We start from the raw sequence: 55,480 nt of genomic DNA on the forward strand, positions 1-55,480 counted from the left end.
GCAAGCGGCCTGCAACGACGTGGCAGGGCCTTTCCCCTGCTTTCCCGAAGGGTTGGGCCACAAGGCCAGCGCTCGCGGTGTTGTGGACCTTGCCAAGGCCCCGGCCTTGGCGGCGGCCCGCGCCTTGCGATCGCTGGCCTTGTGGCCCAACGTGAGTACGTCAATGTGCATCACGCGCTTCAGACGGAAATGGATATAATCGCAGGCTTTGCAGCGTGTCGCTGGCCGGGTGGCCATGTCGCGTGTCTCAAGCGTTGCGAATATGGTTGCGAACACTGTGGCTTTCGGCAAATGTTGCCGGAGTTCACCACCCGAAGGATAAATCATGGTCGTCATTCGACTCTCTCGCGGCGGCTCCAAGGGCCGTCCTTTCTTCAACATCGTCGTTGCTGACAAGCGCGTGCGCCGTGACGGCCGCTTCATCGAGCGCATCGGCTTCTACAACCCCACCGCCAAGGAAACCGAAGAAGGCCTGCGCATCGTGCAAGACCGCCTGGCTTACTGGGTGGGCGTGGGCGCCCAGTCCTCGCCTACCGTGGACCGCCTGATCAAGCAAGCCGCCAAGAAGGCTGCTTAAAGCTCCCTGAAAAGGGCGGGTTCCGTCGGCACTTGCCTGGCGGAACCCGCCCTTTTCCTATTCTGGATTCCCTGCCATGGCCACCACTCCCCTGACTCTAAAACCCGCAGAGCTGCCCGCCGATGCCGTTGAAGTGGGGCGCATTGCCGATGCCTGGGGCGTCAAGGGCTGGTTCAAGGTGCTGTCGCACAGCAGCAGCCCCGAGGCGCTGTTTGCGTCCAAGCAGTGGTATTTGCTCCCTTCCGAGCGGGGCGCCAAGACGTTCGCTGGCACGGCGCTTTTGTCCATCCGCCAGGCCAAGGACCATTCGGATACCGTGGTGGCCTGGGCCGAGGGCATAGACGACCGCAACGCGGCCGAGGCCCTGCGTGGTGCGCGTATTTTTGTGTCACGGTCGAGTTTCCCGTCCACCACGGAAGACGAGTACTACTGGGTCGATCTGATCGGTCTCTCGGTCGTCAATCGCGAAGGCGTGGCGCTGGGGCAGGTGCAGGATCTCATGTCCACCGGCCCCCAGACGGTGCTGGTGCTGGCCTATGAACAAGATGGCAAAGCGCAAGAGCGCATGATTCCGTTTGTCTCGGCCTTCGTCGACAAGGTGGAGCTGCCTGAAAAGCGCATCACGGTCGATTGGCAGCCGGACTATTGAGCGGGTTTTTGAGCGGTTTTCACCCCCAGCACGCCGCGCACCATGCGCTTTGACATCATCACCCTGTTTCCCGAGCTGTTCGCGCCATTCCTTGCGAGCGGCGTGACGCGCCGCGCCTATGCCAGCGGCCAGGTCGATGTGCGCCTGTGGAACCCGCGCGACCATGCCGAGGGCAACTACCGCCGCGTGGATGACCGCCCATTTGGCGGCGGCCCCGGCATGGTGATGATGGCCGAGCCGCTGCAGCGGTGCCTCTCGGCCATCCGCGCGGAGCGCGCAGAGCCCGAGGGTGGCGAGGCGCCGCTGGTTCTGTTTTCGCCCATCGGCGCGCCGCTCAACCATGCTGGCGTGGAGCGCTGGTCCGCCAGCGCGGGCGCTGTCCTGCTGTGTGGGCGCTACGAGGGCATCGACCAGCGTTTTATCGATGCGCATGTCGATCTGCAGATGAGTCTGGGCGATTTTGTGCTCTCCGGTGGTGAAATCGCCGCCATGGCCTTGCTGGACGCCGTGGCCCGCCTGCAGCCCGGCGTGCTGAATGACGAGGGCAGCCACCAGCTCGACAGCTTCAACCCGGCGCTCGATGGCCTGCTCGATTGCCCGCACTACACACGCCCCGAAGAGTGGGCAGGGCTGCAGGTGCCCGCCGCGCTGATGTCCGGCCACCACGCGCAGATCGAGCGCTGGCGGCGTGACCAGCGGCTGGCCACCACGGCCCGCCACCGTCCCGATCTCATCGATGCAGCGCGTCAGGCAGGGCGTCTGACAACGGCGGATGAAGCCGTATTGGCCAAGCTTGCCTGAATTGCTATAATCAAAGGCTTTTCGATCCTCTGGCCGGCCGTTTTGACAGGGAGTTCTCCCGCAAAACACTGAACCGTCAATCCCGACGCAGCCATTTTTGGCGCGGACAAGATCGTTGGATATCAAACATGAACCTGATCCAGACCCTGGAAGCGGAAGAAATCGCCCGCTTGAACAAGACCATCCCCGAATTTGCCCCTGGTGACACCGTCATCGTGAGCGTGAACGTGGTGGAAGGTACCCGCAAGCGCGTGCAGGCTTATGAAGGTGTGGTGATTGCCAAGCGCAATCGCGGCCTGAACAGCGGCTTCACCGTGCGCAAGATCTCCAGCGGCGAAGGCGTGGAGCGTACGTTCCAAACCTACAGCCCGCTGATCGCCGGCATCGAAGTCAAGCGCCGTGGTGACGTGCGCCGCGCCAAGCTGTACTACCTGCGTGAACGCAGCGGCAAGTCGGCGCGTATCAAGGAAAAGCTGCCTTCGCGCGTCAACAAGGCTGCAGCCAACGCCGCATAAGGCGCGGGCCCGTCCTGACAAGCCGCTACAGCATCCGCCTGTAGCGGCTTTTTGCTTTTCTGGTTTTTGAACCCTCTTGTGAACGCTTCTTCCACTTCTACCGTCTCATCGGTCATCGCCCCGCTGTCGAGTCTGCCCGACTTCGACCCCCGCCAGGTGCCGGTGGTGGGCGTGGACGCGCATCTGCCTGCCGTGCCTGCGGCCGCGCAGACGCCCGAGGCGCTGCGCGCACGTTTTGCGCATCCGCCCCGGTGGGAGCCCGAAGTGCTGCTCGAAAAGAAGTTCATGAACCGCGAGCCAGCCCATGCATCCGTGCTGCTCGCCATCATGTTGCATGAGCAGCAGCAACAGCCCACGGTGCTGCTCACCGAGCGCACGGCCCACCTGTCCACGCACTCGGGGCAGGTGGCGTTTCCGGGCGGGCGGGCAGACCCGGATGACGCCACGGCCGCTGACACCGCGCTGCGCGAGGCGCAGGAAGAGGTCGGGCTTGCGCCCGAATTCGTCGAGGTGCTGGGCACTTTGCCCACTTACACCACCGGCTCCTCCTACATCATCACGCCCGTGGTGGCACTGGTGCGGCCCGGCTGCGTGCTCAAGCCCAACCCTTACGAGGTGGCCGACATGTTCGAGGTGCCGCTCGCCTTTTTGCTCGACCCCGCCAACCACCGGCGCCACGTGTTCGACCGCGACGGCATCCACCGCGAGTGGTTTTCTATGCCCTACCAGGACGGTGGCAAGAACCACTTCATCTGGGGCGCCACGGCGGGCATGCTGCGCAACTTCTACCGGTTCATGCAGGCCTGAGAACCTGTTCAATGTCTTTTTGAAGATCGACTCCAAAAAGACATTGAACAGGTTCTGAGACAGTGTGAACTGACTTGCAGGCAATGGGGCGCATCCGGGCGAAGCCCCAGTATCATTGCCCCCCATGAGTTTCTTCGCCATCCTGTTCGCTCTGCTGATCGAGCAGGCCCGCCCCCTGGCACGCAGCAACCCCATCCACGCGGGCCTGCGGGCGTGGGCGCTGTCCGTGAGCCGCAATTTCGATGCGGGCAAGCCGCACCACGGCTGGGTGGCCTGGGGCCTGGCGGTCCTGGTTCCATCCTTGGTCACGCTGGCCATCCACTGGCTGCTGTTGTGGGGGCTGGGGTGGCCGTTTGCCGTGCTGTGGAGCGTGGCGGTGCTGTACGTCACGCTGGGCTTTCGGCAGTTCAGCCACCATTTCACCGGTATCCGCGATGCGCTGGAAGAGGGCGACGAAGACGCTGCCCGTGAACGGCTGGCGCACTGGCAGCAGGTCGATGTGGGGGTCTTGCCCCGCAGCGAGATCGTGCGCCATGTAATCGAATATTCGGTGCTGGCAGCGCACCGCCATGTGTTTGGTGTGCTGGCCTGGTTCTCGGTGCTGGCAGCCTTGGGCCTGGGGCCCACGGGGGCTGTGTTGTACCGCCTGGCAGAGTTTGTTTCGCGCTATTGGCACTACAAGCAGCGGGCGGGCACCCAGCCCGCCAGTGCATCGCTGCAAAAGGCCAGCGCCCAGGCCTGGACGGTGATCGACTGGCTGCCCGCGCGGCTCACGGCGCTGAGCTTTGCGGTGGTGGGCAGCTTTGAGGAAGCCATCGAGGGCTGGCGTTTTCATGCCCAGCGTTTCCCCAACGACAACGATGGCGTGATATTGGCCGCCACGGCGGGCGCGATCAACGTGCGCCTGGGTGGCGAGGCGCTGAAGGCACGCACCGAAATGCAGGCACCACAGGGTCTTGAGATCGACGCCGACATGGGCGACAGCGATGCCACCCCAGGCCGCGAGCCCGAGGTGGGCCACCTGCGCAGCGTGGTGGGGCTGGTGTGGCGGTCGGTGGTGGTCTGGATGCTGCTGCTGGCGCTGCTCACGCTGGCGCGCCTGCTGGGATGATGGGTCAGCCGGAACCTGTTCAGTAGCGCGTGTGGCTCAGTTCTTCAAATAGGTCGCTATATATTTTGTAGCGGCTGGCGCTTATCCCTCCAGCGCCAGGGCCGTTTTTGACTGCATCCAGCACGCCGCAGCCTGGCTCGTGCAGGTGCGTGCAGTTGTAGAACTTGCAGGCGGTGGCGTGTTCGGCGATGTCGGGCATGCAGGCTGCCAGCTGCATGGGGGCGATGTGGTGCAGGCCGAATTCCTGAAAACCCGGTGAGTCGATCAGCGCCGTGGTGCGCGCAGCGTCTGCCCAGTACCAGTGGGTGCTGGTGGTGGTGTGTTTGCCCGAGTTCAGCGCCTGAGAGATTTCACCGGTCAGCACCGTGGCGCCCGGCACCAGCAGATTGATCAGCGTGCTTTTGCCCGAGCCCGAGGGGCCCAGCACCAGCGTGGTCTTGCCTTGTAGGTGGTCCATCAGCAGTGCACGGTCCACGTCGCTGGAGAGCGTCAGCGACAGCGGCAACACACCGTAGTGCGTGCCGGCACCCATGTGGCGGTACGGCAGCAGCCGCTCCCAGGCACGGGCGAAGGGTTCCACCAGATCGCTTTTGTTGAGCGCGATGATTGGTTTGATGCCCTCGGCCTCGGCAGCGATCAGCGCGCGGGAGAGCTGGCTTTCGGAGAACACGGGCTCGGCCGCGATCAGGATCAGCACCTGGTCGAGGTTGGCCGCGAAGGATTTGGTGCGGATCTCGTCCTGGCGGTAGAACAGGTTGCGCCGTTCCAGCACTTTTTCGATGGTGCCTTCTTCGCCCTGGCCGGGCGGGGGCGCTTGCCACAGCACGCGATCACCGACCACCGACTGGCTTTTTTTGCCGCGCGGGTGGCAGATGCGGCGTTCTCCGTCCGGGGTTTCAACCATGCAGTGGCGCCCATGGCTGGCCACCACGGTGCCTTCCATGAGGGCGCTGCGCTCAGCCATGGTGCGCCGCCGTCGTGTGCCGGGTCATGTGCTGCTCATGCCACCAGGGCATCGAACTGGGTGGCGCACTCGAAGTCGGTTGATGAGATGCCGTTCACATCGTGCGTGTTCAGCCGCACCACGCAGCGGTTGTAGTGCACCGACAGGTCAGGGTGGTGGTCTTGCGCATTGGCGATGAAGGCCAGGGCGTTCACGAACGAGATGGTCTCGTAGTAATTGGCGAAGTGGTAGGTCTTCTCGATGGCGACGTTTGTGCCGTCGCCGCTCAGGCTCCAGCCTTCGAGCTTGGCCAGGTTTGCTACAACTTCAGTAGCTGTCAGCGCACGGCGGGTAAGCGCTGACCAGTCTTTTTTCTTCAACATGGTGGTGGTCATGGATGGGCAGGGGTGTGGTGCATGCGTGCCAGCCGTTCGGTGGCGGGCGGGTGCGAGTAGTAGAACTTCACGTACACCGGGTCGGGGGTGAGCGTGGAGGCGTTGTCTTCATACAGCTTGAGCAGGGCCGACGACAGGTCGGCGCCGCTGGCCTGGGCCACCGCGTAGGCGTCGGCCTGAAACTCGTGCTTGCGCGACTGCTGCGAGAACAGCGGCGAGATGAAGAAGGTGAACACCGGCACTGCGAGCATGAAGAGCAGCAGGGCCAGCGCGTCGTTGGGCGCGGCAGCCATGGCCGGGTCGAACGAGATGTTGGGCCGCACACCCAGGCCGGTGTAGAACCACACTTGGTTCGAGAGCCAGCCCAGCAATGCAAAGCCCGCCAGGCTCATCGCGAACATTGTCACGATGCGCTGGATGATGTGGCGGTGCTTGAAATGGCCCAGCTCGTGGGCCAGCACGGCCTCGACCTCGCCAGGGGCGAGCTGGCGCAGCAGGGTGTCATAAAACACCACCCGCTTGGCGGCGCCAAAGCCTGTGAAGTAGGCATTGGCGTGCGCGCTGCGGCGGCTGCCGTCCATCACGAACAGGCCTTTGGCCGAGAAGCCGCAGCGCTGCATCAGCGCGGTGACGCGGGCCTTGAGCGACTCGTCTTCAAGCGGCTGGAACTTGTTGAACAGCGGTGCGATGAAGGTGGGGTAGATCACCATCAAGAGCAGGTTGAAACCCATCCAGAAGCCCCAGGCCCACAGCCACCACAGCGGGCCTGCGGCGCCCATCAGCCACAGGATCAGCGCGGCAACCGGCAGCCCGATGGCGGCGCCCACCAGCAGGCCCTTGAGTGCATCTGCCAGCCACAGGCGCCAGGTCATCTTGTTGAAGCCAAAGCGCTCTTCGACCACGAAGGTTTGGTACAGCGACAAGGGCAGGTCGATGAGCCCGCCGATGGCTACAAAAGCCACCAACAATGCCAACTGCTGCCACATGCCACCACCCAGCAAGGCGAGCAGGGCCTGGTTCAGGGCGTCCAGGCCACCCAGCAAGGTCCAGCCAAGCAGCACGGCGGTTCCGAGCGCCATCTCCAGCAGCCCCAAGCGCGCTTTGGTAATGGTGTAGTCGGCAGCCTTTTGGTGTGCCGCCAGGGGAATGCGCTCGGCAAACGGGGCCGGGACGTTGGCGCGGTGGCGGGCCACGTGCCGCACCTGGCGGGTGGCCAGCCAGAACTTGAGCGCCAGGCCCAGTACCAGCGCAGCCGCAAAGGCCAGCGTGAGCAGCGTGGAGGGAGAGAATTCGTTGAGAGTGGGCATGTGCGGCGAGTTTAGGCCATCGGCGACAATGCGCGCCATGTCAGAAGCCAACAACCCCACCCCTGCCACGCTCGCCAAATCCGACCAGAACCTGGTCTGGCTCGATTGCGAAATGACCGGTCTGGAACCCGATACGGACCGCCTGCTGGAGATCGCTGTTGTGGTCACCGGCCCCAACCTGGAGCCGCGCATCGAAGGCCCGGTGTTTGCCATCCACCAGCCGGATGAATTGCTCAACAAGATGGACGCCTGGAACAAGGGCACCCATGGCCGCAGCGGCCTGATCGACAAGGTGAAGGTCTCTACCATCACGGAGGAAGAGGCCGAGCAGCAGATCATTGCCTTTTTGAGCCAGTACGTGCCCAAGGGCACCGCGCCCATGTGCGGCAATAGCATCGGCCAGGACCGGCGCTTTCTGGTGCGCTACATGCCCAAGCTCGAAAGGTTTTTTCATTACCGCAATATCGACGTCAGCACGCTCAAGGAGCTGGCCAAGCGCTGGAAGCCCGAGGCCTACACCAGCTTCAAGAAAGCGCAAAAGCACACAGCCTTGGCCGATGTGCACGAGTCCATCGACGAGCTGGCGCACTACCGCCAGCACCTGCTGTCGGTGTGAAAATGAAAACCCCCTGAGTCGCTTCGCGCCTTCCCCCTGGGAGGGGGACGCCCCCAGCGCGGCGGGGTGGCCCTTGCGCGGGGGCGCTGGCTTTGGCCGCTCCAGTTTTTTCATAGGTCGCAGACGTTGTTACCGTCTGGGCGTTTGAGGGGTATTGCGGGGAAACCCTAGTCGTGCGATAATCGCAGGCTGCGCAGGAATCCCGCGCAGTTTGTGCATCTCCCCTCACACACCGGGCATGCCAGCCGACTGTCTCGAACAGTGCAGGACTGGCGCATAACGCCCACCCGCCTTGGCCTCAGAGCCAGCGCAGGTTTCGTTTGATGGTTGATGTTTTTTAACCATTCAACGAAGCCAATCGTGGGCAGCGCCCGCGACCGTCTTCGTGAGAGAAAAATCATGACCGACACCTCCTTGGTGCAGGGCGAATTCGCGCCTGCCAATACTTCCTTTGCTGCCGACGTTTCCGTGCAGTCTTCCCCCCTGGGCACCGCAGTGGCTGCTGCCACTGCCGTTGAAGCCGACACTGTCGTAACCGCCGAGCCCAATGGTTTCGTCGAGCTGGGCCTGGCGCCCGAGCTGGTGCAGGCCGTGGCCGACCTGGGCTACACCCAGCCCACCAGCGTGCAGCGCAAGGCCATCCCCCTGGCCATGGGCGGCGGCAACGACGCCACCAAGTTCATCGACCTGATGGTCTCCAGCCAGACCGGCAGCGGCAAGACCGCAGCCTTCCTGCTGCCCGTGCTGCATACGCTGATCAATCAGCAAGCTGCTGCCGAAGCCGAAGAACGCGCTGCTTTTGCACGCGCCGTGGCCGAAGCTGCAGAGCGTGGCGAACCCGCTCCCAAGCGCGCCAAGCGCAAGGACCCCACTAGCTCGCGCAACTTCAAGGCTGCCACCCCCGGCGCCCTGATCCTGTGCCCTACCCGTGAACTGGCCCAGCAGGTGGCGCATGACGCCATCGACCTGGTCAAGCATTGCCGTGGCCTGCGCGTGGCCAACGTGGTGGGCGGCATGCCTTACCAGTTGCAGATCGCCAAGCTGCAGAACGCCGACCTCGTGGTGGCCACCCCTGGCCGTCTGCTGGACCTGCAGCGCTCCATGCAGATCAAGCTCGACAAGGTGCAGTTCCTGGTGGTGGACGAAGCCGACCGCATGCTCGACCTGGGCTTCTCGGACGACCTGGCCGAACTGAACCAACTGACCAGCCAGCGCAAGCAGACCATGATGTTCAGCGCCACCTTCGCGCCCCGCATCCAGCAGCTCGCCATGCGCGTGATGCACGACGGCGGCTCGTCGGTGCAGAAGGTGACCATCGATTCCCCGCAAGAAAAGCACTCCAACATCAAGCAAGTGCTGTATTGGGCAGACAACGCCCAGCACAAGCGCAAGCTGCTGGACCACTGGCTGCGTGACACCACCATCAACCAGGCCATCGTGTTCGCCAGCACCCAGGTGGAGTGCGACGGTTTGGCCAACGACCTGCAGCAAGACGGTTTCTCGGCCGTGGCCCTGCACGGTGCCCTGAGCCAAGGCCTGCGCAACCGCCGCTTGATGGCGCTGCGTAACGGCCAGGTGCAGATACTGGTGGCGACCGACGTGGCCGCGCGCGGCATCGACGTGCCCACGATCACCCACGTGTTCAACTTTGGCCTGCCCATGAAGGCCGAGGATTACACCCACCGCATTGGCCGTACTGGCCGTGCCGGCCGCGACGGCCTGGCTGTGACGTTCGCCGAGTTCCGCGACCGCCGCAAGATCTACGACATTGAGTCGTACAGCCGCCAGCAGTTCAAGGCCGAAGTGGTCCCAGGCATGGAGCCTTCGCAGCGCGCTCCACAAGCGCCCCGTGGCGGTGATTTTGGCGGCCGTGGCCGCCCAGGTGGTTACGACCGCGACAGCCGTGACCGCAAGTTTGGTGGTCCAGCCCGTGGTGGCAATGACCGTGGCGGCTTCGGCGGTGGTTTTGGCGGCGGCTTTGCCGGCCGTGGTGACAACCGTGGCGCCCCTGCCCGTGGTGAGGGTGGTGGTTTTGGCGGCCGCGATGACCGTGGCGGCGACCGTGGTTTTGCGCCCCGCCGCGATGGCGAAGGCTATGGCCGCAAGCCAGGCTTTGGTGATGCTCCCCGTGGCGGCTTTGCTCCCCGTGGCGATGCGGGCGCACCGCGTGGTGACTTTGCACCGCGCAAGCCCGCGTTTTCCAAGCCCGCTGGCGGCGGTGGCAAGCCCTTTGTGGCCCACGATGCGCGCAAGCGTCCTGCACGCCCCGCGCGCTGATGGGTGGTCGGATAAAGGTGGTGCGCGTTGAGCGCACCGGCTGACCCTCAGGCTGGCTCCGTAAGGTGCCAGCCTTTTTTTTGCACCAGCGCGACAGAGTCCCTCCGTTTTTTGGTGGGCATGTCGTCAATAATCATCCACGGAGGAATTTTTCGTGGTGTCATCTTTATCCTCAGAGGCTGATTTCGAGCACATGTTCGAGTTGGCGCCCGTGTCGTTGTGGCTGGAAGATTTCAGCGAGCTCAAGCGGCTGTTTGACGGCTGGCGCGCGCAAGGGGTGACTGACATTCGTGCCCATCTGGCCGAAGACCCAGCCCGCCTGCGCCAGTGCAGCGTCTCGCTGCGCGTGCTTCAGGTCAACCGCCGAACCCTGGAGCTGGTGTCGGCGGACAATCTGCAGCACCTGGAAGCCAATCTGGACAAGGTTTTTCGTGATGACCGGCACGACACCGCGACGCACGAATTTGCACAGTTGTGGAACGGCCAATTGGAGTTCTCCAATCAGACGGTGAACTATGCGCTCGACGGCCGGCGCCTCGATGTGCAGGTGCGCGCGCGCATTCTGCCGGGCCATGAGCACGACTGGAGCCGTGTGCTGGTCTCGCTGGAAGACAACACCCAGCAGTTGACCGCCGCACGCCAGATACAGCGCAGCGAGCAGTATGCGCGTGACCTGTTCGAGCATTCGCCTGTGTCGCTTTGGGTCGAGGATTTCAGTGCGGTCAAAAAGCTGCTGGAGGGCGTGCGCTCGCAGGGCATTGGCGATTTCAAAACCTTCCTCAAAGTACACCCGGACTTTGTGACACGTTGCATGCACGAAATCCGCGTCATCGATGTCAATCAGCAGACCTTGCACATGTTCGGCGCCACCAGCAAGGAGATGCTGCTCAACAACATCGGCCGCGTGTTCCGCGGCGAGATGCACGAGTCCTTTGCCGAGCAGTTGCAGGATTTGTGGGAAGGCAAGACCTTCCAGCAGCGCGAGGTGGTGAACTACTCGCTCTCGGGCGAAGCGGTGAACATCCACATGCAGTTCTCTGTGCTCGACAGCCATCTGCACGATTGGGGGCTGGTGCTCTTGTCGTTGGTGGACATTACCGCCCGCAAAAAGGCAGAGGCCTATCTTGAATATCTGGGCAAGCATGATGTGCTCACCCAGTTGCGCAACCGTGCCTTTTATGCCGAAGAGTTGAACCGGCTCACGCGCAAGGGCCCCTGGCCGTTGTCCGTCATCGCGATCGATCTCAATGGTTTGAAGGTTGTCAACGACGAGCAGGGCCATGCGGCTGGCGACTCTCTGTTGCGCCGGGTGGGCGAAGTGCTGGCCAAGGCCGTGGATGCGCCAGCCTGCGCGGCGCGCATCGGCGGCGACGAGTTCACCGTGTTGCTGCCCGGCACCGATGAGCGCGGCGCCTATGCGCTGCAGGAGCGCATCATCTCTATGCTGGAGTTGAACAACCAGTTCTACCCCGGCCAGCACCTGAGCTTGGCTATGGGCATCGCCAGTTGCCATTCGGGCGAGGCGGTGGAGGCGGCGATCAACCGCGCCGACCAGGCCATGTATGCGGAAAAGAACCGCTATTACCAGCAAAAGAATATCGACCGCAGGCAGCAGTCCTCCGGCCTCTGAGCTGGTTGCAGCGCGGGGGCTTTAGAGGTCGACGGGCGTGCGGCCTATTTCGGGCCAGCGGTGGTGCAGGTAGATCCAGGCAACGAGGCCAATGCCCATCATCAGCAGCGAGGCCAGGGCCAGCAAAGCGGCTGAGTGCATCACCAGCGGTGCGATCACGCCTGCGACCAGCCCGTTGGCGGTGGAGCCCACAAAAGCTTGCATGGAGGAGGCCATGCCCCGGCGCTCAGGGTGCAGGTCCAGCACCAGCAAGGTCACCACCGGCACCATGAGTGCCCAGCCAAACGCAAACACTGCGATGGGCGGCAGCGCCCACCAGGCCTGGGGTGCAAACAGCAGGTTGGCAGCCAGATTGAGCACCGCCACCGTGAACATGATCAAGAAGCCGTGGCGAATCTGCCGCTTGGGCGGGATGCGCCCGGCCAGGCGACCGCTGAGCCAGGCCCCGCCCATGATGCCCGAGATGGTCAGGACAAAGAACCAAAAGAACTGCGTGGGCGCCAGCGACAGATGATCGCCCAGGAAAGCGGGCGCCGAGAGCACGTACAGAAACATGCCGTTGAAGGGCACGCCACTGGCCAGCGCCAGCAGCACAAAGCGGGGGCTGGAGCCTAGCTCCACATAGCCGCGCATCAGGTGGCGCATGTTGAAGGGCTGGCGCTGGTCCATGTGCAGCGTCTCCGGCAGCAGCCGGTAGTTGGCCGTCCACAGCGCGACACCCACCAGGGTCAGGAACCAGAAAATGCTGTGCCACCCTGTGTGCACGAACAGCCAGCCACCCACGATGGGCGCGATCGCAGGAGCCACGCCGAAGTAGATCGTCACCTGGCTCATCACCTTTTGTGCCTGGGCGGGTGGGAACATGTCGCGGATCACCGCGCGTGAAACCACAATGCCTGCACCCGTGGACAGGCCCTGCAGCGCGCGGAACACCACCAATTGCTCGATGGTCTGTGACAGCGCGCAACCTGCCGAGGCCAAGGTGAATACCGCAATGCCCCACAGGATCACCGGCCTGCGGCCAAAGCTGTCTGCCAGCGCGCCGTGGAACAGGCTCATGAACGCAAAGCCGAACAGGTAGGCCGACAGCGTCTGCTGCATCTCCACCGGCGTTGCGCCCAGGGCTGTGGCAATGCCCGAGAACGCGGGGATGTAGGTGTCGATCGAGAACGGCCCCAGCATGCCCAGCACCGCCAGCAACACCGCGAGGGCCCAGCGGGGTGCTTTCCAGAGCAGATGGGCTTGTGGGTTCATGCGAGGGGGCCGAGGGGTGGTGGGGAGGTGCCGCAGAGGGCGGGCACGAAAGAGGCCCGGTGCATTGCAGGCGGGCCTTGCCGTCGATTATGCGGGAAGCAGAGCTTTTGAGTGCGGCGCGGGATCGGGGTTACGGCTTCCACCGAACCAGGAGCTGGCCCGTTGTCGTGAAGCGGTACTGACCCTCGAACCCACCCACGCCGAACAGGGCCAGCACTTGTTCGTAGTAGGCCTTGGGGCGCAGGGGGCGCGCCTCCAGCCGCATGCGTTGCGAGTGCAGGGCTGCGTCATCGCCCACGGCGCGAAGAAACGGCAGTAGAGCAGCCGAAAAACCCGAAGGCGCAGGGGTTGGTGCTTGCCCTGTCAGGATGTCGATGGATTCTGGCGGATACCCCTGCTCGCGCACATAGCGGGCCATGGGCGCCAGGGTCTGGAGCAGAGCCTTGCGCCCAGGGGCATCGGCGTGCATCACGCCGGCCCATAAATAGACGCGAATAGCGTTGTAGGTGCCCTGGCCTTTTTCCTTGCCCTCGGTGTCAACAAGAAAGCCCTGCTTGGCGTCGTACACCGTCCAGTCGGGCGTGAAGCCCTTGGGGGACGAGCCGCGGATGACCTTGAGCGAGCTGTCGGCCAGCTTCTTCCATTGTGGGTCGAACCCGCTGGCGGCGAGCCAGTGCATCAAGTGCATGGGCGTGTAGCTGGGGTTCAGGCGCCAGCGGTCGTTGGGCTGCACAAAACCCTTGGGCGCGGGCAGCAGCGTGGAGCCCAGGCCCGGAATGTCGGCGGTCTCTTCGCGCAGCACGCGCGCGGCCAACAGGGAGGACAGCGCGCGGTAGTTGCGCTCTTTCCAGAGTCGGCCAGCCTCGCCCAGCGCATAAACGATCCACAAGTCGGCATCTGACGCGGGGTTGCTGTCGGTCACGCCCCAAGTGCCGTCGGGGCGTCGGCCCCAGATCCATGCGGGCAGGCGCGCGGTGATGTCGCCGTCACAGAGGTTGTTCTCGGTCCAGCGCAGCAGCTTGTCGAACATGGGCCGGTCGTTGGCGACGAGCGCAAAGAACAGTGCGTAGGCCTGGCCTTCGGAATAGGTATGTCCGTTGTCGCCGTCGTCGGAGATCACGCGGCCGTCTTCATTGATGAACTGTGCCTTGAAGGCGTCCCAGGCGGGCCAGACGGCGCGGGCCGTGCTCGCTGCGGCCTGCTGGGCGGGGGCGTATGGCAGGCAAGCCAGAAGGGCCGCCCCAGCGCAGGTCTGCAAAGCGGTGCGGCGGTGAACGGGCTGATGGGTCATGGTGTGCGGCCAGTCGGCTCCGGGCCTTGCTGCATGCAGACCTTAGCCTAACGGAGAAGGCGGCCATTCTAAAAACAAAAAAGCCCGCTACACATCATGTAGCAGGCCTTTGCGCCTTGCGGCTTCGATTTGGTGGGTCCTGAGTGACTCGAACACTCGACCTACGGATTAAGAGTCCGCTGCTCTACCAACTGAGCTAAGAACCCAAATCTTTTGAACTTGTCTGCATTGCTGCAGAGCCTCGAATTATGCACTAATTTTTATGTCACCCGCAAGTGGCGCATAAAAATTCTTGCTATTGCATCGCATTGCGGCTGGCCAGCTCCACGAAGAGCCCGCTGTGGTCCAGCTCGCCCAGGCCGTGGTCCACGCCTTGTGCGTACAGGGCCTCGAACAATGTGGTGATGGGGGCGTCGAAGCCGGTCTCTTGGGCCGTGGCCATGGCGTTGCGCATGTCCTTGAGTTGTACGGTCATGCGTCCCCGTGGGGCGAAGTCGCGCTCTACCATGCGCTGGCCGTGCAATTGCAGGATGCGGCTGTCGGCAAATCCGCCGCTGATGGCTTCGCGCACTTTGGCCATGTCGGCGCCTCCCTTGGCGGCAAACAGCAAGGCTTCGGCCACTGCGCCGATGGTGATGCCTACGATCATCTGGTTGGCCAGCTTGGCCAGTTGGCCTGCGCCATGGGGGCCGACATGCGTGGCGCGGCCCAGGTGCGCGAACACGGGTTGGGCCCGCGCATAGTCCTCGGGCCGCCCGCCGACCATGATGGCGAGCGTGCCAGCCTCGGCGCCCACGGTGCCGCCGGATACCGGGGCGTCCAAGTGCGCCACACCCAGTTCTCCCAGGCGCGCGGCGTGGTCGCGGGCCTCGCTGGGCTGGATCGAGGCCATGTCGATGAACAGGCTGCCTTTGCGCATGGCGCGGGCGGCACCCAGGTTGAACAGCACCTGGCCGACCACGGGGCCGTTTTCGAGCAGGCTGATCACAACATCGGCCTCCCGAACGGCGTCCGCCGGGGTGTTGTCCACGGTGACGCCATAGGCGGCCAGAGGCTCTGCCTTGGCGCGCGTGCGGTTCCAGGCATGCACCTTGTGGCCCGCTTCGCTCAGGCGGCGAGCCATGGGCAGCCCCATCATGCCAATGCCGAGAACGGCGATGTGCAGCGGTCTTGTGGTCATGCGTGATCCTCTTGTTGTATAGGGAATGTGGAGGCTGTCTCTTACACCATCATGTGCTTTTTTTGGCGCGCCAGCCTGTCACGTAGCTTGCAGCATGGCGCGAATGGAAAGATGATGACCAAGGCTTGCTGTTACGCCAAGGAGGTACCGCCCATGAATTCACCCCTGCATGACCCCGCCTGGCTGGAGCGCATGTACAACAACCGTGCGCTGGTGCCCGACCATATGGATTACCTGCAGCGCTGGGCACAGGATTCTGCGCAGGTGCGGGCCCATGTGCCTTGTGTGCTCGACATCGCTTATGGGCAGGGTACAGGCGAAACCCTGGATGTTTTCCCCTCCGCGCGGGCATCGGGGGCTCCTGTGCCTGTGCTGGTATTTATCCACGGAGGCTACTGGCGGTCGCTTGACAAGTCCGACCATTCCTTCATCGCGCCCCCATTCACCCAGGCTGGTTTCTGCGTGGTGGTGGTGAACTATGCGCTGTGCCCCGGCACGCCCGATGCGCCGGTCACCATTCCCCGCATCGTGCGGCAGGTGGAGAGGGCGCTTGCCTGGGTGGCCCGCCACATTGCCGACCATGGTGGAGACGCCCGGCGCATCACGGTGGCTGGGCACTCTGCAGGCGGGCAACTGGCTGCGATGCTGCTGACCAGCGTGTGGTCGCTCATCGGCAACGGGCTGCCGGATGGCCTGGTGCGCAATGCTTTGTCGATCTCGGGGCTGCATGACCTGGAGCCCATCATGTACACGCCCATGTACCAGTCGGTGCTGCATTTGACCGACGAACAGGTGCTGGAGGTCAGCCCAGCCCGCCTGCCAGCACCGCAGCAAGGTCTGCTTTTCTGCGCCGTGGGCGGTGATGAGAGCACAGAATTCGTGCGCCAGAACCACCTGATGCAGGAGGCCTGGGGCAGCCATTTTGTGCCGCGCAGCCAGGAGCTGCCGGGGCTGCACCACTTCAGCATCGTGGATGTGCTGGCCAAGCCGGGGCATGACCTGCACCACATGGCTCTGAACCTGCTGCGCGCTTGACCTTTGGCGTGCAGCAGGCGCCAGGGGGCTACATCAGCAGGTGCTCGCCCGCGTTGTCGCCGCCCAGGATCACGTAGTTCACCTTGCGGATGTCCATCAGCTTCTTCCCACCGGCGTAGCTGATGGAGCTTTGCACGTCCTGCTCCATCTCGATGAGCGTATTGGCAAGCTTGCCCTTGACAGGCTCCAGGATGCGCTTGCCTTCGACGTGTTTGTATTCGCCCTTGTTGAAGTCGCTGGCCGAGCCGTAATACTCTTTGTAGAGCACGCCATCCACTTCCACGGTCTGGCCGGGTGATTCCTCATGGCCCGCAAACAGCGAGCCGATCATCACCATGCTGGCGCCAAAACGGATGCTCTTGGCGATGTCGCCATGGCTGCGGATGCCACCGTCGGCAATGATGGGCTTGGTGGCCACGCGAGCGCACCACTTGAGCGCCGACAACTGCCAGCCGCCCGTGCCAAAGCCGGTCTTGAGCTTGGTGATGCACACCTTGCCGGGGCCCACGCCCACCTTGGTGGCGTCGGCGCCCCAGTTCTCCAGGTCGATCACGGCCTCGGGCGTGGCCACGTTGCCAGCGATCACGAAGGACTTGGGCAGCTTCTCTTTCAGGTAGCCGATCATGTTCTTCACGCTGTCGGCATGGCCGTGGGCGATGTCGATGGTGATGTATTCGGGCGTGATGCCTTGTGCAACCAACTGGTCCACGGTGTCGTAGTCGGGTTGTTTTACACCCAGAGAGATCGAGGCGTAGCAGCCCTTGGCATGCATGTCTTTGACGAACTGGACGTTGTCCAGGTCAAAGCGGTGCATCACGTAGAAGTAGCCGTTCTGCGCCATCCAGGTGCAGATTTTTTCGTCCACCACGGTTTTCATGTTGGCCGGTACCACGGGGATGCGGAACGAGCGGTTGCCCAGCTCCACGCTGGCGTCGCATTCCGATCGGCTTTCCACGCGGCATTTGCGGGGCAGCAGAAGAACGTTGTCGTAGTCGAAGATTTCCATGAGATTCCAAGCTCCATCAAAGGACGCCGCAAAACGATTTTTGCTGCGGTGGGCGCTTGGCTTGGGACCGGCTTGGTTTGTGGGCGTTGGCGTGGTGGCCAGCTCCGAACCCCGCAGTGCGCGGGCACAAAAAACCGGGCGTCAAGAAACTTGGGCCCGGTGATTGATTCTACCCGCCTGAAAAATCCCCGTCATAACGGAGGCGGTATTACCTGCATATGGATTGGGCCGCTGCCACGATGCGCCCGCTGGCATCCTGCACCCAGCCCACCAGGGACAGCCGTTCGGCCTGGGCGCCTTCAGCGATGCGCATGGACCGCGTTTCTACCCACGGAAACGGCTTGCCAGGAGCTTGCTTGTCCTTCGGGTGCCACTCGCTTTCAAGCATATTGCGCACCAGTTGGCGCGGCACGCTGGTTCCGTCGGTGCCGGCAGGCACCGTTTCTACCAGCAGAAGATGAAAGCGCCAGTGGCCTTGGGTCGTGTTTTGCTTTTGGGCCGGGCGGGAGGGCGCAAAGGCAATGGCGGTGCCCAGGTAGTCGTTGAACGGCAGGCCAAGGGCCACGCGCAGCCGGGATGGCGATAGCGCGTCCACCGCCGCTATGTGCACGTCGGTGGTGCTGGGGGTCGACCGGCCCAGGGAGCGCAGGCGCACCAGGGCATCGTTGGTGGCTGCTGCCGACAACGGGGCATCTTCTGCGGTTTTGCCCGGCACGATCCAGTCAAGCACCACCGCACCCGCCGTGGCCGAGGGGGCTGGCGTTGCGGCATCGCCCCAGCAGGTCTCGCAGTCGGCGCTGATGAAGCGTTCGAACAAGGCCACGGGCTGGGCGGTGCCGTCGCTGCTGCAACTCGCCTGGGCACCGGCGTGCGGCGCGTGAACAACGAGCGCCAGCAGGCTGGCCAGGGTGAGGGCGATGTTTTTCATGGGGTGGCGGGTTGGGGCAGGGGGCTTTCTACAATGGCCGCATGTTCCCACAAGACCCGTTTTCGGGTGCGCCAGAAGCCCTGGTGCCCCCACACTCCGGTGCGGCCTCGGCCGCATCGCCCCTTCTGGCTAATTTGAACGACGAGCAACTGGCCGCCGTCACACTGCCCGCAGGCCATGCGCTCATCCTGGCGGGGGCGGGCTCGGGCAAGACCCGTGTGCTCACCACCCGCATCGCCTGGCTGCTGCAAAACGGCTACGCCACACCCGGCGGCATCCTGGCCGTCACGTTCACCAACAAGGCCGCCAAGGAAATGGTGGCGCGCCTGTCGGCCATGCTGCCGGTGAACGTGCGCGGCATGTGGATCGGCACCTTCCACGGCCTGTGCAATCGCCTGCTGCGCGCGCACCACAAGGCGGCGGGGCTGGCGCAGTCGTTCCAGATTCTCGACACACAAGACCAGCTCTCGGCCATCAAGCGCCTGTGCAAGCAGCACAACGTCGATGACGAGCGCTTTCCGCCCAAGCAGCTCGCGTACTTCATCGCCAACTGCAAGGAAGAAGGCCTGCGCCCCGGCGACGTGCAGACGAATGACAGCGATGCGCGCCGCAAGGTCGAGATCTACCAACTATACGAAGAACAATGCCAGCGCGAAGGCGTGGTGGACTTTGGCGAGTTGATGCTGCGCAGCTACGAGCTGCTGCGCGACAACGACCCGATCCGCGAGCATTACCAGCGTCGCTTTGCGCACATCCTGGTGGATGAGTTCCAGGACACCAACAAGCTGCAGTACGCCTGGCTCAAACAACTGGCGGGCAACGACGTGGGCGGGCGCTACGAGGCCCGTTCTGGGCATTGCAGTGTGATTGCCGTGGGCGACGACGACCAGAGCATCTACGCCTTTCGCGGTGCGCGCGTGGGCAATATGACCGACTTCGTGCGCGAATTCGACGTGCAGCGCCAGATCAAGCTGGAGCAGAACTACCGCAGCTACAGCAACATCCTCGACTCGGCCAACGCCCTCATCAGCCACAACAGCCGCCGCTTGGGCAAGAACCTGCGCACCACCCAGGGCGCGGGTGAGCCCGTGCGTGTGTACGAGGCCAGCTCCGACCTGGCCGAGGCGCAGTGGATGGTCGACGAGATCAAGCAACTGGTGCGCAACGACGGCTTTGAGCGCAAAGAGATCGCCGTGCTCTACCGCAGCAATGCGCAAAGCCGGGTGATCGAATCGGCGCTGTTCAATGCCAGCGTGCCCTACCGTGTGTACGGCGGTCTGCGGTTTTTTGAACGCGCTGAAATCAAGCATGCGCTGGCCTATCTGCGGCTTTTGGAGAATCCGCACGACGACACCAGCTTTACCCGCGTGGTCAACTTTCCGCCACGCGGCATCGGCGCACGCAGCCTGGAAGTGCTGCAGGACGCCGCCCGTGCCGCAGGCTGCTCGCTGCACGACGCCGTGAGCGCTGTGCCCGGCAAGGCCGGTGCCAACCTGGGCGCGTTTGTCGCCATGGTGGATGTGCTGCGTGAGCAAACGCAGGGTCTGAACCTGCGCGGCATCATCGAGCAGATGCTCGAATCCACGGGCCTCGTGGAGCACTTTCGCACCGAGAAGGAAGGCGCCGACCGCATCGAGAACTTGCAGGAGCTGGTCAACGCCGCCGAGAGTTTTGTCACGCAAGAAGGTTTTGGCCGTGACGCCGTGGCCCTGCCGCTGGACGAGCATGGCACGCCCCTCACGCAGAGTGCTGTCAGCCAGGGGCTGGACCCCAACGCACCAGTGCTCGACGAACCCCTGAAGCCCGCCATCCCCGGCATCGTGGACATCGACACCGGCGAAACCCTGTCGCCCCTGGCCGCCTTCCTGACACACGCTGCGCTGGAGGCAGGCGACAACCAGGCCCAGGCCGGGCAAGACGCCGTTCAGCTCATGACCGTGCATGCCAGTAAAGGGCTGGAGTTTGACGGCGTGTTCATCGGTGGCATGGAAGAGGGCCTGTTCCCCCACGAAAACTCCGCCAGCGAGCGCGATGGGCTGGAGGAGGAGCGCCGCCTGATGTACGTGGCCATCACCCGCGCCCGCAAGCGCTTGTACCTGAGCCATTCGCAAACGCGCATGCTGCACGGCCAGACGCGCTACAACATCAAGAGCCGCTTTTTTGACGAGCTGCCCGAGACCGCGCTCAAGTGGATCACGCCCAAACAGCAGGGGTTTGGCTCATTTGCTCCTAATTCAGGAGCTGGTAGCGCTTATGGATCAAGCGCTAGAGCCTCATTTGGCTTTAAGTCGGAAACCTTTGCCAGCCCCCCGGTGCCGGTGCAGAAGGCGGCGCCCTCCCACGGCCTGCGGGTGGGCGTTGCGGTGTTCCATACCAAGTTCGGCGAAGGCAAGGTGCTGGCCATCGAAGGCACAGGCGACGACGCGCGTGCGCAGGTCAACTTCCCGCGCCACGGCACCAAGTGGCTGGCGCTGTCGGTGGCTAAGTTGACGGTGGTCGATTGAGCACAACTACCGCCCCTGCGCCCGTCCTGGTGGTGTTGGGTGGGCTGCCCGGCGTGGGCAAAAGCACGGTTGCCCATGTGTTGTTGGCGCGCTGGCCAGCGGTGTACCTGCGTATCGACACCATCGAGCAGGCGCTGCGGGATTCGGCCGTGCTGGCTAAGGGTGATGTTGGCCCGGCGGGTTACATGGTGGCGTATGCGCTGGCGCGCACCCAGCTTGCGCAGGGCCTGTCGGTACTGGCGGACTGCGTCAACCCGCTGCCCGTGACGCGCGAAGCCTGGCGCGCTGTGGCCCGCGATACACGGGTGCCCGTGCTGGAGGTAGAACTGACCTGCTCCGACGCCGCAGAGCACCGGCGGCGTGTGGAAACGCGGGTGGCTGATGTGCCGGGGCTTGTTCCACCTACCTGGCAGGCTGTGCAACAGCACGGCTATGCGCGCTGGTGTGAAGAAGAACGCTTGGTGGTGGACACGGCGCTTTGCAGTGCGGGCGAGGCGGCGCAGCGCATTCTGTCTGCGCTGCACATGAAGCAGCAGGCTCTTTGAAAGCCTTTCAGGCAGGCAGGCAGTGCGCCGTGGTGTCCGGCAGCGCCAGCTTCTCGGCATACAGGCCTTTGCGCTCGGGGGAGATCAGTGCCCCGAGGCCTTCCATGACCGTGATTTCTGCACCGGCCTCCTTGTCGCGGTAGCACTTGCCGAGCAGATCCAGGGTGGTCACCAAGGCTTGCGCCTGGGGCTCCGATGTCTTCTTGAGGGAATCGGCTTGCTGCCTCAGCCAGCTTTCGTAGGCCTCCAGGTTGGCCTGCGGCAACTTGGCGCGCTCGGCCTCGGGAATCATGCTGGTGTACAAAGCCTGGAGGCTCTGCACGCCCGGCTGCCCCATGACCAGCACGGCGTCGTAGCGCGCCTCGTAGCTGCCTTGCCGATAGATCACCTGGTGGATCTGGTAGCGCAGCTTGCCTTTGTCTCCCCCCAGCGTACGGATCAGATCCCGCGCTGCTGCGCTGTGGCGGTCGTTGGCGAACTGCGCTTCCAGGGCCGATGCAACCTGCGCGTCGGTGGGAAAGGGAATTTTGCCCAGGGCCTCGGGGGCGGATGACGGGCTGCACCCCAACAGAGCACCAGCCGCACTTATATACAAAAAGCTACGCAAGTTGATTAATTTCATATTTGTGACAATTAAATGGGATGAATTCTGTGTGTTTTCTCACAGGTAAATATTTCTAAATGTTATATGGGGTTTCATGATAATTTGAAATGTAAGTGCATGTTTAAATGTGACGGAGGTTTTGTTCATTTTCGACGCTGGTGTGGTTGTGGAAATCATGTAACCCTGGTGTAAGCGCTTGTTCTACATGGCATGTTTTGTTGATGGGAGAGCGGTGGTTGGCCATGGGTGCGGTGTTGTGGATAACTGGGGAGTAATCCTGCGAAGGCGCTGTCTACATTTCTTTACGGGGTGGGCGGGTGCGCTCATCAACAATTCGTTCGCAGGCCATAGAGGCTGCTCGTTGATTAATTTTTAACCCCTGAAGGATTATTGAAATGCGCAAAATTGCCAATATCGCCATTGCCACGCTGGTGTTCTCTTGCGGCGCAGCTTTTGCCCAAAGCGGCAACGTCGCCATTCCAGGCCTGATCTCAGGCAAGGGCTCGTCGGGATCGGAGGTGACCAACAGCAGGATCACCGTCACCGGCAACAAGGCCACCAATGTGATCGCCGGTGGCGGCAAGGCGGGCATCAAGGTCGCAGAGGTGTCGATGGAGGGCGTGGCCAACGTCAACAGCATCAACATTACGGGCTCCAAGATCCGCAATTCGGAGCTGACCGTGAGTGGCAACGAAGCCACCGACATCAAGGCCATCGGCGGCACGGCCAACGTCAACAGCATCAACATCAACTAAGAAAAGCACGCTTTTCGTCACCCTGGCGGCTCAGGCCGCTGCCCCCCAATCGTCACAACCGGGAGCTGTGAGTGCACACAACGCGCAAGACGCAAAGGCATGAAGCGGCCGCGCTATGGCTGTTCGGAATCTCCGTGGTCCTGGCGCCGGTGCGTGTGGGTGCCCAGGAGTCCATGCTGGCGGGTGTGGGGTGGCACAAGAACAGCGCGGGCACGCAGATGGATGCGAGCAGCCAGATCCAGGTGCTCGGAAACCGGTCCACTGGCCCGGTGGTGTCCACCGGCGGCAAGGGCTCAGCCCTTGCCAATGCCGGGATGCGTGTCGATCTGGCCGGTACCGCGCAGGCCACCGGCGTTGGCGTGGCGGCGATGGACGTGCGCCAATCGCAGATGCAGGTGCTGGGCAACCAGGTGACGGGTTTTGTGCAGGCCCTGGGCGGTGCCGCTACGGCCAACATGGTGCTGGTGGCCAGCGCCACGGGCACGAAGCCATTCACCGCGAGCCGCGCATTGGTGCAGGGTAACCGCGCGGCCGATGTGGCTGCGTTTGGCGCCCAATCCGAGGTGCTGCTGGGCACTGGGTCGCTGCAGATGCCTGGCCGTGCCACGGCCAACAGCGTGTTGATGGATGCGACCGAAGTGCGAAATTCCGAGATGGCGCTGGCTGGCAACGACGCCCGGCGTGTCACATCCATCGGTGGGTCGGCGCTCGCCAACGCTTTCACTGCGGCCCGCTCGGCCTTGGTGGACACCCGCGTCCAACACACCGCAAACCGTGCGGAGGATGTCCGTGCGGGCGGCGGTAGCGCTGGCGTGGGGCGGGGCACCATCGCCCAGGTGGATCTCACGGGGGTGGCTGCAGCCAACGCGGTTTCCCTGGCGTCGAGCGAGCTGAAAGGCGCGCAGTTGGTGCTGGCAGGCAATGACGCGGCCCAGGTGGTTGCGACAGGCGGCAGCGCCCTGGCTAACAGCATCAGCTTTTCTGAGCACAAACTGGCGGGCTCGGCAGGCTACCGGGCTGGCGTGTCAGGCAACACTGCGCGCAACGTGCAAGCCTGGGGTGGCGAGGGCTCCATCCTCAGCGGAGTGCTGGCCGACGTGCGGGTGTCTGCAGCGGCTCTTGCGAACACCATTTCCGTGACGCGGGGTGAACTGGCTGAAGCGCCCGTGCACAGCCTCAGCGGCAACCAGGCCCGCGACGTGGTTGCCACCGGGGGCGGTGCAGCGGCCAACAGCCTCTGGCTGGACAGCGCGACGGTCCGTGGCGGCAACGTGCTGGTGGCGGGCAACCTGGCCGACAAGGTGCGCACGGCCGGCGGCTCGGGCTCCGTGGGTGGTGGCCTGGTGGGCGCCTTGGAGCGCAACGGCCGGGCACTGGCCAATACGGTGGTGGCGGACCACCAGTCCACGCTGGAACGTTCGGCCATCACCCTCAGCGGCAACCAGGGGCGGTCCGTGACGGGATCGGGTGGCATGGCGGCTGCCAACACGGTTGCGGTGAGCGAAGGGCGTGTGCAGGGCACCGCCCTCACCATGGTGGGAAACCGCGCTGAAGGGGTGCAGTCCACCGGCTATGCGGCGCAAGCGGGTGGCGGGCTTCTGTTCTCGGCCAGCCAGCAGTCGGCGGCGCTGGCGAACACGCTGGCGGTCACGGGTTCGCAGCTCGATGCACGGACGCTGACCATGGTTGGCAACTCCGCGTCGCGATTGAATGCACGGGGTGGTGCGCTGCTGGCCAACAGCGTTGCGCTGGAAAACGGCGCGGGCGCTTCCTCGCGGCTGTCAGCAGCGGGTGCCGTGGTTGGCAATACCGCCACGGACATGAGCACGGCTGCGGATTCGGTGTCGGGCGCGGGCGGGCTGGCAGGGCGTGAAAGCCGAGCCCGGGCCGCCGCCAATGCCCTGGTTCTGCATGACGGGGTGTCGGTGGATGCGTCGTCGCCCTGGCTCATCGCCGCAAATACTGCGCGTGGTGTGCATGCCCCCGGAGGGACCGCCTTGGTCAATGCGTTGGCGGCCTATCGCGGCGCACGGGTGCAGGGCAGCCCGGTGGTCATCGCGGGCAACACGGGTGAGAGCATCCGCGCGGCGGGCAGTGGTGCACAGGCGCTGGGCGTGGGGGCCAAGTCCAACGGAGTGTTGATGGCCAACGGGCTTTACATGGATGGGTCTGGCGCCACGACGCTGTCGCGGAGCACTTTGCAGGTGGTGGGCAACCAGGCCCGGCAACTGAATGCCGAGGGCGGCCGCATCAATGCCAATGCGTTGTCTATCAATGCCCAGGGCCAGGTGGCGGCGAGCACGCTGACACTCGCGGCCAACACGGCAACCGATGTGCGCAGTGAGGGCCGCGAGGGCACCGTGGGTGGTTTTGCGGCTTTCGGCAAGGGTGTGGGCCAGGCCAACGCCAATGCTGTGCAGGTGCTGGGCAGCATGCGTGCAGCCAGCCTGCAGTTGATGGGCAACATGGCAGGCCGTGTGCATGCCACCGAGGGTCTGGCAGCGGCGAACAGTTTTTCACAAGGCGCTGGTGGGCGCGTGGACGGTGTCCAGGCGCTGCTGGCAGCCAATACCGCGGTGTCTGTCCAGGCGGATCAGGGCAACACTGCGCTGGCCAACAGTGTGCAGGCCGACGGAACGCTGCAGGGCAGCGCGGTACAGGTGGTGGCTAACCAGGGCAGCGCACGCGCCGCAGGCCGCGACGGGCTGGCGAACAGCGTGCGCGCCCAAGGGCGGGGGCGGATTGCTGGCTCGTCCGTCACCGTGGCGGCCAACCAGGGATCGGCGCAGCAGGGGGTGGCCAACAGTGTGGACATTGCGAGCACCCTGCAGGGTGGCAGCATCACCATTCTCGGCAATCAGGGCTCTGCGCGCGATGGCGGGGCGATCAATAGTGTGGTGGGTGGCAGCCGCATCGCGGGCAGCCAGATCACCATCATCGGCAACGCGGGCTCGGCCAACGGCGGGCTGGCCAACAGCGTGCACGCCGGGGGAAGCATCGCTGCCTCCAGCATCACCATCCTGGGTAACCAGGCCAGTGCGCAGGGCGTCGGCAGCAAGGTGAACAGCGTCACGGGTTCGGGTTCCATCAAAGGCAGCCAGATCCTGATCGCAGGGAACACGGGCCGGGCCAGCGGCGGTGGACTCGTCAATGGAATACACAACAGCGGCAGCATCGCTGGTGCGCAAGTGGCGGTGATGGGCAACCAGGGCAATGCCACGGGCGGCGGCACCGTCAACAGCGTGGACAACCGGGGCCAGCTCTCGGGCCGGGTGCTGATTGTGGGCAACCGGGGCGGGGCCACGATGGGCGGCACGGCCAACTCGCTTGTGAACCACGGCGTGATGGCGGGCACCGTCGTGATCGCGGGCAACCAGGGCAACGCCGCGATGGGAGGGGTGTCCAACTCGGTCATCAACCAGGGGGTGATCACGGGCGCGGTGGCCATCGTTGGGAACATGTCGGCTGCGGCGGCGGGCATGACGGCCGCAAGCGTGCGCAACGTGGGCGGCGCCATTACCGGTGCTGCGGGCGTGGCGGGCAACACCCCGTTTGCTGCGAACCCTGGCTACACCTACACCACCCCTTCCACGGGCGTGGTGAATCAGTCGGTCACGGTGCTGCCGGCCGTGACTTTCTTGAGCATGTAGGGCCGGTTCAGCGGCCGCATGCGCAGCAGCGCTTTTTTGATTTCAGTAGATGCAGGAGTGGCGATGAAAAATATGGAAAAAACTTCCCCAGCGTGTGTACAGCGCACCTTTGGCGCTTGGTTGGTGGCTGGTGCCCTGGCGCTGCTGGGCGCTGGCGCGCAGGCCCAGATGGTGAACTACGGCGAGCAACTCGGTGCCTACAAGGACTTGGCACAGAGCGGTGTGCGACTCAATGATGGTGTTTATCCGTCGGTGAGCGCCAAGGCACGGGTGAACCGGGCCATCGCGCAGAACACGCTCGTGGATCAGAGTGCGCTGGTGCAGCCGGACGGCACGCTGAAGCTTCCCGACGGGCAAAAGAACATCGTGATCCGCTCCAACTACACCGACGTGCAACGCGGAGCAAGCGGCGGCTTGCGCATCGCCAGCCCAGTGATCCAGGGCAACGTGAACGGCAATGTGACGCTGTATGTGGAGGGCAAGGGTGTGGAAAACATCACGGTCCTCAACACAGGCCGTTGAACGGCTGCGTACCCATCTGCGTTGCTTTTGCAGCCCCGAGAGAGCGGGGCTTTTTGATACCACCACGACAACAAAGAACCATGATGAAGAGAAAACTGCGATGGGGAGCGCTGGCTCTTGCGGTGGCCACTCTGGCTGGCTGCGCAACCACGGAAAACGCGCTCAAGGACGCCAACGCGTTGCTGCAGGAGCGCGAGGCCGACAAGCTGTTGCCCGTGACCAATCTGAGCCCCTATGCCCTTGCGCTGGGTCGCTTTGGACGCATGCTGGACATTTATAAAGCGGGTGATCCTGTCATCTACATGCAGACGCGCAGCATCCTGGATGCGACCAACCTTTCCAGTCCGCTCGCGGGTGCCGAGATTCCTGGTGACATCACGGAAATGGTGCGCACTGCCGTCAATCGGATCGGCGCGCGCGTGGTCTATGTGCCCTACCACCCGGACTACCTCGTGTCGCAGGCGCAATTGGGCGCCAAATTTGGCGTGACCATGCCCGACTTCTTGATCACGGGCGCGCTCACGGAGTTCGACCGCGCCATTGCGGGCGCAGGGCGCGTGAACTCTGCGGGCATCGAGTTCGGCAAGGGGGACGGCAAGGTCACGTTGGGCGGCGACATCAAGCGCACGGCCATCTATTCCGCACTGGCGCTGGATTTGAATCTGGTGAGCTTCTCTACCCAGCAAATGGTGCCGCAGATCCAGGCGTCCAACGTGGTGAAGGTGCTCAACTTCAGCTCGGAGGACAACGCCAGCCTGGGCTTTTATGGCGATGCCTTTGGCTTCAAGCTGGAGGGCAAATACTTGCAAGGGCGCCATTCGGCCATCCGTACCCTGGTGGATCTGAGTGTGCTGGAGCTGATTGGCAAGGCCACCAACACGCCGTACTGGCGTTGCATTCCCAATGGCAAGCCCGACCCCGTGGTGGTGGAGAACATGCGCGCCGCGTACAACGGGCTGACGCCCGAGCTCAAGTTGGGGCTGATCCAGGTGACGCTGCGCAAATATGGCGAGAGCGTCCAAGTCACCCAGAAATACGACGCCGAGACGCAGCAGGCGCTGGAGAAGGTGTATGCCCAGCGGTATGCGGCCCTGGGCTCCGTGGACGTGATGACCTGGCAGGGCTTTGAGCCCCTGTTCTTTGGTGTGCCCATGGTGTGGGATGTTGCGCAGGCACCCGCCCAGGCCCCAGTGCCCAAGGGGGGTAGCCAGGCACCCGCCGCCAGCGCGGCGGGTGAAAAGGCCGGCGCATGATGAAGCGTGGCACCCGGACGCTTGTGCGCTGGAGCTTCGGTGTGGCCTGTGCGGGGCTGCAATGCCTGGCCGTTGCGCAGCTGCCGCCGCCGCCCGCTTCACCGCCCCCGGCCGCCGCCGCGCAGGCAGCGGCCCCCGCAGCCACGGCGGGCGCGCGGTTCATCGAGTCCTGCAATCAGTCGCTGGAGCGAGGCGTGGCTGACCTGGGGTGCCAGGGGCCCATCTACCGCAACGAGCTGGAGCGCCTGAAGCGTGAGGCGCTGAGCACGCAGAACCCGCAACTGTTTTCCTTCGTGGGCGACGCCTACGAGAACCCGCGCTCCGGCCTGGGAGACATGGGGCAGGCCTACCGCTGGTATTTGCTGGCCGCCGTGCGTGGCGACCCGCGTGCGATGCAGCGCTTGACGGAGATGAACCGCAAGGGCCAGGGGGTTCCCAAAGACAACGTGAAGGCGCTGGGCTATGCACGCCTGCTGCAGCGCATTGCGCAGCCCGATGTCGGCACGCCGCCCCACATGCTTTCGCTGATCAACGAGCTGGGGGCTGAAATGGCCGTGGAAGAGGTGGCGCTGGCCGAGCGCTTTGCCGCGGAACTGGAAGCGCGCATCCAGCGCCAGGCTGCTGCTGGCGAGGGGGGTGACCCAGGTGCCCAAGCCCGGCCTTCTGCCGCGGCGCCTGGGCCTGGATTGCCGGGCATGGCGGTGATGCCGCGCGCGAATCCTGTGGCTCCTCCCTCGGCGCCAGCCGCATTGCCTGGCAGCACCTTGCCGGGCATGCCAGGCAAGACTTCACCGTAGTGCGAAGGTATGAACGCATGAGTCTTGGCAGATGGTCTTTTCGTTCTGTGGCGGCCCGCCATGGCGGTTTGGCGCTGATGGCCTTGTCGATGGCGAGCGCCGGAGCAGGGACGACAGGCACGGTGGGGCCAGTGGGGCCTGTCGGGCCTGTGGGCGCCGGTTCTTCAGCAAGTGCCCACCGCCCCAGTGCCGCGCCACGGCCCACCAGCGGTGCTCAGGCGGGCAATCGTATTGAGGTGACGGGCAACACGGTTTCGGGCGTCCGGTGTGCGGCGGATGGCGGCAACACGGCTTCCGTCAACAGCGTGGACGTCGCGGGCGCCCGCCTGGAGGGCCGCACGGTCATCGTGCAGGGGCACAACACCAGCGATGTGCACACGCGCGATTGCCCCAAGCGGACCCCGCAGCCTGCGGGTACAGCGGGCCAGACCAACAGCATCCGGATCCGCTGAACGCGGCGCCAGGCCATCAGGCGACGAACGATCCGCATCACAGCAACCAGCATGAATATTGAACCAGGAGCACCAGACACCATGAATTCACCGACTCGCGCATGGAAGCCGCGTTACCGGAGCGCAGCCCTTGCATGGACCGCCGTCGCTGTCTTGCTGGCGGCATGCAAGGAGCGGACGCCGGAGGCCCCGGCTGCGCCACCGCCCGCACCGGCGGCCAGCCCCGCACCAGCACCTGTGCAACCTGCCTCACCGGCCCCCGTGCCCCAGGCGGCGCCCAAAAAGGTTCCGCTATCTCTCCAGGGCGTGGCGCCCGCAGGTGTCACGGTGCGTGTCAAGGCGGTGGAGATCGGCGCGGATGCGACGGTGCTGGATGTGAGCATTTCCTTCGCCAACCGCATCACCGACACCACCATGCTGGCCCTGGCAGACACGTACCTGCAGGACGAAAGCGGCGCCCGCCTGCACATCAAGCGGCCTGACAACAACCGTGACATCACCATCCGCGAAGGCGAAACGCTGGACGGCCAACTGGTGTTCATGGGGGCCGTGGCGGCGTCGGCGCGCAAGCTCAAGTTGGTGTTCAACGACGGCAACCAGGGTGACAACATCGTGGCGCCGGGGCTGGTCATGGACCTGCCGCTGCAGGGCGGCTGATGCTTTGCCAGCCTGAGGCGGCTGCCTGGAGGGCACGGGCCGTTGCGTTGGCCTGTGTGCTGTTGGCCGTGGCGGCAGTGCACGGGCCAGTGCATGCGCTGGAGGTTGTGCGCAGTGGCCGGGCGCTGGGCGCCACGCCGAACCGGCTGGAGCCAACGCCGGGCGCCCCGTCAACCACCTTGCGCGCGCAAGAGGTGGGTGGCGGGCTGGTGAGCCGCTCGCAGAACACCACGTTGCAGCGCAGCGCAGGGCCACAAACTATCTTGCGCGAGGCTGAGGTGCCCAAGGAACGCCTCGCGCAGACGCGCGCCCTGCTGGTGGAACTCAAGGCCCGGCCCACCCCCGAGCAGGCCATTTCCATCGACCTGCCGGCGGATGTGCTCTTCGATTTCGACAAGTCCGATCTGCGCACCGACGCGGCGGCTTCGCTCGACAAGGCGGCGGAGTTGGTCAAGAGCTATGCCACAGCGCCATTGGCGGTGCTGGGCCATACCGACGGCAAGGGCACCGACGCCTACAACGACGCGCTGTCGCTGCGGCGGGCGCAAGCCGTGGCACACGCGCTGCAGCGCCAGACTGGCCGGCAGGCCCGCGTTGAGGGGTTGGGCAAGCGCCAGCCTGTGGCGCCCAACACCACGCCGGATGGCCGGGACGATCCGCAGGGGCGGCAGTTGAACCGGCGCGTCCAGATCCTCATCGGCGTACCCACCCGCAAGGAAGGCGGATAGGCCATGGCGCTCATGCGTTGTCCTGAATGCGGGCGCGAGGTGTCGTCGCAGGCGCCTGCTTGCCCGGCCTGCGGCTACCCGTTGCAGGCCAAGGCCCCGCCCCTCAACGCGCTGCAGTCGCCGCAGGTTTGGGTACGTGTCGCCACGGCGCTGGGCGCGTGGCTTGTTACCCCGTGGATCGCCAGGCTCATCGTGGCTTTGGCAGTGTGCGTGCTGGCGTATTTCATGTTCACCGGGCGATGATGCTGCGCGCAATGAGTGTGCCAATGGCGAAACAAATGCTATTATTTTAATAGCTATTCGCGCTTATTCATCAAGCGCTAGGGTCGATTTTCATTGAAATCCATCAACCCCTACCCCGTGATCACCCAGTGGTTGTCCAGCCGCGCGCCGCGCAGGCCGTGGCCGTACGGGTGATTCACGGGCGTGGCGGCCTGTGCGTTTTGTAGGCTGGCACCCAGGCCGCCCGCCCACAGCGCGCCGTCGCGCACGGCCAGGGGGCAGACCTCGGGCAGGGGCACCAGGCCCTGCCATTTGCCTTGCAGTGAGAACGTGGCGATACCGTGGGCGCGTGGGCAACTCACGGCCCAGCCTGCGTGTGTGGCGGCGATGCTGCCGCCGTAGCCGTGCAGGTTTTGCGCGATGCGCTCTGGTGTGGGCACTACGCGCAGGGCTTGGCCGTCGAACAACGCCAGCACGGGGGCCGCGTTCTTGGCGGTGGCGTCGTCATGCTCGGCCTGCAGCGCGATGCCCAGCGTGGCGCCATCGGGGCTCCAGGCGAGGTGGCGCAGGCTCAGGCGTTGGTCTTGCAGGCGCCATTGGCCGAGCAGGCGGCCGGTGCGGGTATCGAGCCGCACGAGCGATGAGTCCATGCGGCCGAGGTCGCGCTTGACGCGTCCGGTCTCGGGCGCGGTGGGCACGCCGCCGTTGGCGACGATCAGGGTGGGCGCGTTATCGCTGCCACCGCGCGCGTCCCAGATCAGCTCATGGGCGTCGAGGCCGTGGGTGGGCCACTCGGTGGTTTTCTCCAGGGTGCGTGCATCGCGCACGGCGATCCAGCTCGCGCCGGTTTCGGCATCGGTTTCGGTGGTGTACAGGCGCTGGCCGTCGGCGCTGGCCAGCACATGGCCGTTGAAGCTGCGGTCGCCCGCCTGCCACAGCCATTGTGGCTCTGCGCCCTGGCCCGGCTGCCAGCGCACCAGCCAGTCGCCGGGGCGGCGCGCCGTGGCCAGCACGGAGCCGTCGGGCAGCACGCACAGGCCGTGGGCGCGGGTGGGCACTTCGATGGAGGCATGGACCTGCAATGCCTGCCCGGCACCTTCCCGCGTGGACAGCAGGCCGATGTGAAAACTGCCCTGGTGCTCCCACGCGGCGGCCAGGTGCACGCTGCCGCTGGCTTTGGCAAAGGCCGCGCCCGGGGCGAGCACCCACGCACCCAGTCCAGCCAGCGCGGCTAAGGTCTGGCGGCGGTGCAGGTCAGTCACCATCGGCATCCGAGAACCCAATGCTCACCTGTAGCGCGGGCGCCACTTCGGATTCGGCCAGGAATTTCAGTGCCGCCAGGTCGCGCGCTGCTTGTTGGATGGCAGCCTGGTTCTGCAGGCCGGATTTCTGCACCTGTGCCATGGCGGCATCTACCTTGCCAGTGGCTTGGTGCAGCTTGTCGGCCAGCGGGTTCAGGCCCTTGCCGCGCAGGACCATCTCCAGCGGCACCAGGGCTGCGCCGGGCGCGGGCATGGCCGCGCTGGCGGGCAAGCTGGTCACGCTGCGCAGGCCGCTCCAGGTGGCGGCCCAGGCGGCCAGTGTGGTGCCGCTGGCGGTGCGGGGGTAGTCGGGTGCGCGGCGGCCCTGGGCGGCGCGCAACGGTTTTTCCATCTGCGCCCAGCGCAGGCGCTCCATGCCGCCCACCCACTGGTTCACGAACTCACCGATGGCCTGGGTGGAGTCTTCCTGTTCGTCCTCGGCACCCCAGTCGGTGCCTGCGGCTTCGGTGAAGGCCTTGAGGAGCGCCGAGGATTCGCGGGCCAGGTCCTGCGCCACCTCGTGCGCGTAGCTGCAGGCGGGGCTGCCCGGCTGGGCGGGGCGCGTCCACAGCAGCCATTCCAGCGCAGGCAGGCCCTTGGCAGGCGTGCCGATGCGCTCGAAGGCCTTGGCGCCCTGGGGCTGGGTGGCGATGGCCTTTTCGATCAAGGCCGGGCGGGTGGGCGTGAAGTCGATGGCGCGCTGGCTGCGGCGTTGGATGACGGGGCCCACGGACACGGCGGCCAGTTGCTCCCACGCATGGGCCGTGGCGCGCCAGGCGGTGCGAGCGGATGCTAGCGCGGCCTTGTTGCCTGGCGCAGATGCCTGGCACAGCCCTGCCACGGCGGGTGCCAGGGCGAGCGCGTTGCGGTCAAAGTCCTGCGCGCGCGGCAGAGCCCAGTGGCCGTAGATGCCTTGCAGGGCGTGCACCGTGTCGTAGAACGGCACGGCATTGCGCTGCCAGGCCGGTGCCGTGGGCGCTATCTGCGCCTGCGCCGCCACGGGCAGCAGGGCCGCCGCCAGCCACAAGGCAGTGCGGAGCGTGTGTTGGGCTGTCTTCATAGCGACTCCACGAATTTCACGAGCGCATCCCGGTCGGCCTTCTTCATCTTCAGCACCTGGTCCTTGGCCTCTTCGGCCTCGCCGCCGTGCCACAAGACGGCTTCAAGCACACCGCGCGCGCGGCCATCGTGCAGCAGGCGGGTGTGGCCGTTCACGTCCTTGATGAGGCCCGTGCCCCACAGCGCGGGCGTTTTCCACTGCCGACCGTTGGCGCCGAAGTCGGGTCGGCCATCGGCAAGGCGCTCGCCCATGTCGTGCAGCAGCAGGTCGGTGTAGGGCGCGATGCGCTGGCCGTTCAGCGCCTTGCTCGTCAGTTGGGGGAAGGGGCCTTCCTGGGTGACGTAGCTCGGGCGGTGGCAAGTGGCGCACTGTGCTTGCGCAAACAGCGCCTGGCCGCGCAGCACCTGCGCATCGTTGATGTTGCGGCGCGCGGGCGGTGCGAGGGTGGCTTGGTAGAAGATCACGTCGGCCAGGGTTTTGTCGTCGATCTCGACCCCCTCCTTGCCGCTTTGGCCGCTGGGGGCGGCCAGGCAGTCCTTCTGCGCGGGCGTGCAGGCCTCCTGCGCAAAGTGGCGCGAGGTGATGCCCATGTCGCCCAGGAAGGCGCCGCCCGTCTGGTGCGCGATGGTGGCCACGTTGGCCTTCCAGCCGAAGCGCCCAACCATCATGCGGCCCGCAGGGGCGTCCCACACCTTGTTGGGCACGCCCTTGATGGGGCCGGGCGCGGCGGCTTGGTCTGTCGCGTTGGCCAGGATGTCGGCTTCGGCAATGGCTTCGAGCAGGCCCACGCCGATGATCTGCGGTGCAATGCGCGGGCTGCTCATCACGCCGGTGTGCATAGGGCCGTAGCCCAGGTCGGCAAAACCGTACTGGGGCTTTTGCAGCGTGTAGGGCGTGCCGTCCGCGAATTTGCCTTTGATGGTGTCGTAGCGCAAGGTCACGCGGCCTTCGGGCTTTACGCCCTGGATGGCTGCGTTGTTGAACTGGTCGCCGTACACCGGATCGTGCTTGGGCCCGCCGTGCGTATCGGTGCCGGGGATGGACAGGCGGATCAGCAGCGCCACTGTTGGGTCTTTTGTCTCACCCAGGCGGTTGAAGATGGCTGGCGGCTCGCCGCGCCCATCCTGCACATGGCAGCCGCCGCAGGAGCGCGCGATGAAGTGCGGGCCCAGGCCATCGCGTGCCGTGGTGGACGCAGGCGCCTCCACCCAATTGCGGCGAAAGAACGAGTTGCCGATGACAAAACGCGTGCGCTCCTCGTCAGTGAGGTTGGCGGCAGGGAACGAGAAGGCATTGCGCCCGGTGGCGAATACGGTGGTCTCGCCGCCGGTTTTTTCGCCCAGCGGGTCGGGTTGGGGGGCGGCTGTCAACGCGCCAGCCCCAAGGGCGGCGAGGGCGATGATGCCGATGCTGGCCGCTGCCAGGCACAGGGGATGCTTCATCTTCAAGGCTGCACAAGCGTGAGTTTGGTGATTCCGATGGCGTTGGCGGCTGCTACCAGGTCTTTGCTTTGCTGCGTGAGGCTGTCGATGGTCTTCTGGATGCGCTGGCGGCCTGGGGCGTCCTTGCCGCCAATGATCTCGCGGTCGAACGGCGCCTGGATGCCTTCGGCGGCAGCCACCGATGCGGCGATCTGTTTGGTGGTCTTGTCGGCCAGAGTTGCATCCTTGGCCGCCACTAGGTCGTGCAGTGATGGGCCTTTGAGCAGGCTGCCGTCGGCGCGCTGGTACTCGCCCAGCCACACGTTCTGAATGCCCTTGGCATTGGTCGCGGCATCGCGGTGGGTGTTGTCGGAGAAGCACGAGTGTTCGTCTTCCTGGTCCTGGCTATTGAGGGCCACCTCCAGCCGCTCACCAGCCAGTTCACCGCGCGAGAGCGAGCCCAGGCCCACCAGCATCTTGCGCACGGACTCCTTGCCGCCCTTCACGAAGCGGGCGCGGTAGTTGTTCTTGGCGTCGGGCGCCCAGGCCTTCACCAGTGTGGTGAGGTCGTCGATGAGCAGGTCGGTCACCACGGTCAGATACTGGCGGCGGCGGTCGGCATTGGGGGCTTTGCCGTCCACGAAGTCTTCGAAATTGCGGTTGCCGGGGCCGGTTTCGGACAAGTCCTGGCCCCACAGGAAGAACTCGATCGCGTGCCAGCCGGTGGCGATGTTCTCCTCGCCGCCACGCTCGTTCTGCGCGGACAGATTCTTCTTGTTGATGACGAATTTGCGGTTGTTGATCAGGCCTGCGTTGGGCTTGCCCTGCACCCTGTCCACAAACGATTCGTCCATGGGCCAGGCGTTGATACGGCCTTCGGGGCCGTGGTCGTTGTCGATGGGGCCACCGTAGAAGCGGAAAGCCTCGGTCTGGCCGTAGAACTCGCGCGCGGCCAGCCATTGCTTGCGGGCCTCAGCCAGGGTGTCGGCCGATGGCTTGGCCGTGAAGGCCTTCACAGCCTCGCGCAGCGCCTGGGCGCTGGCAAGGGTGTCGCTGTAGTTGGCGTGTACCAGTTGAGCGTAGTGCGCGGCCACGGTGTTGGCGGTGGCTGCGCTGGTGGCAGTACTTGCCGCAGGTGCGGCTCCCACCGCCTGGGCCTGCGCCTGGTGTGCCACAAGGCCCGTGGCCAGCAAGGCGGCCAGAACGGCGGCGGGGGCAAAGGGGGTTTTCATGCGTTGTCTCCTGCGGTGATGGGATGAGCGGGCGGCGCCATGCATCGCAAGGTGCGTGGCTGTCGTGCGCGGTTGGGGCGGCCGTAGGGCCCAGTTGATGGATGGCGGGCTCGGGCGTTCCGGGCACTGGCTGTTGAGATTATACGAATGAGACTGATTTTTATTCGTTTTATTCAATGTCCGTGCAGGGTATTTGCGCCGGCAGCTTTGTCGGCACGGCCTCGGTCATTGGGTTGTCGGCTGTGGGCTCTCTGGGCGCCTACTGGGTGTGTGACCCATTGCTGCCGACCACTGGTGACGGCAAACGGTCATTCGACGCGCGCCAACTGAACGACCGGTATCGAGATGGGGTGGCGGACACTCCCTTCAGGCAGCGCACTTAACTTCGCGGGCCCAATGACAATGGGGCCCCGCAGGGCCCCGTTGTGATGGTGGTGAGCGGCCGCACTCTAGGGAGGGCGGGCCGCTGGCACGGGGGTTTTAGGCCTTGGCCAAGGTGGGCTGCTTGATGGTGCCCGTGAGGTAGCCTACGGCTGCGCCAGCCTTGTTCTTGTAGTTGGCCTTGATCAGCGGGTCGAGTGTGTCTTTCACCACGCTGTGGATCGAACCCCAGTCACCGGCGTGCTGGAAGTTGCTCATGATGTAGGTCCAGCCGTTGATCTCGTCCACGGCGTGCAGGCCGGTGGATTCGCCGCCTGCGGGGATGGACATCACGCGCGACAGCTGCTTGGTGTCCACGTTGTAGGCCCACAGGAAGTTGTTCACGTGCTGGCTGCTGTCTTCGCCGATGAACAGGGTGCGCATCTTTTCGGAGAACTTCAGGTTGTCCGGGTTGGCGATGGTGTTGGGGTTGGCGGTGTTGCCCAGCGCATCGGCCGTGATGTCTTCGCCAGCCAGCAGGGCCTTGGTGTCCACGGGCATCCACTCGCTGTTGATGGCGGCGCCAGCCGTGTCCTTCTGGCCGCCGCGCAGGTTCAGGGCCATCACGACACCCGCGTTCAGTGCTTTGGGCACGGAGATGCCGTTGCCAGGCACGTTGGCAGCGTGGCCGGCCACCATGGCGCTTTGCACGTTCTGCAGGGCTGAATAGGCAATCTTGTCCTTGGCGTTGACCGTGGTGCCTTCCATCTTGGTGAAGCCCAGGCTGGCGCCCTGGTAGGCGGCGTAGCGGTGGGTTTCGAGGAAGGCGGCGGCTTTTTCCATGCCGGTGTTGAGCTTGATCCACTCGGTCTTGCCGTTGACGACGATCTTGGTGTACGAGGCGTCGCTGGGGTCTTTGCTCGTGACGGTCATGATGTCCGTGGGCTTGAGCGTGTCGGCCAGGCTCTCGATCTCGGCGCTGGTGGCCGATCCCATCTTGATCCAGGTCAGCGGCGCGGCTGCCGTGGCCTTGGGGTCGATGGAGAAACCGCTGCCCACCTTGGCCACATACAGCGTGCCGGACGACAGGTCTTTTTCCTTGTCGGCCACGAACACGAAGTAGGCACTGTTGGTGGCGTCGTCGCCCATCAGCGCGGTGCGGTTGTCGGGCATGACCTGCACCAGCTCGTGCGAGATGCGGCCCATGCAGTAGTGCTTCTTGATGCTGCCCGTGCCGTCGGCGTTCACCGTCACTTCGGGCATGTGGCCGTAGTGGTATGGGTTGGCCTTGGCTTCGTCGCCATACAGGTTCTTGCTGTAGGCCTTGAACATGGCGTTGCTGGCAATGCCAAAAGCGTCGGGTTCGTACTCTTCGCTCGACAGGTGGGTGCCCCAGGGCGAGAGGCTGGCGCCGCAGGTGATCCACAGGCCATGCACCTTGGAGGTGTCCACGTTGTGGTATTTCACCAGGCTGAGCTTGCCGGTGGCAGGGTCTTGGTCGAGCGTGAGCACGGCGATGGGTGAGGGCAGCTTGCCGTACATGTCGGTCTTGCCGTCTTGCGCCGAGGTGGTGTATTCAAACTGCACCACGGCAAACACGGCCTTGCCCTTGAGGCCGGTGACGGTGGGGTTGGCCACGGTGAGCAGCGAGGTGCCATCGGGGGCGTCCGAAAAATACTGGCGTTCGCTGCCCGCCACGGTGCTGTCGATGATGGGTTTGTTGTTGATGTCGTAGTAGCCGCCCGACAGTGTCTTGCCGCCTTTGCCGTCCGCCACCAGGTCGCCTGTTACGAAGAAGGGCTGATAGGCCAATTGGTAGGACTGCACCGAGTCGTCGCTGAGCTTGATGTTGAGCGTGGAGCCCACCGTGGTTGTGGCCATGGCTGCTGCCGATGCGAGCGTGGGCGCGGCCATCGACGTGAAGCTGGCAGACACGTAGCCGGGGGCAGCATCACTACCGCCGCCGCAGGCGGACAGCAGGGCTGCCGACGCGCTGGCGCCGAGCGGAAGCATGGGAACGCCCGCCAGCAGTTGCAGGGCTTTGCGGCGGGTGGGCATCGTCGGGTGGGTCATTTTTAGGAGATTTCCAGGTTGGTATGCAAACGGTCAGGAAATGCCCAGGCACCACCGATGCGTCCCTTCGCGGGGCGCAGTGGACGGGGGCATTGTTTCCAGCCGCCGATGCTAAAAATGCCCCGTGACAGTGGCTTGACGGTTGTGTGACGTTTGCGTGGCAACCCGGAACGCAAGGCGGGTGAGGCGGTCGAATATGTCCGTGCCTGCGCCTGCACGCCTGCCGGATGTGCCTGCGGGAGATGTCCGCCTGATGGGGCAGGGCCCGCGTGATTTCTCGCGGGCGGGGGGTGGGTCAGTAGGTGCTGCTGCCGGGCGGGCCGGCGGGCTCAGGGATCGGTGCAGAGGGCGTGGTGCTGCCGGGCGCCGGATAGCCCATCTGCCCGCGCCCATCCTTGACACCCTTGCGCCCTGCAATCTGCCAGGCCGTGCGCTGGTCTATCAGGCCCGCCAGAAACTCCAGCTCTTCGTCGGTGTGGTTGATGGCGCCCGCCGGGGTCAACAGGCGCCCGTTGCGCGGAGCGGTTTCGACCCAGAAAGCTTGGTGGTAGGACGCCTGGCTGAGCAAAGTCTCATTGCCAGCCGCCAGCGCCACCGTGCCGTAGCAGTTGCACAGGTAGCCGCGCTGGTCCTGGTCGGCAAACACTTCGGCATACACCCCCGTGCCGCGAATGCCTGCGGTGGCGGTGGGCAAGATGATCTGGCGGTCTGAGCCGCGCCCCCACACGCTGGCCACCGCGCCGCTCAGCACGCGCAGTACCTTGGCGGCGGTGGGGGTGTCGCTCTCCAGCGCCACGCGCGAGTTTTGCCGCACCATGAAGGCGCTGTTGCCCACGGTGAAAACGGCGGTCGAGCCGGGGCCGGTCTCGATGCGGTCGTTGGCGGTGATGGTGTGCTGGGCGGTCAGGGGCTCGCCATTGCGCAGAACGTCGCCACGCAGCTCCACAACGCCGCTGCGCCCCTGCGCGTGGGCGGCGACCCAGCCGCCGGATGCCATCCACAACGCGGCGGCCTGGATGAGGCTGCGCCGCTGGAACCAGGCCAGCTCTTCTTCAGAGCGGCCCAGGCGTTGAAGCGGGGGGTGGTGGTGGCTCGTCATGGGGTTCCTCCTGGTGCACGGGGGTCGCGGATGGGGGCTCGAAGCAGTCACGGAAGGTGAACACCACCGACGTGAAGAACATGGCCGCCATCATCATGACCGCCCCCACCATGATGCCACCGGCCGCCGATCCGCCAAGCCCCGCCAGTGCCAGCAGTGCCGACACCACGCTCACCACCAGCGCACCGAGCAAAAACACCCCCAGCCAGCCCAGCCCATAGACCAGGAAGGCGCCAAAGTTGCGCGCGCAGGCCACGATGCTGAAGAACAGCGCCTTGACCGGCGGCACGCCGTGCCAATGCACCAGCCCCGGCGCATGCCAGAACAGCAGCGACAGCGGCAGGTACAGCACCATCGACAGCCACATGGCGCGCTGGAAGGCAGGGACCTCTGCCACCTCCTTGGTCAGCGGGGCGCCGCCCAGGTACACCTGCGCAAACTGCCCGCCGTCGATCAGGGCCGACAGACCCATGATGCCGAGAAAACCCACGGCGTACAGCGCGCCCAGCACCAGCATGTCGCGCAGGCGTTGCTGCCCGGTGCGAAACGCCACCAGCAGCAGGGCGGGGGTGGGAAACCGCCCCTGCGATGCCTGGGCCGCAGCCACCATCATCGCCAGGGTGGCCGACGGCAGCAGCGCCAGCGCAATGGCGGGGCCCACCAGCGGGACCACGCTGGCCAGCGACATGGCGGCCATGGTCATGAAGAACAGCGCTGCCAGCGCCAGAGGCTGCCGCCAGAACGCCCGGACGCCGAGCTTGACCCAGGTCATGCCGGTGCGGGCGGGGACGATATGGAGTTTCATGAATGCGTTGGAGAGGAAAAGGGGGCCTGCGCCTGCGCATGGCCTTCCAAAGATAGGCCATGGAAAGGCCAGGCCCGGCGACGCCAGGCCATCGAATTTACCGCAGTGGCCCTATCCCGCCGCCGCGCAGGGCGTAAACGGGTCTTTTTCAGGCCCTGCGATCACCGGGCGTGCACGGGGTGTGCAATCCGCCCCTGCAGCACGCGCTCGAAGTGTGTGGGGTCGTGCGGCGTGAGCATGGAGGCCTCGCGCGGCAGGTGGTAGTCCCACAGGCGCGAGATCCAGAATCGCAGCGCGCCCGCGCGCAGCATGGCGGGCAGCAGTTCGCGCTCGGCGCCGGTGAGCGGGCGCACGGCCTGGTAGGCGTCGAGCATGCGGGTGGCGCGTTCGGCATCGTGGGTGCCTTGGCCCAAGTCAATGCACCAGTCGTTCAGGCACACGGCCAGGTCGAACAGCCAGGTGTCCACGCCTGCAAAGTAGAAGTCGAAGAAGCCTGTGAGTTCTTCGCCGTCGAACATCACGTTATCGCGGAACAGGTCGGCATGCACGGGGCCGCGCGGCAGGGCCGTGTAGGCAGAGCTTGCGGCCACATGGTTCTGGTAGGCCAGCTCGGACCGCAGCAGGGCCGACTGCGCTGCGCTGAGGTGCGGCAGCACCACGGGCACGGTCTCGTTCCACCACGGCAAGGCCCGCAGGTTGGGCTGGCGGCGGTCGAAGTCGCGGCCCGCCAGGTGCATGCGCGCCAGCATGGTGCCCACGGCCGCGCAGTGTGCGCCCTGGGGGGCAAGCTGGCTTTTGCCGCGCAGCTTGTTCACCACGGCGGCCGGTTTGCCACACACGGTGTGCAGGATGTCGCCGCTTTTGTCGGCCTGCGGGTCGGGCACGGGCACGCCGCCGTGCGCCAGGTGCTTCATCAGGTACAGGTAAAACGGCAACTGCTCGGCGGTGAGGCGCTCGAACAGCGTGAGCACGAATTCGCCCTGGTCGCTGGTGAGAAAGTAGTTGGTGTTCTCGATCCCGCCCTCGATGCCGCGCAGCTCCACCAGCTCACCCAGTTGCAAACGGCGCAGTAGCTCGCGCGCCTCGGAATTGGAGACTTCGGTAAAGACGGCCATCGCTAGGAAGGGAAAAAGAAGGGAGGAAAGAGGGAGAAAGATGTGCGGGTGCAACAAGGCGCGGCCCCGCCGCGTGCCGCGGCAGGTGCGCCGCAACCCTGGGCTTAGAACTTCAGCACGTTCCAGACACGGGGCGCCGTGGTGGTTTCGGCGCCGCTGTTGCTGCCTGCGCGGCTGCGGGCGCCGTCGGGCGACTGCACCTCGTAGCTGGGCATGTTGCCCGCCTTGGGCTGCACGGAAATGTTCTGGGTCTGGCCGCCGACGCGCAGCTCATCCACCCGGCTGCCCGCGTCTTCGATCTGGATGCGCTCGGTGCGCTGGTTGGTGCGCCCCGGAGGTTGCTCTTGATTTGAGAGCGCCTCGCGCTTGTCTGTAGCGCCCTGGGGGGCGTTTTGGCTTGAAGTTTGGGCAAAGACGGTGCCGCAGGCCATGCCCAGCAGCAAAAGGAGGTGAACAGCGCGCATCGGGCGATTGTAGAGCGCCGCCTGGGTGGGGCGGGGCCGGGCACAATCGCTGCATGAGCAACAAAAAGACCCTGGTGCTGGTGGACGGCTCCAGCTACCTCTACCGCGCCTTTCACGCCATGCCCGACCTGCGGGCCGTGCCGGGCGACCCGACCAGTGCCGCCACGGGCGCCATCCGGGGCATGATCAACATGATGCAGGCGCTGCGCAAAGAGGTGCATGCCGACTACGCAGTGTGCGTGTTCGACGCCTCGGGCCCCACCTTTCGCGATGTCTTGTACACCGAATACAAGGCCACGCGCTCGCCCATGCCCGACGACCTGCGCAGCCAGATCGAGCCCATCCACGAGGTGGTGGACCTGCTGGGCTGGAAGGTGGTGGCCGTGCCCGGCGTGGAGGCCGACGATGTGATCGCCACCTTGGCCAACGTGGCGGCCACACAGGGCATTGAGGTCATTGTGTCGAGTGGCGACAAAGATTTGAGCCAGCTGGTGAACGAGCACATCACCATCATCGACACCATGAGCGGCAAGCGCCGCGACGTGGCGGGCGTGACGGCGGAGTTTGGCGTGCCACCCACGCTGATGGTGGACTACCAGGCGCTGGTGGGCGACACCGTGGACAACGTGCCCGGCGTTTCCAAGGTGGGGCCCAAGACGGCCGCCAAGTGGCTGGAAGAATATGGCTCGCTCGACAGCTTGATTGCCAATGCCGACGCCATCAAAGGCGTGGCGGGCAACAACCTGCGCGAGGCGATCGCCAGTGGTCAGCTGGCATTGAGCCGTCAGCTGGTCACCATGAAGACCGATTGCGCGCTGGCCGACTACATCCCCGGTTTGCCCGCGTTTGACGACATCACGCTGGACGCGCCGGACAGCGCCGGCTTGCTGCCGTTTTACGAAAAGTATGGCTTCAAGGGCCTGGCCAGCGCGATCAAGGGTGCTGCAGCCCCGGCCACAGCGGCCCCCACCGTGGCCATGCCCGGCCAAAGCGGCGATTTGTTTGCCGACCATTCCGCCAGCACCGTGGCCGAAGAGGCCCAGCACCGCACCGTGGTGTACGACACCATCCTGAACTGGACGGACTTTGACCAGTGGCTGGAACGCCTGCACAAAGCCCCGCTCGCGGCGATCGACACCGAAACCGACTCGCTCGACGAAATGCGCGCGCAAATCGTCGGCATCTCTTTCAGCGTGCAACCCGGCGAGGCCGCCTATATCCCGCTGCGCCACGAGGGTCCAGACGCGCCTGCGCAATTGCCCATCGACGAAGTGCTGGCCCGCCTCAAGCCCTGGCTGGAGAACGCCAAGCACCACAAGCTGGGCCAGCACATCAAATACGACCGCCATGTGTTCGCCAACCATGGCATTGAGGTGCACGGCTACACACACGACACCATGCTGCAAAGCTACGTGCTCGAAGTGCACAAACCCCACAACCTGACCAGCCTGGCCGAGCGCCACACGGGCCGCAAAGGCATCACCTACGAAGACCTGTGCGGCAAGGGCGCGCACCAGATCCCGTTTGCCCAGGTGCCGGTGGACAAGGCCGCCGCCTATTCGTGCGAAGACTCCGACCAGACCCTGGACGTGCACAACGCGCTGTGGCCGCTGCTGCAGGCCGACGACAAGCTGCGCTACATCTACGAGCTGGAGATGAAGAGCAGCGAGGCCCTGTACCGCATCGAGCGCAACGGCGTGCTGATTGACGCGCCCACGCTGGCCAACCAGAGCCATGAGCTGGGCCAGCGCATCCTGCAGCTCGAAACCGAGGCCTATGAGATTGCAGGCCAGCCCTTCAACCTGAACAGCCCCAAGCAACTGGGCGAAATCTTCTTCGACAAGCTGGGTATGCCGGTTGTGAAGAAGACCGCCACCGGCGCGCGCAGCACCGACGAAGAAGTGCTTGAAAAACTGGCCGAAGACTACCCTCTGCCCGCCAAGCTGCTGGAGCACCGGGGCCTCGTCAAGCTCAAGGGCACCTACACCGACAAGCTGGCCCAACTGGCCCTGCCACGCACCGGCCGCGTGCACACCCACTACGCACAGGCCGTGGCCGTCACCGGGCGCTTGTCGAGCAACGACCCCAACCTGCAGAACATCCCCATCCGCACCCCCGAAGGCCGCCGTGTGCGCGAGGCCTTCGTGGCCCCCGCAGGCCGCGTGATCGCCAGCGCCGACTACTCACAGATCGAGCTGCGCATCATGGCGCACCTGAGCGGCGACCACTCGCTGCTGCACGCCTTCCACGCCGGCCTGGACGTGCACCGCGCCACCGCCGCCGAAGTGTTTGGCGTGGAGGTAGACCAGGTCACCAGCGAGCAGCGCCGCTACGCCAAGGTCATCAACTTTGGCCTCATCTACGGCATGAGCAGCTTCGGCCTGGCGAAGAATTTAGGCATTGAAACCAAAGCCGCAGCCGCCTACATCGACAAATACTTCCAGCGCTACCCTGGCGTGAAGCAGTACATGGACGAGACCAAGGCTGCAGCCAAGTCCATGGGCTATGTCGAAACCGTGTTCGGCCGCCGCCTGTACCTGCCCGAAATCAACTCCCCCAACGGCCCCCGCCGCGCCGGCGCCGAGCGCGCCGCCATCAACGCCCCCATGCAGGGCACGGCGGCGGATTTGATCAAGCTGGCGATGGTGGCCGTGCAGAAAGAGCTGGACGCACACAAGCCCGGCATCCAGATGATCATGCAGGTGCACGACGAACTGGTGTTTGAGCTGCCCGAGGGCGAGGTGGATTGGCTCAAGAGCCATGTCCCTCGCTTGATGGCTGATGTGGCTGCACTCAAGGTGCCGCTGCTGGCCGAGGTGGGTGTGGGGCCGAACTGGGACAAGGCGCACTGATGTGAGGTGCACGCGTTGTCTGGGGTTTTTGTGCCCTATTTTTGAAGAGTTTTTTAACTGATGAGCGGTTTACTTCAGACATCACGTTCCTTCCCTTCAACCGTTCGGGCTGAGCTTGTCGAAGCCTCGCACGCTCCGAGCAAGCCCTGGCTTCGACGGGCTCAGCCCGAATGGATGGTGGGGTATCTGAGGTCTGTAGAAAATCAGATGTTTTAGGCCTATAGCGCTTATCCATAAAGCGCTAACAGCTATCAATTTAGAAGCAATGAGTTCTCCCCAACTCTCCTGGCGCCCTGCCACCTGGAGTCCCGCCGTGCGCATGGGGCTGTCGATTGCCGCCGCCACCGGGGTGTACGGCGTCTCGTTTGGCGCGCTGGCCGTGGCGGCGGGCCTGAGCGTGTGGCAGGCCATGGCGCTGAGCCTGCTCATGTTCACCGGCGGCTCGCAGTTCGCCTTTATCGGCGTTCTGGCGGGCGGCGGCGCGGCCTCGGCAGCACTTGGGGCCGGCGCACTGCTGGGGCTGCGCAACGCGGTGTACGGCATGCAGATGAACCACATGCTGCGGCCCCAGGGCTGGCGCAAAGGGCTGGCCGCGCAGATCACCATTGACGAATCGGTAGCCACCGCCGCCGGGCAGACCACGCCCGACGAGCAGCGGCGGGGCTTCTGGACCGCAGGCGTGGGCATTTTTCTGCTTTGGAACCTGTTCACCCTGGTGGGTGCGCTGCTGGGCGATGCACTGGGCGACCCGCGCCGCTGGGGGCTCGACGGCGCGGCCGTGGCCGCCTTTCTGGCCCTGCTGTGGCCGCGCCTGCAGCAGCGCGAACCCGTGGCCCTGGCCGTGCTGGGCGGCGTAGCCACCGCGCTGGCCGTGCCCCTGGTGCCACCCGGCCTGCCCATCTTGCTGGCCGCCGTGGTCGGCGCCGCCTGGGGCTGGTGGGTGCCCAGCCCAGACGCGCCCGCACCGGCCCAGGGTGCAAATGGAGAGGCCACACGATGACGCTCTGGACCGCCATCCTGCTCGCCTGCGCCGTGGCCTACGCCACCAAGCTGGCCGGCTACGCCGTGCCCGCCCGCTGGCTCAACAACCCGCGCATGGCCCGCGTCGCAGGCGCCATCACGGTGGCTCTGCTGTCGGCGCTGACGGTGATGAACACTTTTGCATCCGGCACCGCCCTGGTGCTGGACGCCCGCCTGGCGGCCCTGGCAGTGGCGGCGCTGGCGCTGTGGTGGCGGCTGCCGTTCTTGCTGGTGGTGCTGCTGGGCGCGGGGGCTGCGGCGGGGGTGAGGTGGTGGGGGTGAGTTGGGGGTTGCTATCGGCGGAGGCTCAACGTGCGTGTAACCGGCGATTTGCGAAAGGGGGCCGCAAGACGCTCGTGTTGACTGGCCTGTTAGAGCGATCAGTCGCCAACACCTCCGCCGTCAGCGCCGTCGGCAGCACTCCCTCCGCCCACGGTACTGTTCATCTCCTTTTGTCCCTCAGCAGAGGCACCATCTCCAGCGGAGTCACCGACTACCAATCCGGCAAAGAAATATCCGATCACAGCCATCCCCATCGTCAACCCTGCGACCACGCCAATCGATTGGGCGGGGGACCACACAAAGAAATTCGGTCCGCTTGCAAGGACACCAATGACACTTCCCAATACGCCGCCGCCGAATAAGCCATAGATTTTGTAGCGGCCTACGGTGTTTTGGGGTGCTTGAGAGCTACGGACGTTCATTGAGCGCTCTAACGTTCGATATGGGCGGTCCCTCTCAACGGAATTTTTAGAGTTTTGAGTACGTTCCTGTTCCATTAAGGAGTACCTTCAGTGTTTGGTCGATGAGATTGAGCTCCTCTGGACTAGCAGTAAATGCAATTTGGTAATTTGAATTGCCATCCAAGTGACGTGCGCCATCGTTACCGACGTCAACAATCAAACAGGTCTCGGACAAGGTGACTTGGATGTCGCTCATTTTGTGATTGATTTGGTCCAAGACCATGACTTCCACACTGTTATCTCCAATGTGTCGTGACAGCGAGAACCAATAACCATTTTCACCAGTGCAACAGATGTGGGCCATCCCCTCGTAATCATCATCACACGGGTTAGCGTAAATACTTTCCGGGGTGCGAAGCTTCATGGTTCTAACGCTCGTGGCAAGCCGCGTCGGAGCGAAGCAGAGGGCACCAACAGCGTGGCTGTTGATGTCGGCTTGACCAAATGGGCAGGCTGGTGGCTGATGCACCGACGCTTGGTTCGCGCGCTGAGACGTTCATCTCGAATCGATGGTGTCAGATAAACCTCGTGGGAGTAAATTGCGGTCCACAGGACAAGATGGTCCCGAGTGATAGGGGAATGTTCGGCTGTCTGCTTTCATGGCTTCCTGCATTATGCGCAGCGCTCCTAGATTTGACGCGCAGCTTTTGCGCAATGGTGCTTCCCAGGCATTGGGCGGGCATGCTGACTCTTACCAACCAGCAAAGCAGCCTCCCACCCATATCAGTACACTCATTTAGCATCAGGCCACGCACGCAGCCCGTGGCCCTCGATTTGTTCGAATGAAGGAGCCCCACATGTCTGATTCCACCCTCTACACCCCGCCCGCCATCTGGCAATGGGACAAAGAAAGCGGCGGTCAGTTCGCCAGCATCAACCGGCCTATTGCCGGTGCCACGCACGACAAGGAACTGCCGGTGGGGCGGCATCCGCTGCAGTTGTATTCGCTGGGCACGCCCAATGGCGTGAAGGTGACTGTCATGCTGGAAGAGTTGCTGGCGCTGGGCCACAGCGGTGCGGAGTACGACGCGTGGCTGATCCGTATCAACGAGGGTGAGCAGTTTGGCAGCGGGTTTGTTTCTGTGAACCCCAACTCCAAAATCCCGGCGCTGCTGGACCGCAGCGATGCCGCGAACCCGGTGCGGGTGTTTGAGTCCGGTGCCATCCTGATGTATTTGGCAGAAAAGTTTGGTGCCCTCTTGCCCGCCAGCGGCGCGGCGCGGGCTGAGTGCCTGTCGTGGTTGTTCTGGCAGATGGGAAGTGCGCCGTTTCTGGGCGGCGGGTTTGGGCACTTTTATGCCTACGCACCCGAGAAGTATGAATACCCGATCAACCGGTATGCGATGGAGGTCAAGCGCCAGCTCGATGTGCTCAATCAGCGCCTGGCCGTCAACGAGTTTGTGACGGGCAGCGAGTACACGGTGGCCGACATCGCCATCTGGCCCTGGTATGGCTTGCTCGTCAAAGGCCAGGCCTATAACGCTGGCGAGTTTTTGCAGGTACATGAATACACCCACGTGGTGCGCTGGGCCGAGCAGATTGCCAAGCGCCCGGCGGTGCAGCGGGGGCGCAAGGTGAACCGTGTCAACGGCGACCCGGCCAGCCAGCTGCGCGAGCGGCATGAGGCCAGCGACTTTGATACCAAAACCCAGGACAAGCTGGACGCTGCTGCGTCGGCTTCGTCATCCGCTGCGTGAGCGCTTTGCAGGACATCGCCATGATCACCTTGTACGACTGCGCCACGGCGCCCAGCCCGCGCCGCGCGCGCATCCTGTTGGCCGAAAAAGGCATTGCCCACGACACCGTGCAGGTGGACCTGCGCAGCGGCGAGCAATTGGGCGAGGCCTACCGGCGCATCAACCCGCAGTGCACGGTGCCCGCGCTGCGCACCGACGATGGCCTGCTGCTGGCCGACAACGCGGCGATCACCGCGTATGTAGAGGCGCGCTACCCACAGCCGCCGCTGCTGGGCGAGACGCCCGCTGAGAAGGCCGAGATCGCCAGCTGGAATGGGCGCATTGAATTCGAGGGCCTGCTGGCCATTGCCGAGGCGCTGCGCAACAGTGCGCCCGCCATGGCCAACCGGGCGCTGCCGGGCGCGGTGGACTACCCGCAGATCCCGGCCTTGGCCGAGCGCGGCTTGGTGCGGGTGGCGCAGTTCTTCGCGCTGCTGAACGAGCGCCTGGCGGGCCGCGAATTCATTGCCACCGACCGCTTCAGCGTGGCCGACATCTCGGCCGTGGTGGCGGTGGACTTTGCGCGTGTGATCAAGCACAAGCCGGGCGAGCTGCACCCGCACTTGCTGCGCTGGCGCGCTGCCATGGCGAGCCGGCCGTCGATGTCGCTGTAGCGGCTTAGGCGGTTGGCAGCGTGGTTGCGGGGGGTGCGAATTGCTATACATTTGATAGCATTTTGCGCTTGTTAAATAAGCGCTAGAGGCCAATTTTGTCCGGCCATATACATGTCTCAAACGCCTCTCTCCAACCCGTTCGGGCTGAGCCTGTCGAAGCCAGGGCGACCTTTGCCAGCAGCCCTTCGACAGGCTCAGGGCGAACGGGTCTGTCTGAGATAAGTACCGAATCAGGCAATTTCAGTCAAAACCCCGGTGCGTGCCGGGCGCTCACACTATCCCTTGGAGTCAAAAACCTCCAGGCGATTGCGGCCACCGTGTTTGGCGCGGTACAGGGCCGCATCGGCGGACTGCACCAGAGAGTCTGGCCGACCTTGCGCATCTGGCACGGCGCTGGCAATGCCCAGGCTGATCGTGACGATGGGCGCGGTGGGTGAGCGGGGGTGGGCCAGGGCCGCGTCGCGCAGGCTTTCCATGCAGCGCTGCGCGACGGTCACGGCGTCGGCCGCGAGGGTGTTGGGCAGCAAAAGCACGAACTCCTCGCCGCCGTAGCGCGCAGCCACTTCGTCTGCGCGCCGGATGTTGGCTTGCAGCAACTGGGCGACGGTGCGCAGGCATTCGTCACCCGCCAGGTGGCCGTAGTGGTCGTTGTAGAGCTTGAAATGATCGATGTCGATCAACACCACGGCCAGCGGCAGATGGTGGCGGCCGCAGCGCAACCATTCGGCGGCAAGGCGCTCGTCAAAGCGGCGCCGGTTGCCGATGCCGGTGACGCCGTCGGTGGTGGACAGCAGGGCCAGCTTGGCGTTGGCGGCCGCGAGCTCTTGCTCCTTGCGCACAAGCTGGGTCACGTCGGTGCGCACACCGGCAATGCCCCCCTGGGGCGTGCGCCGTTCGTCGGCCTGCAGCCAGCGGCCTTCTGGCAGGCGCTGCAGCACGGCATGGTTGGCGGCGCGGTGCTCTGCCACGCGTTGTGCCACCCAGGCATCCACGTTGCCCACGGCGTCCAGGTATTGGCCGTTTTCTGCGCCATAGCGTGCGATCTGCTCGAAGGTCTGGCCCGGAGCGATCAAGGGAGCCGAGATGGGATACAGGCGAGGGTATTGGGCGTTGCAGACGACCAAGCGGTCTTCTGCGTCAAACAGGGCAAAGCCTTCTGGCAGGGATTCGATGGCGTCTTGCAGCAGTTCGCGCGCTTGCAGGGCGGCCTCTTGGGCGGTTTCCAGGGCCTGGCGCTGCTCGATCAGGTCGGTGATGTCCAGGCGCACCGCCACCACGTAGTTCTCGGGGGTGCGGGTTTCGTAGATGTTGATCCAGCGCCCATCGGCCAGGCGCTGGACCAAGGTGGATGTCCGGCTTCCGTGTTCGGACAGGCGCTCGGCGATCCAGGCCTCTTCGCGGCCCTGGGCCGAGGGGACCAGGCCCCGCTCTACCGAGTAGCGCAGGAGCTCGGCAAATGTTTTGCCCAGGTGCTCGGAGTAGTCCAGGTGGGGGTACATGCGCGAGAGCTGCTGGTTGTAGAGCACCAGCCGGTCCTGTTCGTCAAAGATCTCGATGCTGACCGGAAGGGCCTCCACGGCCCGCTCCAGCAGTTGCCGGATGCGCTGGCTTTCCTGGCGGGCGGCCTCCACCTTGTGGCGCTGTTCGATCAGGTCGCTGATATCGAGCTGCACGCACACCGTCATGCCCGAGGGCGTGCGGGATTCGTGCACGTGCATCCATGCTCCGTTGGGGTAGCGGCGCACCTCGGGGCCGGGCCGGTGGCCCCGGATGGCCATTTCGTGCGCCAGCCACAGCTCTTCCTGGCCGCTGGCTTCTTCGGGGATGCCGTGGCGCAGGCCTTCGCGCAGCAGTTCTTCGTAGGTTTTGCCCAGCGATTCGGCCGCCGGCAGGTGCGGGCGCAGGCGTGCCATCTGGTCGTTGCACAGCACCAGGCGGTCGTTTGCGTCGTAGATTTCCAGCCCGGCGGGCATGGCGTTGACCGCCTCGCGCAGGCTGAGTTCTGCACGTTCAGCGTTGTGCAGAGCCTGCTTGAGCGCGCGTTCCTTGCGCACGGTGTCGGTGACGTCGATGCGCAGCACCACCACGCCCCCCGTATCGGTGAGGCGTTCGGTGATCAGCAGCCAGCGGTCGCCTTCGACCTCCTGCATTTCGGGCTGGCCCGGCGAGCGGTGCCGGGCCATGCGATGGGCGAGCCAGGTTTCGGCGTCTGGCCGGGCGGCAACGATTTGGCCTGACCGTGCAGCGCGGCGCAATACGTCTTCAAACCGGGTGCCGTATTCGAGAACCATCGAGGTGCCCGTGTTCACCTCCCGGTACTGGGCGTTGCACAGCACGAGGCGGTCGTCGGCGTCATAGATGGCCAGCCCGTCGGGCAGGATGTCCAGGGTGGCCAATAGCTGGGTGCTTGCGCGCTGCGCTGCCGCCTGGGCCTCGCTGGCGGTGGTGTGCAGTGTCTGCGTCTGCCGTGCCAGCCGCCACTGCAGCAGGGCACTGGCCACCAGCGCTATGCCTGCGGCCGCCAAAGCCGCGCGCGCGGCCGGGTCGAGGGGCTGGTTGGCCATCTGGGCCCAGGCCAACAGCGCCAGCCCACCCGCACCACAAACGCCCGCAGCGAGCAACGCCAGCAGGTGTCCACGGGGTAGGGTGGGGGTCATGGTGCGGTGCATGCGGTAAGGCAGTCGCTGGATTTTTGAAGGGGCAGGGTTACCCGGCTTGCAAAAGACCGGGAGCGAGGCAATGCGGCAGATGCCGGGCCGTTGGAAGAAAGTCTAGCAGTGCTATCGGATTTCGGTAACCGAAAATGCGGCGCTGCGAGCCTCCCCTGGGGGCTGTTGAAACCGTTCTGAAACCCGCCAGAGGGGCCACATTGGGGCGGCCTGCAAATCATCGGCACAAGCCCTAGACTGCGGGATTCGCGATTTGTTCCGTCCCACCTTTTTACTGGAGAAACCCGATGCTCGATGACGACCTCCACGCCGACGCCAAGGCCCTGCTGCCTGGCCGCACCACCGACGCGGGCGCCACCCGCCGCACCGCGCTGCAGGCGGCGCTGGGCCTGGGTTATGCGGCTGCAGCCGCGCCCATCATGGCCCAGACGGCCATTGCCACGCCGGCCGACGGCCTGACGGCGGGCGAGGTGAGCTTTACCGTCAACGGCTTCAAGGTGCCCGCCTACCGCGCCGCACCGGCGGGCAAGACTGGCCTGCCGGTGGTGCTGGTGATCCAGGAGATTTTTGGCGTGCACGAATACATCGCCGACACCTGCCGCCGTTTTGCCAAGGCGGGCTACCTGGCCATTGCGCCCCAGCTCTACGCGCGCCAGGGCGACCCATCGCAGTACACCGAGGTCGCCAAGCTCATGGGCGAGCTGGTGTCCAAGGTGCCCGACGCCCAGGTGATGGCCGACCTGGACGGCGCCGTGCAATGGGCCACGGCCAATGGTGGCGATGCCGAGCGCGTGGGCATCACCGGCTTTTGCTGGGGTGGCCGCATCACCTGGATGTATGCCGCGCACGGCCCCGTGAAGGCGGGCGTGGCCTGGTATGGCCGCCTGGTGGGGCAGGCGAGCGAGCTCACGCCCAAGCACCCCGTGGACATCGCGCCCATCCTCAAGGCGCCGGTGTTGGGCCTGTATGGCGGAAAAGACACCGGCATCCCCCTTGACACGGTTGATAAGATGAAAGCCGCCCTGGCCGCTGGCTCGCCGCAGGCCAAGGCGTCGGAATTCGTGGTGTACCCCGATGCGCCCCATGCCTTCCATGCCGACTACCGCGCCAGCTACCGCAAGGAAGCGGCCGAGGATGGCTGGAAGCGGGCGCTGGCCTGGTTCAAGGCGCAGGGCGTGGTCTGACGGCCACGCACGGCCTTTCTGCCGCAGTCGAAGCCGCCCTTGGGGCGGCTTTTTTTGCCCCAGCGGTACGGTACGAAAATTTGAATGAAAATGGGCGCTAGCGCTTATCCATAAAGCACAAGAAGCTATGACTTTGGTAGCAATCATCCTGGCCACTTTGGCCGCAGGCATTGGCAGCGTGTGGCTGGCGGCGCTGCTCATGCGGCTGGGCCTGGGCGGGCGGGCCGACAGCGTGGGCCCCCAGCACCTGCTGAGCCTGGCGGCGGGTGCCCTGCTGGCCACGGCTTTCATGCACCTGCTGCCCGAGGCGTTCGAGAGCCAAGCGGGCGCGCACGACCTGTTTGCCACGCTGCTGGTGGGCGTGGTGTTCTTCTTCCTGCTCGACAAAGCCGAGCTGTGGCACCACGGGCATGAGCACAGCCATGCTGCAACTGTCAGCCATGACCACGACCATGCCCATGACCACGGCCATGCGCACCACCACCATACCCCGCGCGCGGGCGGCTGGGCGGTGCTTACGGGCGACAGCGTGCACTGTTTTGGCGACGGCATCCTGATCGCCTCGGCCTTCATGGCCGACATCCGTCTGGGGGTGATTGCCGCCGTGTCGGTGCTGGCGCACGAGGTGCCCCACCACATGGGCGACCTGGTGGTGCTGCGCCAGGCCAGCCCCAACCGCCGCATGGCGCTGGTCAAGGTGTCGCTGGCGGGCGCCGTGACGGCGCTCGGTGGGGTGGTGGGCTACTTCCTGGTGGGGCAGTTGCACGACTTTTTGCCGTACTTCCTGGCCGTGGCGTCGAGCAGCTTTGTGTATGTGGCGCTGGCCGACCTGATTCCCCAATTACAAAAGCGCCTGACGGCACGCGAAACCGTCGCGCAGATTGCCTGGCTCATCACTGGCATGGTGGTGGTCACGCTGGTGAGCGGGGCCGCGCACGCGCACTGAAAGCCTTTGTCCGTGTCTGCCGCGAGCCGATTTCCATTTTGCTATTTTATTTGTAGCTAACTATGGTGGTAGTTGTGCGGCAGGGCCCCAAAAGGCTTGAGATTCAGCGCGCCAATTCTTCCCGCACGGCAGCCACCTGCCGCCGCGACACGGCCAAGAGCTCGGTCGAGCCCTGCAGCCGCACGGCCCAGCCTTCGCCCTCCTCGGGGTCGTAGTGTTTCTCCAGCGCCCGCATGGCGCGGCGGGCCACCAGCGCGTTGCGGTGGATGCGCATGAAACGCGGGGCGAATTTGCTCTCGATGTCGCTCAGCGAGCCATCCATGATGTAGCTGCGCGTGGTGGTGCGCACCGTCACGTACTTTTGCTCGGCCTTGAAGTACAGCACCTCGGCCAGGGGCAGGCGTTCGGTGCGGCCCCGGTCCTGGATCAGCAGGGTTTCGCCTTCGGGCAGGCTGGGCGCGGCGGCAGGCAAGGGGGCGCGGGTGCCGCGTTGTGCCTTGGCCAGGGCCTGCTGCAGGCGCTCGCGGCGCACGGGCTTGGTGAGGTAGTCCACCGCGTCCAGCTCAAACGCGCTCACGGCGTGGTCGGCATGTGCCGTCACGAACACCACGGCAGGGGGGTGGGGCAGGGCCTGCAGTGCATGGGCCAGGGCCAGGCCGTCCTGCCCCGGCATGTGGATGTCCAGCAGCACCAAGTCAAAGGCGCGGCCGCCCGTGGGGCTCAGCAGCGCCAGGGTTTCGGTGGCGTTGGAGGCCTCTGACGCCACACAACGCACGGTGTCGGAGCAGTCGGACAGCAGGGTGCGCAGGCGGCTGCGTGCCAGCGCTTCGTCGTCAACGATGAGGATGTTCATGGCTGGTCGTCGGTGGGTGTGGGGGCTGCGGAGGGCATGGCGCCACGGCGGGCGCTGCCTCGGGGGCCGTTGCGGTGGCGGGTGGGCGTGTGTTGGCGCGGTTTCAGGTCGGTGGTGGGCAGGGTGATGCGCACCTGGTACAGGCCGTCCTGCACGCCTGCGGTGAACTCGCCCTGCACGTCGTGCAGCAGCGCCAGGCGCGCGCGCACATTGGCTAGCGCAATGCCATGGCCTTTGGTGGTGTGGTGGTCGTCGTCTTTGCCGTTGCGGCTTTTTTCCTTGGGGGGCAGGGTGTTGGTGATGCGCACCACCACGCGGCTGCCGCGCAGCTCGGTCAGCACGCGCAGCTTGCCGCCGCGCGGGCTGGGCTCCACGCCGTGTTTGACGGCGTTTTCCACCAGCGGCTGCAGCAGCAGCGGGGGCAGGCGGGCGGTGTCGGTGCGCGGGTCCAGGGTCCACTGCACCTGCAGGCGCTTGCCAAAACGCACTTCTTCAATGGCCAGGTAGCGGCGTGCCAGCGTGATCTCTTCGGCCAGCGTGGTCGATTCGCCCTGCTCGATGAGCGCTACGCGAAACAGGTCGGAGAGGTCCTCCAGCAGCGACTCTGCCTTGGCGGGCTCTTCGCGCACCAGGGCAATGGCGCTGTTGAGGGTGTTGAACAAAAAGTGCGGGCGGATGCGCGACTGCAGCTCGGTCAGGCGCGCCGTGGTGGCTGCGGGTGTGCGGCCCCGCGCGCGCAGCACCAGTGCCGCCACCAGCATGGCCGCCAGCAGGGCGCCCGTGGCCGCGCTTGCCAGCCAGGGGGGCGATTCGGCCATGCCCACCAGAGCCAGCATGGCGCAGCCGTAGATACCGGCCAGCGCCCCCAGCAGCACACCGGCGGCGTATTGCAGCGCGGTGGACAGGCGCTGCAGCACCGTTT

The 55,480-nt window shown here is 65.0% G+C and carries 52 protein-coding genes and 1 tRNA gene (1 of these 53 cut by a window edge); 28 read left to right on the forward strand and 25 right to left on the reverse strand.

Annotation, left to right across the window (positions count from 1 at the left end; genetic code table 11):
- Positions 1-336: hypothetical protein (locus Q0105_RS05750; RefSeq protein WP_298209674.1), on the reverse strand; the 336-nt coding region annotated here is incomplete at its 3' end.
- On the opposite strand from Q0105_RS05750, the gene rpsP reads away from it, so the two are divergent.
- The 6 genes from rpsP to Q0105_RS05780 all read left to right on the forward strand — a co-directional run bounded on the left by rpsP (position 326) and on the right by Q0105_RS05780 (position 4,460).
- Positions 326-577, forward strand: coding sequence for a 30S ribosomal protein S16 (gene rpsP, locus Q0105_RS05755; protein WP_063461301.1), 252 nt, complete (start codon positions 326-328; stop codon positions 575-577). The two genes, Q0105_RS05750 and rpsP, sit on opposite strands and share 11 nt — an antisense overlap.
- A 76-nt stretch (positions 578-653) precedes the next feature.
- On the forward strand, positions 654-1,226 hold the full coding sequence (gene rimM / locus Q0105_RS05760) for a ribosome maturation factor RimM (RefSeq protein ID WP_298209679.1): 573 nt from the start codon (positions 654-656) through the stop codon (positions 1,224-1,226).
- Positions 1,227-1,268: 42 nt separating this feature from the next.
- Positions 1,269-2,027: a tRNA (guanosine(37)-N1)-methyltransferase TrmD gene (gene trmD, locus Q0105_RS05765; protein WP_298209681.1), complete on the forward strand. Its 759-nt coding sequence runs from the start codon at positions 1,269-1,271 to the stop codon at positions 2,025-2,027.
- 128 nt (positions 2,028-2,155) lie between these two features.
- Positions 2,156-2,542 carry a 50S ribosomal protein L19 gene (gene rplS, locus Q0105_RS05770; protein WP_298209683.1) on the forward strand — a complete coding sequence of 129 codons (387 nt, stop codon included), beginning with the start codon at positions 2,156-2,158 and terminating at the stop codon, positions 2,540-2,542.
- A gap of 78 nt (positions 2,543-2,620) precedes the next feature.
- Positions 2,621-3,349: a CoA pyrophosphatase gene (locus Q0105_RS05775; protein WP_298209685.1), complete on the forward strand. Its 729-nt coding sequence runs from the start codon at positions 2,621-2,623 to the stop codon at positions 3,347-3,349.
- 124 nt (positions 3,350-3,473) lie between these two features.
- Positions 3,474-4,460: a CobD/CbiB family protein gene (locus Q0105_RS05780; protein ID WP_298209687.1), complete on the forward strand. Its 987-nt coding sequence runs from the start codon at positions 3,474-3,476 to the stop codon at positions 4,458-4,460.
- Between the two features lie 19 nt (positions 4,461-4,479).
- Here Q0105_RS05780 and rsgA read toward each other — a convergent pair whose 3' ends face one another.
- From rsgA to Q0105_RS05795, 3 genes are read right to left on the reverse strand one after another with little or no spacing between them, the layout of a single operon-like run.
- Positions 4,480-5,424, reverse strand: a complete 945-nt coding sequence (gene rsgA, locus Q0105_RS05785; RefSeq protein WP_298209689.1) for a ribosome small subunit-dependent GTPase A — start codon at positions 5,422-5,424, stop codon at positions 4,480-4,482.
- 35 nt (positions 5,425-5,459) lie between these two features.
- Positions 5,460-5,798, reverse strand: coding sequence for a 4a-hydroxytetrahydrobiopterin dehydratase (locus Q0105_RS05790; protein ID WP_298209691.1), 339 nt, complete (start codon positions 5,796-5,798; stop codon positions 5,460-5,462).
- Positions 5,795-7,105: a M48 family metallopeptidase gene (locus tag Q0105_RS05795; protein WP_298209694.1), complete on the reverse strand. Its 1,311-nt coding sequence runs from the start codon at positions 7,103-7,105 to the stop codon at positions 5,795-5,797. Before Q0105_RS05795 ends, Q0105_RS05790 begins: the two co-directional genes overlap by 4 nt.
- A 37-nt stretch (positions 7,106-7,142) precedes the next feature.
- Here Q0105_RS05795 and orn point away from each other — a divergent pair, with 37 nt between their 5' ends.
- The 3 genes from orn to Q0105_RS05810 all read left to right on the forward strand — a co-directional run bounded on the left by orn (position 7,143) and on the right by Q0105_RS05810 (position 11,628).
- Positions 7,143-7,721, forward strand: coding sequence for an oligoribonuclease (gene orn, locus Q0105_RS05800; RefSeq protein ID WP_298209696.1), 579 nt, complete (start codon positions 7,143-7,145; stop codon positions 7,719-7,721).
- 399 nt (positions 7,722-8,120) lie between these two features.
- Positions 8,121-9,998: a DEAD/DEAH box helicase gene (locus Q0105_RS05805; RefSeq protein WP_298209699.1), complete on the forward strand. Its 1,878-nt coding sequence runs from the start codon at positions 8,121-8,123 to the stop codon at positions 9,996-9,998.
- A 154-nt stretch (positions 9,999-10,152) separates the two neighbouring features.
- Complete coding sequence (locus Q0105_RS05810; RefSeq protein WP_298209701.1) at positions 10,153-11,628, forward strand: GGDEF domain-containing protein; 1,476 nt, start codon at positions 10,153-10,155, stop codon at positions 11,626-11,628.
- Positions 11,629-11,649: 21 nt separating this feature from the next.
- Here the strand turns inward: Q0105_RS05810 and Q0105_RS05815 are convergent, their stop codons facing one another.
- From Q0105_RS05815 to Q0105_RS05830, 4 genes are all read right to left on the reverse strand, one after another.
- Positions 11,650-12,882, reverse strand: coding sequence for a multidrug effflux MFS transporter (locus tag Q0105_RS05815; protein WP_298209703.1), 1,233 nt, complete (start codon positions 12,880-12,882; stop codon positions 11,650-11,652).
- 130 nt (positions 12,883-13,012) lie between these two features.
- Complete coding sequence (gene bcsZ, locus Q0105_RS05820; protein ID WP_298209705.1) at positions 13,013-14,173, reverse strand: cellulose synthase complex periplasmic endoglucanase BcsZ; 1,161 nt, start codon at positions 14,171-14,173, stop codon at positions 13,013-13,015.
- Between the two features lie 130 nt (positions 14,174-14,303).
- Positions 14,304-14,379 (reverse strand) — tRNA-Lys (locus tag Q0105_RS05825).
- A gap of 89 nt (positions 14,380-14,468) precedes the next feature.
- Complete coding sequence (locus tag Q0105_RS05830; RefSeq protein WP_298209707.1) at positions 14,469-15,353, reverse strand: NAD(P)-dependent oxidoreductase; 885 nt, start codon at positions 15,351-15,353, stop codon at positions 14,469-14,471.
- A 153-nt stretch (positions 15,354-15,506) separates the two neighbouring features.
- Between Q0105_RS05830 and Q0105_RS05835 the strand changes: the two genes are divergently transcribed.
- Complete coding sequence (locus Q0105_RS05835; RefSeq protein WP_298209709.1) at positions 15,507-16,388, forward strand: alpha/beta hydrolase; 882 nt, start codon at positions 15,507-15,509, stop codon at positions 16,386-16,388.
- A 28-nt stretch (positions 16,389-16,416) separates the two neighbouring features.
- Here the strand turns inward: Q0105_RS05835 and Q0105_RS05840 are convergent, their stop codons facing one another.
- Positions 16,417-17,394, reverse strand: a complete 978-nt coding sequence (locus tag Q0105_RS05840; RefSeq protein ID WP_298209711.1) for a GMP reductase — start codon at positions 17,392-17,394, stop codon at positions 16,417-16,419.
- Positions 17,395-17,602: 208 nt separating this feature from the next.
- On the reverse strand, positions 17,603-18,322 hold the full coding sequence (locus tag Q0105_RS05845) for a hypothetical protein (protein ID WP_298209713.1): 720 nt from the start codon (positions 18,320-18,322) through the stop codon (positions 17,603-17,605).
- Positions 18,323-18,363: 41 nt separating this feature from the next.
- Here Q0105_RS05845 and Q0105_RS05850 point away from each other — a divergent pair, with 41 nt between their 5' ends.
- Both Q0105_RS05850 and Q0105_RS05855 read left to right on the forward strand, forming a co-directional pair.
- Positions 18,364-20,826: a UvrD-helicase domain-containing protein gene (locus Q0105_RS05850; protein ID WP_298209715.1), complete on the forward strand. Its 2,463-nt coding sequence runs from the start codon at positions 18,364-18,366 to the stop codon at positions 20,824-20,826.
- On the forward strand, positions 20,823-21,371 hold the full coding sequence (locus Q0105_RS05855; protein WP_298209717.1) for an AAA family ATPase: 549 nt from the start codon (positions 20,823-20,825) through the stop codon (positions 21,369-21,371). Before Q0105_RS05850 ends, Q0105_RS05855 begins: the two co-directional genes overlap by 4 nt.
- A 7-nt stretch (positions 21,372-21,378) precedes the next feature.
- Here Q0105_RS05855 and Q0105_RS05860 read toward each other — a convergent pair whose 3' ends face one another.
- Entirely contained in the window at positions 21,379-21,993 is a 615-nt protein-coding gene (locus Q0105_RS05860) for a hypothetical protein (RefSeq protein WP_298209719.1), read from the reverse strand.
- Positions 21,994-22,370: 377 nt separating this feature from the next.
- Between Q0105_RS05860 and Q0105_RS05865 the strand changes: the two genes are divergently transcribed.
- The 9 genes from Q0105_RS05865 to Q0105_RS05905 all read left to right on the forward strand — a co-directional run bounded on the left by Q0105_RS05865 (position 22,371) and on the right by Q0105_RS05905 (position 31,032).
- Positions 22,371-22,730, forward strand: a complete 360-nt coding sequence (locus Q0105_RS05865) for a hypothetical protein (protein WP_298209721.1) — start codon at positions 22,371-22,373, stop codon at positions 22,728-22,730.
- Positions 22,731-22,801: 71 nt separating this feature from the next.
- On the forward strand, positions 22,802-26,380 hold the full coding sequence (locus tag Q0105_RS05870) for a hypothetical protein (protein WP_298209723.1): 3,579 nt from the start codon (positions 22,802-22,804) through the stop codon (positions 26,378-26,380).
- Positions 26,381-26,452: 72 nt separating this feature from the next.
- Positions 26,453-26,902 (forward strand): hypothetical protein, encoded by a 450-nt coding sequence (locus Q0105_RS05875; protein WP_298209725.1) that lies wholly within the window; start codon positions 26,453-26,455, stop codon positions 26,900-26,902.
- An 80-nt stretch (positions 26,903-26,982) separates the two neighbouring features.
- On the forward strand, positions 26,983-28,155 hold the full coding sequence (locus Q0105_RS05880) for a hypothetical protein (protein WP_298209727.1): 1,173 nt from the start codon (positions 26,983-26,985) through the stop codon (positions 28,153-28,155).
- A complete protein-coding gene (locus Q0105_RS05885) occupies positions 28,152-28,952 on the forward strand; it encodes a sel1 repeat family protein (protein ID WP_298209729.1) in 801 nt (266 codons plus the stop codon). The genes Q0105_RS05880 and Q0105_RS05885 overlap by 4 nt, the downstream gene beginning before the upstream one ends.
- Before the next feature lie 17 nt (positions 28,953-28,969).
- Entirely contained in the window at positions 28,970-29,404 is a 435-nt protein-coding gene (locus Q0105_RS05890; protein WP_298209732.1) for a hypothetical protein, read from the forward strand.
- Between the two features lie 81 nt (positions 29,405-29,485).
- On the forward strand, positions 29,486-30,061 hold the full coding sequence (locus Q0105_RS05895; protein WP_298209734.1) for a hypothetical protein: 576 nt from the start codon (positions 29,486-29,488) through the stop codon (positions 30,059-30,061).
- On the forward strand, positions 30,061-30,789 hold the full coding sequence (locus Q0105_RS05900) for an OmpA family protein (protein ID WP_298209736.1): 729 nt from the start codon (positions 30,061-30,063) through the stop codon (positions 30,787-30,789). Before Q0105_RS05895 ends, Q0105_RS05900 begins: the two co-directional genes overlap by 1 nt.
- A 3-nt stretch (positions 30,790-30,792) precedes the next feature.
- Positions 30,793-31,032 carry a zinc ribbon domain-containing protein gene (locus tag Q0105_RS05905; RefSeq protein ID WP_298209738.1) on the forward strand — a complete coding sequence of 80 codons (240 nt, stop codon included), beginning with the start codon at positions 30,793-30,795 and terminating at the stop codon, positions 31,030-31,032.
- Between the two features lie 110 nt (positions 31,033-31,142).
- Here Q0105_RS05905 and Q0105_RS05910 read toward each other — a convergent pair whose 3' ends face one another.
- The 9 genes from Q0105_RS05910 to Q0105_RS05950 form a co-directional block, all read right to left on the reverse strand.
- On the reverse strand, positions 31,143-32,273 hold the full coding sequence (locus Q0105_RS05910; RefSeq protein ID WP_298209740.1) for a DUF1513 domain-containing protein: 1,131 nt from the start codon (positions 32,271-32,273) through the stop codon (positions 31,143-31,145).
- On the reverse strand, positions 32,266-33,372 hold the full coding sequence (locus tag Q0105_RS05915; protein WP_298209742.1) for an imelysin family protein: 1,107 nt from the start codon (positions 33,370-33,372) through the stop codon (positions 32,266-32,268). Before Q0105_RS05915 ends, Q0105_RS05910 begins: the two co-directional genes overlap by 8 nt.
- Positions 33,369-34,814, reverse strand: a complete 1,446-nt coding sequence (locus tag Q0105_RS05920; protein ID WP_298209744.1) for a di-heme oxidoredictase family protein — start codon at positions 34,812-34,814, stop codon at positions 33,369-33,371. The genes Q0105_RS05915 and Q0105_RS05920 overlap by 4 nt, the downstream gene beginning before the upstream one ends.
- Before the next feature lie 2 nt (positions 34,815-34,816).
- A complete protein-coding gene (locus Q0105_RS05925) occupies positions 34,817-36,025 on the reverse strand; it encodes an imelysin family protein (protein WP_298209746.1) in 1,209 nt (402 codons plus the stop codon).
- A 480-nt stretch (positions 36,026-36,505) separates the two neighbouring features.
- A complete protein-coding gene (locus Q0105_RS05930) occupies positions 36,506-38,458 on the reverse strand; it encodes an alkaline phosphatase PhoX (RefSeq protein WP_298209749.1) in 1,953 nt (650 codons plus the stop codon).
- A 295-nt stretch (positions 38,459-38,753) separates the two neighbouring features.
- Positions 38,754-39,557, reverse strand: a complete 804-nt coding sequence (locus Q0105_RS05935; protein ID WP_298209751.1) for a FecR domain-containing protein — start codon at positions 39,555-39,557, stop codon at positions 38,754-38,756.
- Entirely contained in the window at positions 39,511-40,362 is an 852-nt protein-coding gene (locus Q0105_RS05940) for a BPSS1780 family membrane protein (RefSeq protein ID WP_298209753.1), read from the reverse strand. The genes Q0105_RS05935 and Q0105_RS05940 overlap by 47 nt, the downstream gene beginning before the upstream one ends.
- A gap of 161 nt (positions 40,363-40,523) precedes the next feature.
- Complete coding sequence (locus Q0105_RS05945) at positions 40,524-41,477, reverse strand: homoserine kinase (RefSeq protein ID WP_298209755.1); 954 nt, start codon at positions 41,475-41,477, stop codon at positions 40,524-40,526.
- A gap of 104 nt (positions 41,478-41,581) precedes the next feature.
- Positions 41,582-41,941, reverse strand: coding sequence for a hypothetical protein (locus Q0105_RS05950; RefSeq protein WP_298209757.1), 360 nt, complete (start codon positions 41,939-41,941; stop codon positions 41,582-41,584).
- A gap of 53 nt (positions 41,942-41,994) precedes the next feature.
- On the opposite strand from Q0105_RS05950, the gene polA reads away from it, so the two are divergent.
- The 3 genes from polA to Q0105_RS05965 all read left to right on the forward strand — a co-directional run bounded on the left by polA (position 41,995) and on the right by Q0105_RS05965 (position 46,095).
- Complete coding sequence (polA, locus tag Q0105_RS05955) at positions 41,995-44,793, forward strand: DNA polymerase I (protein WP_298209759.1); 2,799 nt, start codon at positions 41,995-41,997, stop codon at positions 44,791-44,793.
- Between the two features lie 265 nt (positions 44,794-45,058).
- A complete protein-coding gene (locus tag Q0105_RS05960; protein ID WP_298209761.1) occupies positions 45,059-45,793 on the forward strand; it encodes an AzlC family ABC transporter permease in 735 nt (244 codons plus the stop codon).
- Positions 45,790-46,095 carry an AzlD domain-containing protein gene (locus tag Q0105_RS05965; protein WP_298209762.1) on the forward strand — a complete coding sequence of 102 codons (306 nt, stop codon included), beginning with the start codon at positions 45,790-45,792 and terminating at the stop codon, positions 46,093-46,095. Before Q0105_RS05960 ends, Q0105_RS05965 begins: the two co-directional genes overlap by 4 nt.
- A gap of 98 nt (positions 46,096-46,193) precedes the next feature.
- Here Q0105_RS05965 and Q0105_RS05970 read toward each other — a convergent pair whose 3' ends face one another.
- Positions 46,194-46,517, reverse strand: coding sequence for a hypothetical protein (locus Q0105_RS05970; protein ID WP_298209764.1), 324 nt, complete (start codon positions 46,515-46,517; stop codon positions 46,194-46,196).
- A 46-nt stretch (positions 46,518-46,563) separates the two neighbouring features.
- Positions 46,564-46,920 (reverse strand): hypothetical protein, encoded by a 357-nt coding sequence (locus Q0105_RS05975; RefSeq protein WP_298209766.1) that lies wholly within the window; start codon positions 46,918-46,920, stop codon positions 46,564-46,566.
- Between the two features lie 433 nt (positions 46,921-47,353).
- Between Q0105_RS05975 and yghU the strand changes: the two genes are divergently transcribed.
- Positions 47,354-48,253 (forward strand): glutathione-dependent disulfide-bond oxidoreductase, encoded by a 900-nt coding sequence (gene yghU, locus Q0105_RS05980; protein WP_298209768.1) that lies wholly within the window; start codon positions 47,354-47,356, stop codon positions 48,251-48,253.
- 20 nt (positions 48,254-48,273) lie between these two features.
- On the forward strand, positions 48,274-48,906 hold the full coding sequence (locus tag Q0105_RS05985) for a glutathione S-transferase (RefSeq protein WP_298209770.1): 633 nt from the start codon (positions 48,274-48,276) through the stop codon (positions 48,904-48,906).
- Between the two features lie 275 nt (positions 48,907-49,181).
- Here the strand turns inward: Q0105_RS05985 and Q0105_RS05990 are convergent, their stop codons facing one another.
- Entirely contained in the window at positions 49,182-51,563 is a 2,382-nt protein-coding gene (locus Q0105_RS05990) for a GGDEF domain-containing protein (protein ID WP_298209772.1), read from the reverse strand.
- Between the two features lie 299 nt (positions 51,564-51,862).
- Between Q0105_RS05990 and Q0105_RS05995 the strand changes: the two genes are divergently transcribed.
- Together Q0105_RS05995 and Q0105_RS06000 are read left to right on the forward strand one after the other, a co-directional pair.
- Positions 51,863-52,759 carry a dienelactone hydrolase family protein gene (locus tag Q0105_RS05995; RefSeq protein ID WP_298209774.1) on the forward strand — a complete coding sequence of 299 codons (897 nt, stop codon included), beginning with the start codon at positions 51,863-51,865 and terminating at the stop codon, positions 52,757-52,759.
- A 127-nt stretch (positions 52,760-52,886) separates the two neighbouring features.
- On the forward strand, positions 52,887-53,705 hold the full coding sequence (locus Q0105_RS06000) for a ZIP family metal transporter (RefSeq protein WP_298209776.1): 819 nt from the start codon (positions 52,887-52,889) through the stop codon (positions 53,703-53,705).
- A gap of 103 nt (positions 53,706-53,808) precedes the next feature.
- Here the strand turns inward: Q0105_RS06000 and Q0105_RS06005 are convergent, their stop codons facing one another.
- Positions 53,809-54,558, reverse strand: coding sequence for a LytTR family DNA-binding domain-containing protein (locus Q0105_RS06005; protein WP_298209779.1), 750 nt, complete (start codon positions 54,556-54,558; stop codon positions 53,809-53,811).
- Positions 54,555-55,480, reverse strand: the 3' portion of a protein-coding gene (locus tag Q0105_RS06010; RefSeq protein WP_298209781.1) for a histidine kinase. It continues 283 nt past the right edge of the window; the window shows 926 of its 1,209 coding nt (coding positions 284-1,209); its start codon lies off the right edge, out of view; the stop codon is at positions 54,555-54,557. Before Q0105_RS06010 ends, Q0105_RS06005 begins: the two co-directional genes overlap by 4 nt.

It is taken from the genome of Acidovorax sp., from assembly GCF_027492855.1.
Classification (GTDB): domain Bacteria; phylum Pseudomonadota; class Gammaproteobacteria; order Burkholderiales; family Burkholderiaceae_C; genus Acidovorax.

Excerpts from the sequence above, each read along its gene's own strand:
- rpsP (WP_063461301.1), top strand. The coding sequence starts at position 326 with ATGGTCGTCATTCGACTCTCTCGCGGCGGCTCCAAGGGCCGTCCTTTC.
- rimM (WP_298209679.1), top strand. The coding sequence starts at position 654 with ATGGCCACCACTCCCCTGACTCTAAAACCCGCAGAGCTGCCCGCCGAT.
- trmD (WP_298209681.1), top strand. The coding sequence starts at position 1,269 with ATGCGCTTTGACATCATCACCCTGTTTCCCGAGCTGTTCGCGCCATTC.
- rplS (WP_298209683.1), top strand. The coding sequence starts at position 2,156 with ATGAACCTGATCCAGACCCTGGAAGCGGAAGAAATCGCCCGCTTGAAC.
- Q0105_RS05780 (WP_298209687.1), top strand. The coding sequence starts at position 3,474 with ATGAGTTTCTTCGCCATCCTGTTCGCTCTGCTGATCGAGCAGGCCCGC.
- rsgA (WP_298209689.1), bottom strand. The coding sequence starts at position 5,424 with ATGGCTGAGCGCAGCGCCCTCATGGAAGGCACCGTGGTGGCCAGCCAT.
- Q0105_RS05790 (WP_298209691.1), bottom strand. The coding sequence starts at position 5,798 with ATGACCACCACCATGTTGAAGAAAAAAGACTGGTCAGCGCTTACCCGC.
- Q0105_RS05795 (WP_298209694.1), bottom strand. The coding sequence starts at position 7,105 with ATGCCCACTCTCAACGAATTCTCTCCCTCCACGCTGCTCACGCTGGCC.
- orn (WP_298209696.1), top strand. The coding sequence starts at position 7,143 with ATGTCAGAAGCCAACAACCCCACCCCTGCCACGCTCGCCAAATCCGAC.
- Q0105_RS05805 (WP_298209699.1), top strand. The coding sequence starts at position 8,121 with ATGACCGACACCTCCTTGGTGCAGGGCGAATTCGCGCCTGCCAATACT.
- Q0105_RS05815 (WP_298209703.1), bottom strand. The coding sequence starts at position 12,882 with ATGAACCCACAAGCCCATCTGCTCTGGAAAGCACCCCGCTGGGCCCTC.
- bcsZ (WP_298209705.1), bottom strand. The coding sequence starts at position 14,173 with ATGACCCATCAGCCCGTTCACCGCCGCACCGCTTTGCAGACCTGCGCT.
- Q0105_RS05830 (WP_298209707.1), bottom strand. The coding sequence starts at position 15,353 with ATGACCACAAGACCGCTGCACATCGCCGTTCTCGGCATTGGCATGATG.
- Q0105_RS05835 (WP_298209709.1), top strand. The coding sequence starts at position 15,507 with ATGAATTCACCCCTGCATGACCCCGCCTGGCTGGAGCGCATGTACAAC.
- Q0105_RS05840 (WP_298209711.1), bottom strand. The coding sequence starts at position 17,394 with ATGGAAATCTTCGACTACGACAACGTTCTTCTGCTGCCCCGCAAATGC.
- Q0105_RS05845 (WP_298209713.1), bottom strand. The coding sequence starts at position 18,322 with ATGAAAAACATCGCCCTCACCCTGGCCAGCCTGCTGGCGCTCGTTGTT.
- Q0105_RS05850 (WP_298209715.1), top strand. The coding sequence starts at position 18,364 with ATGTTCCCACAAGACCCGTTTTCGGGTGCGCCAGAAGCCCTGGTGCCC.
- Q0105_RS05860 (WP_298209719.1), bottom strand. The coding sequence starts at position 21,993 with ATGAAATTAATCAACTTGCGTAGCTTTTTGTATATAAGTGCGGCTGGT.
- Q0105_RS05865 (WP_298209721.1), top strand. The coding sequence starts at position 22,371 with ATGCGCAAAATTGCCAATATCGCCATTGCCACGCTGGTGTTCTCTTGC.
- Q0105_RS05875 (WP_298209725.1), top strand. The coding sequence starts at position 26,453 with ATGGAAAAAACTTCCCCAGCGTGTGTACAGCGCACCTTTGGCGCTTGG.
- Q0105_RS05880 (WP_298209727.1), top strand. The coding sequence starts at position 26,983 with ATGATGAAGAGAAAACTGCGATGGGGAGCGCTGGCTCTTGCGGTGGCC.
- Q0105_RS05885 (WP_298209729.1), top strand. The coding sequence starts at position 28,152 with ATGATGAAGCGTGGCACCCGGACGCTTGTGCGCTGGAGCTTCGGTGTG.
- Q0105_RS05890 (WP_298209732.1), top strand. The coding sequence starts at position 28,970 with ATGAGTCTTGGCAGATGGTCTTTTCGTTCTGTGGCGGCCCGCCATGGC.
- Q0105_RS05895 (WP_298209734.1), top strand. The coding sequence starts at position 29,486 with ATGAATTCACCGACTCGCGCATGGAAGCCGCGTTACCGGAGCGCAGCC.
- Q0105_RS05900 (WP_298209736.1), top strand. The coding sequence starts at position 30,061 with ATGCTTTGCCAGCCTGAGGCGGCTGCCTGGAGGGCACGGGCCGTTGCG.
- Q0105_RS05905 (WP_298209738.1), top strand. The coding sequence starts at position 30,793 with ATGGCGCTCATGCGTTGTCCTGAATGCGGGCGCGAGGTGTCGTCGCAG.
- Q0105_RS05915 (WP_298209742.1), bottom strand. The coding sequence starts at position 33,372 with ATGAAGACAGCCCAACACACGCTCCGCACTGCCTTGTGGCTGGCGGCG.
- Q0105_RS05920 (WP_298209744.1), bottom strand. The coding sequence starts at position 34,814 with ATGAAGCATCCCCTGTGCCTGGCAGCGGCCAGCATCGGCATCATCGCC.
- Q0105_RS05925 (WP_298209746.1), bottom strand. The coding sequence starts at position 36,025 with ATGAAAACCCCCTTTGCCCCCGCCGCCGTTCTGGCCGCCTTGCTGGCC.
- Q0105_RS05930 (WP_298209749.1), bottom strand. The coding sequence starts at position 38,458 with ATGACCCACCCGACGATGCCCACCCGCCGCAAAGCCCTGCAACTGCTG.
- Q0105_RS05935 (WP_298209751.1), bottom strand. The coding sequence starts at position 39,557 with ATGACGAGCCACCACCACCCCCCGCTTCAACGCCTGGGCCGCTCTGAA.
- Q0105_RS05940 (WP_298209753.1), bottom strand. The coding sequence starts at position 40,362 with ATGAAACTCCATATCGTCCCCGCCCGCACCGGCATGACCTGGGTCAAG.
- Q0105_RS05945 (WP_298209755.1), bottom strand. The coding sequence starts at position 41,477 with ATGGCCGTCTTTACCGAAGTCTCCAATTCCGAGGCGCGCGAGCTACTG.
- Q0105_RS05950 (WP_298209757.1), bottom strand. The coding sequence starts at position 41,941 with ATGCGCGCTGTTCACCTCCTTTTGCTGCTGGGCATGGCCTGCGGCACC.
- polA (WP_298209759.1), top strand. The coding sequence starts at position 41,995 with ATGAGCAACAAAAAGACCCTGGTGCTGGTGGACGGCTCCAGCTACCTC.
- Q0105_RS05960 (WP_298209761.1), top strand. The coding sequence starts at position 45,059 with ATGAGTTCTCCCCAACTCTCCTGGCGCCCTGCCACCTGGAGTCCCGCC.
- Q0105_RS05965 (WP_298209762.1), top strand. The coding sequence starts at position 45,790 with ATGACGCTCTGGACCGCCATCCTGCTCGCCTGCGCCGTGGCCTACGCC.
- Q0105_RS05970 (WP_298209764.1), bottom strand. The coding sequence starts at position 46,517 with ATGAACGTCCGTAGCTCTCAAGCACCCCAAAACACCGTAGGCCGCTAC.
- Q0105_RS05975 (WP_298209766.1), bottom strand. The coding sequence starts at position 46,920 with ATGAAGCTTCGCACCCCGGAAAGTATTTACGCTAACCCGTGTGATGAT.
- yghU (WP_298209768.1), top strand. The coding sequence starts at position 47,354 with ATGTCTGATTCCACCCTCTACACCCCGCCCGCCATCTGGCAATGGGAC.
- Q0105_RS05985 (WP_298209770.1), top strand. The coding sequence starts at position 48,274 with ATGATCACCTTGTACGACTGCGCCACGGCGCCCAGCCCGCGCCGCGCG.
- Q0105_RS05990 (WP_298209772.1), bottom strand. The coding sequence starts at position 51,563 with ATGACCCCCACCCTACCCCGTGGACACCTGCTGGCGTTGCTCGCTGCG.
- Q0105_RS05995 (WP_298209774.1), top strand. The coding sequence starts at position 51,863 with ATGCTCGATGACGACCTCCACGCCGACGCCAAGGCCCTGCTGCCTGGC.
- Q0105_RS06000 (WP_298209776.1), top strand. The coding sequence starts at position 52,887 with ATGACTTTGGTAGCAATCATCCTGGCCACTTTGGCCGCAGGCATTGGC.
- Q0105_RS06005 (WP_298209779.1), bottom strand. The coding sequence starts at position 54,558 with ATGAACATCCTCATCGTTGACGACGAAGCGCTGGCACGCAGCCGCCTG.